Source organism: Hydrogenophaga sp. (assembly GCF_019264445.1).
Taxonomy (GTDB): Bacteria; Pseudomonadota; Gammaproteobacteria; order Burkholderiales; family Burkholderiaceae_C; genus Hydrogenophaga.
In genome coordinates this window covers 55,965-113,635 of the sequence record NZ_JAHVAB010000058.1, presented here as the reverse complement: position 1 = coordinate 113,635, position 57,671 = coordinate 55,965, and the positions used below count along the sequence as shown (strand labels likewise).

47 protein-coding genes and 4 tRNA genes (2 of these 51 cut by a window edge) are annotated in these 57,671 nt (G+C 63.0%); 10 read left to right on the top strand and 41 right to left on the bottom strand.

Translation table 11 applies throughout. From position 1 onward, the window contains the following. A protein-coding gene (locus KXJ60_RS11470; RefSeq protein ID WP_291127313.1) for a hypothetical protein crosses the window boundary here: on the top strand, positions 1-1,143 show its 3' portion. It extends 207 nt beyond the left edge of the window; the window shows 1,143 of its 1,350 coding nt (coding positions 208-1,350); its start codon lies beyond the left edge, outside the window; the stop codon is at positions 1,141-1,143. A 66-nt stretch (positions 1,144-1,209) separates the two neighbouring features. Here KXJ60_RS11470 and lpdA read toward each other — a convergent pair whose 3' ends face one another. The 3 genes from lpdA to aceE are packed head-to-tail and all read right to left on the bottom strand — an operon-like array spanning position 1,210 to position 7,443. Further along, the gene (gene lpdA / locus KXJ60_RS11465) at positions 1,210-3,045 is read right to left on the bottom strand and encodes a dihydrolipoyl dehydrogenase (protein WP_291127310.1); all 1,836 of its coding nucleotides are present in this window, start codon (positions 3,043-3,045) and stop codon (positions 1,210-1,212) included. Between the two features lie 9 nt (positions 3,046-3,054). After that, positions 3,055-4,716, bottom strand: a complete 1,662-nt coding sequence (gene aceF, locus KXJ60_RS11460; protein ID WP_291127307.1) for a dihydrolipoyllysine-residue acetyltransferase — start codon at positions 4,714-4,716, stop codon at positions 3,055-3,057. Positions 4,717-4,731: 15 nt separating this feature from the next. Continuing rightward, the gene (gene aceE / locus KXJ60_RS11455; RefSeq protein WP_291127305.1) at positions 4,732-7,443 is read right to left on the bottom strand and encodes a pyruvate dehydrogenase (acetyl-transferring), homodimeric type; all 2,712 of its coding nucleotides are present in this window, start codon (positions 7,441-7,443) and stop codon (positions 4,732-4,734) included. A gap of 211 nt (positions 7,444-7,654) precedes the next feature. On the opposite strand from aceE, the gene KXJ60_RS11450 reads away from it, so the two are divergent. The 3 genes from KXJ60_RS11450 to folD all read left to right on the top strand — a co-directional run bounded on the left by KXJ60_RS11450 (position 7,655) and on the right by folD (position 11,772). Then, complete coding sequence (locus KXJ60_RS11450) at positions 7,655-10,210, top strand: PAS domain-containing sensor histidine kinase (protein WP_291127303.1); 2,556 nt, start codon at positions 7,655-7,657, stop codon at positions 10,208-10,210. After that, positions 10,207-10,833 carry a response regulator transcription factor gene (locus KXJ60_RS11445; RefSeq protein ID WP_291127300.1) on the top strand — a complete coding sequence of 209 codons (627 nt, stop codon included), beginning with the start codon at positions 10,207-10,209 and terminating at the stop codon, positions 10,831-10,833. Before KXJ60_RS11450 ends, KXJ60_RS11445 begins: the two co-directional genes overlap by 4 nt. An 87-nt stretch (positions 10,834-10,920) precedes the next feature. Then, a complete protein-coding gene (gene folD, locus KXJ60_RS11440; protein ID WP_291127297.1) occupies positions 10,921-11,772 on the top strand; it encodes a bifunctional methylenetetrahydrofolate dehydrogenase/methenyltetrahydrofolate cyclohydrolase FolD in 852 nt (283 codons plus the stop codon). 5 nt (positions 11,773-11,777) lie between these two features. Here folD and KXJ60_RS11435 read toward each other — a convergent pair whose 3' ends face one another. The 20 genes from KXJ60_RS11435 to rpsB all read right to left on the bottom strand — a co-directional run bounded on the left by KXJ60_RS11435 (position 11,778) and on the right by rpsB (position 32,663). Further along, positions 11,778-12,224: a DUF4149 domain-containing protein gene (locus KXJ60_RS11435; protein WP_291127295.1), complete on the bottom strand. Its 447-nt coding sequence runs from the start codon at positions 12,222-12,224 to the stop codon at positions 11,778-11,780. A gap of 5 nt (positions 12,225-12,229) precedes the next feature. Continuing rightward, on the bottom strand, positions 12,230-12,706 hold the full coding sequence (gene greA / locus KXJ60_RS11430; RefSeq protein WP_291127292.1) for a transcription elongation factor GreA: 477 nt from the start codon (positions 12,704-12,706) through the stop codon (positions 12,230-12,232). Between the two features lie 145 nt (positions 12,707-12,851). Then, positions 12,852-16,109 (bottom strand): carbamoyl-phosphate synthase large subunit, encoded by a 3,258-nt coding sequence (gene carB / locus KXJ60_RS11425; protein WP_291127289.1) that lies wholly within the window; start codon positions 16,107-16,109, stop codon positions 12,852-12,854. A gap of 24 nt (positions 16,110-16,133) precedes the next feature. Next, on the bottom strand, positions 16,134-17,300 hold the full coding sequence (gene carA / locus KXJ60_RS11420; protein ID WP_291127287.1) for a glutamine-hydrolyzing carbamoyl-phosphate synthase small subunit: 1,167 nt from the start codon (positions 17,298-17,300) through the stop codon (positions 16,134-16,136). A gap of 198 nt (positions 17,301-17,498) precedes the next feature. Continuing rightward, positions 17,499-18,275, bottom strand: coding sequence for an RNA methyltransferase (locus KXJ60_RS11415; protein WP_291127284.1), 777 nt, complete (start codon positions 18,273-18,275; stop codon positions 17,499-17,501). After that, complete coding sequence (gene rnhB, locus KXJ60_RS11410; RefSeq protein WP_291127281.1) at positions 18,272-18,919, bottom strand: ribonuclease HII; 648 nt, start codon at positions 18,917-18,919, stop codon at positions 18,272-18,274. Before rnhB ends, KXJ60_RS11415 begins: the two co-directional genes overlap by 4 nt. Next, positions 18,891-20,036: a lipid-A-disaccharide synthase gene (lpxB, locus tag KXJ60_RS11405; RefSeq protein ID WP_291127278.1), complete on the bottom strand. Its 1,146-nt coding sequence runs from the start codon at positions 20,034-20,036 to the stop codon at positions 18,891-18,893. The genes rnhB and lpxB overlap by 29 nt, the downstream gene beginning before the upstream one ends. Before the next feature lie 5 nt (positions 20,037-20,041). Beyond that, positions 20,042-20,836, bottom strand: coding sequence for an acyl-ACP--UDP-N-acetylglucosamine O-acyltransferase (gene lpxA, locus KXJ60_RS11400; protein WP_291127276.1), 795 nt, complete (start codon positions 20,834-20,836; stop codon positions 20,042-20,044). Between the two features lie 19 nt (positions 20,837-20,855). Beyond that, positions 20,856-21,296 carry a 3-hydroxyacyl-ACP dehydratase FabZ gene (gene fabZ / locus KXJ60_RS11395; RefSeq protein ID WP_291127275.1) on the bottom strand — a complete coding sequence of 147 codons (441 nt, stop codon included), beginning with the start codon at positions 21,294-21,296 and terminating at the stop codon, positions 20,856-20,858. Then, positions 21,293-22,345, bottom strand: a complete 1,053-nt coding sequence (gene lpxD / locus KXJ60_RS11390) for a UDP-3-O-(3-hydroxymyristoyl)glucosamine N-acyltransferase (protein ID WP_291127273.1) — start codon at positions 22,343-22,345, stop codon at positions 21,293-21,295. The genes fabZ and lpxD overlap by 4 nt, the downstream gene beginning before the upstream one ends. A gap of 13 nt (positions 22,346-22,358) precedes the next feature. After that, positions 22,359-22,877 (bottom strand): OmpH family outer membrane protein, encoded by a 519-nt coding sequence (locus KXJ60_RS11385; RefSeq protein WP_291127270.1) that lies wholly within the window; start codon positions 22,875-22,877, stop codon positions 22,359-22,361. Then, a complete protein-coding gene (gene bamA, locus KXJ60_RS11380; RefSeq protein ID WP_291127498.1) occupies positions 22,877-25,150 on the bottom strand; it encodes an outer membrane protein assembly factor BamA in 2,274 nt (757 codons plus the stop codon). The genes KXJ60_RS11385 and bamA overlap by 1 nt, the downstream gene beginning before the upstream one ends. Before the next feature lie 64 nt (positions 25,151-25,214). Next, positions 25,215-26,579, bottom strand: coding sequence for an RIP metalloprotease RseP (gene rseP / locus KXJ60_RS11375; RefSeq protein ID WP_291127267.1), 1,365 nt, complete (start codon positions 26,577-26,579; stop codon positions 25,215-25,217). 57 nt (positions 26,580-26,636) lie between these two features. Further along, positions 26,637-27,821, bottom strand: a complete 1,185-nt coding sequence (gene ispC / locus KXJ60_RS11370; RefSeq protein WP_291127266.1) for a 1-deoxy-D-xylulose-5-phosphate reductoisomerase — start codon at positions 27,819-27,821, stop codon at positions 26,637-26,639. Positions 27,822-27,825: 4 nt separating this feature from the next. Then, positions 27,826-28,647, bottom strand: a complete 822-nt coding sequence (locus KXJ60_RS11365; protein ID WP_291127496.1) for a phosphatidate cytidylyltransferase — start codon at positions 28,645-28,647, stop codon at positions 27,826-27,828. Then, positions 28,640-29,407 carry a polyprenyl diphosphate synthase gene (gene uppS / locus KXJ60_RS11360; RefSeq protein ID WP_291127493.1) on the bottom strand — a complete coding sequence of 256 codons (768 nt, stop codon included), beginning with the start codon at positions 29,405-29,407 and terminating at the stop codon, positions 28,640-28,642. The genes KXJ60_RS11365 and uppS overlap by 8 nt, the downstream gene beginning before the upstream one ends. Positions 29,408-29,433: 26 nt before the next feature. Then, positions 29,434-29,994 (bottom strand): ribosome recycling factor, encoded by a 561-nt coding sequence (gene frr, locus KXJ60_RS11355; protein WP_291127264.1) that lies wholly within the window; start codon positions 29,992-29,994, stop codon positions 29,434-29,436. Positions 29,995-30,040: 46 nt separating this feature from the next. Continuing rightward, positions 30,041-30,751 carry a UMP kinase gene (gene pyrH / locus KXJ60_RS11350; protein ID WP_291127262.1) on the bottom strand — a complete coding sequence of 237 codons (711 nt, stop codon included), beginning with the start codon at positions 30,749-30,751 and terminating at the stop codon, positions 30,041-30,043. A gap of 149 nt (positions 30,752-30,900) precedes the next feature. Next, positions 30,901-31,794 carry a translation elongation factor Ts gene (tsf, locus tag KXJ60_RS11345; RefSeq protein WP_291127261.1) on the bottom strand — a complete coding sequence of 298 codons (894 nt, stop codon included), beginning with the start codon at positions 31,792-31,794 and terminating at the stop codon, positions 30,901-30,903. A 113-nt stretch (positions 31,795-31,907) separates the two neighbouring features. Then, entirely contained in the window at positions 31,908-32,663 is a 756-nt protein-coding gene (gene rpsB / locus KXJ60_RS11340; RefSeq protein ID WP_291127259.1) for a 30S ribosomal protein S2, read from the bottom strand. Positions 32,664-33,014: 351 nt separating this feature from the next. Here rpsB and KXJ60_RS11335 point away from each other — a divergent pair, with 351 nt between their 5' ends. Both KXJ60_RS11335 and KXJ60_RS11330 read left to right on the top strand, forming a co-directional pair. Further along, positions 33,015-34,313 (top strand): FAD-dependent oxidoreductase, encoded by a 1,299-nt coding sequence (locus KXJ60_RS11335; RefSeq protein ID WP_291127257.1) that lies wholly within the window; start codon positions 33,015-33,017, stop codon positions 34,311-34,313. 113 nt (positions 34,314-34,426) lie between these two features. After that, positions 34,427-36,013, top strand: coding sequence for an NAD(P)H-hydrate dehydratase (locus KXJ60_RS11330; RefSeq protein WP_363318041.1), 1,587 nt, complete (start codon positions 34,427-34,429; stop codon positions 36,011-36,013). 7 nt (positions 36,014-36,020) lie between these two features. Here the strand turns inward: KXJ60_RS11330 and KXJ60_RS11325 are convergent, their stop codons facing one another. The 3 genes from KXJ60_RS11325 to rnr all read right to left on the bottom strand — a co-directional run bounded on the left by KXJ60_RS11325 (position 36,021) and on the right by rnr (position 39,888). Continuing rightward, on the bottom strand, positions 36,021-36,572 hold the full coding sequence (locus tag KXJ60_RS11325; protein WP_291127255.1) for a YggT family protein: 552 nt from the start codon (positions 36,570-36,572) through the stop codon (positions 36,021-36,023). A gap of 65 nt (positions 36,573-36,637) precedes the next feature. Further along, positions 36,638-37,492 carry a type 1 glutamine amidotransferase gene (locus tag KXJ60_RS11320; protein ID WP_291127254.1) on the bottom strand — a complete coding sequence of 285 codons (855 nt, stop codon included), beginning with the start codon at positions 37,490-37,492 and terminating at the stop codon, positions 36,638-36,640. A 104-nt stretch (positions 37,493-37,596) separates the two neighbouring features. After that, positions 37,597-39,888 (bottom strand): ribonuclease R, encoded by a 2,292-nt coding sequence (rnr, locus tag KXJ60_RS11315; protein ID WP_291127252.1) that lies wholly within the window; start codon positions 39,886-39,888, stop codon positions 37,597-37,599. Between the two features lie 34 nt (positions 39,889-39,922). On the opposite strand from rnr, the gene KXJ60_RS11310 reads away from it, so the two are divergent. After that, positions 39,923-40,007 (top strand) — tRNA-Leu (locus KXJ60_RS11310). Between the two features lie 157 nt (positions 40,008-40,164). Here the strand turns inward: KXJ60_RS11310 and rimO are convergent. From rimO to KXJ60_RS11285, 5 genes are all read right to left on the bottom strand, one after another. Further along, positions 40,165-41,550, bottom strand: coding sequence for a 30S ribosomal protein S12 methylthiotransferase RimO (rimO, locus tag KXJ60_RS11305; RefSeq protein ID WP_291127250.1), 1,386 nt, complete (start codon positions 41,548-41,550; stop codon positions 40,165-40,167). Between the two features lie 44 nt (positions 41,551-41,594). Continuing rightward, the gene (phaR, locus tag KXJ60_RS11300) at positions 41,595-42,137 is read right to left on the bottom strand and encodes a polyhydroxyalkanoate synthesis repressor PhaR (protein ID WP_291127248.1); all 543 of its coding nucleotides are present in this window, start codon (positions 42,135-42,137) and stop codon (positions 41,595-41,597) included. Between the two features lie 200 nt (positions 42,138-42,337). Further along, a tRNA-Val gene (locus KXJ60_RS11295) sits at positions 42,338-42,414 on the bottom strand. 58 nt (positions 42,415-42,472) lie between these two features. Beyond that, entirely contained in the window at positions 42,473-44,797 is a 2,325-nt protein-coding gene (locus tag KXJ60_RS11290; RefSeq protein WP_291127246.1) for a bifunctional (p)ppGpp synthetase/guanosine-3',5'-bis(diphosphate) 3'-pyrophosphohydrolase, read from the bottom strand. Continuing rightward, a complete protein-coding gene (locus KXJ60_RS11285; RefSeq protein ID WP_291127244.1) occupies positions 44,794-45,735 on the bottom strand; it encodes an alpha/beta hydrolase in 942 nt (313 codons plus the stop codon). Before KXJ60_RS11285 ends, KXJ60_RS11290 begins: the two co-directional genes overlap by 4 nt. A 90-nt stretch (positions 45,736-45,825) precedes the next feature. Between KXJ60_RS11285 and KXJ60_RS11280 the strand changes: the two genes are divergently transcribed. Then, a complete protein-coding gene (locus KXJ60_RS11280) occupies positions 45,826-46,596 on the top strand; it encodes a 3-hydroxybutyrate dehydrogenase (protein WP_291127242.1) in 771 nt (256 codons plus the stop codon). A gap of 55 nt (positions 46,597-46,651) precedes the next feature. Here KXJ60_RS11280 and KXJ60_RS11275 read toward each other — a convergent pair. The 6 genes from KXJ60_RS11275 to KXJ60_RS11250 all read right to left on the bottom strand — a co-directional run bounded on the left by KXJ60_RS11275 (position 46,652) and on the right by KXJ60_RS11250 (position 51,410). Continuing rightward, positions 46,652-46,727: transfer RNA gene (locus tag KXJ60_RS11275), tRNA-His, on the bottom strand. Positions 46,728-46,763: 36 nt separating this feature from the next. Then, positions 46,764-48,680, bottom strand: a complete 1,917-nt coding sequence (locus tag KXJ60_RS11270; protein WP_291127240.1) for a SurA N-terminal domain-containing protein — start codon at positions 48,678-48,680, stop codon at positions 46,764-46,766. Positions 48,681-48,766: 86 nt separating this feature from the next. After that, a tRNA-Val gene (locus KXJ60_RS11265) sits at positions 48,767-48,842 on the bottom strand. 22 nt (positions 48,843-48,864) lie between these two features. Then, positions 48,865-49,137, bottom strand: a complete 273-nt coding sequence (locus KXJ60_RS11260; RefSeq protein WP_066158910.1) for an HU family DNA-binding protein — start codon at positions 49,135-49,137, stop codon at positions 48,865-48,867. A 294-nt stretch (positions 49,138-49,431) separates the two neighbouring features. Continuing rightward, positions 49,432-50,517 (bottom strand): tartrate dehydrogenase, encoded by a 1,086-nt coding sequence (locus KXJ60_RS11255; protein WP_291127238.1) that lies wholly within the window; start codon positions 50,515-50,517, stop codon positions 49,432-49,434. Continuing rightward, positions 50,514-51,410 carry an alpha/beta hydrolase gene (locus KXJ60_RS11250; protein ID WP_291127236.1) on the bottom strand — a complete coding sequence of 299 codons (897 nt, stop codon included), beginning with the start codon at positions 51,408-51,410 and terminating at the stop codon, positions 50,514-50,516. Before KXJ60_RS11250 ends, KXJ60_RS11255 begins: the two co-directional genes overlap by 4 nt. Before the next feature lie 65 nt (positions 51,411-51,475). On the opposite strand from KXJ60_RS11250, the gene KXJ60_RS11245 reads away from it, so the two are divergent. Further along, on the top strand, positions 51,476-52,417 hold the full coding sequence (locus tag KXJ60_RS11245; protein ID WP_291127234.1) for a LysR family transcriptional regulator: 942 nt from the start codon (positions 51,476-51,478) through the stop codon (positions 52,415-52,417). On the opposite strand, the gene KXJ60_RS11240 is transcribed toward KXJ60_RS11245, so the two are convergent. Genes KXJ60_RS11240 through KXJ60_RS11225 form a run of 4 tightly spaced genes read right to left on the bottom strand, consistent with a single transcriptional unit; the run spans position 52,418 to position 57,068 of the window. Then, positions 52,418-53,308 carry a DMT family transporter gene (locus KXJ60_RS11240; RefSeq protein ID WP_291127232.1) on the bottom strand — a complete coding sequence of 297 codons (891 nt, stop codon included), beginning with the start codon at positions 53,306-53,308 and terminating at the stop codon, positions 52,418-52,420. Positions 53,309-53,318: 10 nt separating this feature from the next. Further along, a complete protein-coding gene (gene pgsA / locus KXJ60_RS11235) occupies positions 53,319-53,888 on the bottom strand; it encodes a CDP-diacylglycerol--glycerol-3-phosphate 3-phosphatidyltransferase (protein WP_291127230.1) in 570 nt (189 codons plus the stop codon). 49 nt (positions 53,889-53,937) lie between these two features. Next, positions 53,938-55,983, bottom strand: coding sequence for an excinuclease ABC subunit UvrC (gene uvrC / locus KXJ60_RS11230; protein WP_291127228.1), 2,046 nt, complete (start codon positions 55,981-55,983; stop codon positions 53,938-53,940). 47 nt (positions 55,984-56,030) lie between these two features. Beyond that, positions 56,031-57,068, bottom strand: a complete 1,038-nt coding sequence (locus KXJ60_RS11225) for a dienelactone hydrolase family protein (RefSeq protein WP_291127226.1) — start codon at positions 57,066-57,068, stop codon at positions 56,031-56,033. A 79-nt stretch (positions 57,069-57,147) separates the two neighbouring features. On the opposite strand from KXJ60_RS11225, the gene earP reads away from it, so the two are divergent. Continuing rightward, a protein-coding gene (gene earP, locus KXJ60_RS11220) for an elongation factor P maturation arginine rhamnosyltransferase EarP (protein WP_291127224.1) crosses the window boundary here: on the top strand, positions 57,148-57,671 show its beginning. 544 nt of this gene lie beyond the right edge of the window; 524 of the gene's 1,068 nt are visible here — the first part of the coding sequence; it begins with the start codon at positions 57,148-57,150; its stop codon lies off the right edge, out of view.

Below are 57,671 nucleotides of genomic sequence, written 5' to 3'. Positions count from 1 at the left end.
GTGGTGCACGCCCACGGCGGCCCCGCGGATACGGGACCCGCCACGCTGGATCGCGGTGAAGAAGACCTCAAGCGCTGGGCCATCACCGTCAAGGCCGGCCACGCGTGGGCGGGGGCCACCTACCGGCGCGGCGGCTTCGGCGTGAGCATGGCCGCTGAAGACACCGAGCGCGTGCGGCGCATCTTCGTCAAGCATTTCGGCCCTCCTCGCCGCACCATCCTGCACGGTCAAAGCTACGGCGCATCGGTCGCGGCCAAAGGCGCCGAGATGTACGCCACGGTCGAGGGCCCCAATGGCCCGGTGAAGGGCCCTTACGACGGCATGCTGCTCACCAGCGGCGTGCTGGGCGGCGGCACACGGGCGTACGATTTCCGGATCGACTTGCGCGTGGTGTACCAGTACGTCTGCAAAAACCACCCCAAGCCGGACGAGCCGCAGTACCCGCTCTGGCAAGGCCTGCCGATGAACGCCAGTCTGACGCGGGCCCAACTGGCCGCCCGTGTGGACGAGTGCACCGGCGTGCGCAAACCCGCCGCCCAGCGCAGCGAACAGCAGAAGGCCAACCTGGCCACGATCGTGAACGTCATCCAGATTCCCGAGCGCTCGCTGATCGGCCACCTCAACTGGGCGACCTGGCTGTTTCGCGACCTGACGCAGCTCCGCCTGGGCAACCGCAACCCGTTCAACAACGCCAACGTCCGGTACCAGGGATCCAGCGATGACGCGGCCTTGAACGCCGGCGTGTTGCGCTACACGGCCGACCCCGTCGCTGTGGCGGAACTGGCCAAGGACAGCGACCCCGAAGGCCGCATCAACATGCCCGTGCTTTCGCTGCACGCCATCAACGATCCCACCGCCTTCGTCGAACTCGAGTCGGCGTACCGCGAGACCGTCGAGCGCGCGGGCAATGGCGCCTTGCTGGTGCAGACCTTCAGCGATGAGTCCGAGCACAGCTTCCTGAGCGAGCCGCAGTACCCGGCGCTGTTCACCGCTTTGCTGCAATGGATCGACAAGGGAGACAAGCCGACGCCCCAAAGCGTGGCCAGCCTGTGCAAAGGCTACGAGGCGGCCTATGGCAACACCTGCCGCCTGCTGCCCGACTACCGCAGCGCACCGTTGGCCAGCCGCGTCGCGCCCCGCTGACCGACGCCCATGAAAAAAAGCCGCCAGCCCGCGAGGGCTGGCGGCTTTTTTGCAGACAGAGGCGGTTTACTTGCGCTGCGGCGGCACGTCCGTGCACGAACCGTGCGCAATCTCGGCCGCCATGCCGATGCTCTCGCCCAGCGTCGGGTGCGGGTGAATCGTCTTGCCGATGTCCACCGCATCAGCGCCCATCTCGATGGCCAGCGCGATCTCACCAATCATGTCGCCCGCGTGCGTGCCGACCATGCCACCGCCCAGGATCTTGCCGTGGCCGTGGGCCTCGGGTGAATCGTCAAACAGCAGCTTGGTGACGCCCTCGTCGCGGCCGTTCGCAATGGCGCGGCCCGATGCCGTCCAGGGGAACAAGCCCTTCTTCACCTTGATGCCCTGCGCCTTGGCCTGGTCTTCAGTGAGACCCACCCAGGCCACTTCGGGGTCGGTGTAAGCCACGCTCGGAATCACGCGGGCATTGAACGCGGCCGCGGCCAGCTCCTTGTTGCCCTGCAGCTCGCCGGCGATCACCTCCGCCGCCACATGCGCCTCGTGCACCGCCTTGTGCGCCAGCATGGGCTGGCCCACGATGTCGCCGATGGCAAAGATGTGCGGCACGTTGGTGCGCATCTGGATGTCGACGTTGATGAAGCCGCGCTCGCTTACCGCCACACCCGCTTTCTCCGCGCCGATCTTCTTGCCGTTGGGCGTGCGGCCCACGGCCTGCAGCACCAGGTCATAGACCTGCGGTGCCGGCGCCGTCCCGCCTTCTTCGGCAGGCGCAAACGTCACTTCGATGCCCGCCGGCGTGGCCTTCGCTCCCACCGTCTTGGTCTTCAACATGATGTTGTCAAAGCGCTTGGCGTTCATCTTCTGCCAGATCTTCACCAGGTCACGGTCGGCACCCTGCATGAGCCCGTCCATCATTTCCACCACATCCAGGCGAGCGCCCAGCGTGCTGTAGACCGTGCCCATCTCCAGGCCAATGATGCCGCCGCCCAGGATGAGCATGCGCTTGGGCACTTCCTTGAGCGCCAGCGCGCCCGTGCTGTCCACGACGCGTGGATCGTCGGGCATGAACGGCAGGCGAACCGCCTGACTGCCGGCCGCGATGATGGCCTTCTTGAAGGCGACCACCTGCTTCTTGCCCGTCTTCTCCTGGCCGGTGGCGCCCGTGGTCTCTTCCACCTCAAGGTGGTTGGCGCCCACGAAGCTGCCGACACCGCGCACGGTGGTCACCTTGCGCATCTTGGCCATGGCCGCCAGGCCGCCGGTGAGCTTGCCGATCACCTTTTCCTTGTGGCCGCGCAGCTTGTCGATGTCGAGCTTGGGCGCGCCGAAGTCCACCCCGAGGTCGGCCATGTGGCTGACCTCGTCCATGACGGCGGCCACGTGCAGCAGCGCCTTGGACGGGATGCAACCCACGTTCAGACACACGCCGCCAAGGGTGGCGTAGCGCTCGACCAGCACGACCTTCAGCCCCAGGTCGGCCGCGCGGAAGGCCGCGCTGTAGCCACCAGGGCCACCACCGAGCACGAGCACGTCGCACTCGAGGTCGGCGCTGCCGCCGAAGCTGGCGGCTGTGGGGGCGGGCGCGGCAGCGGCAGGCGCCACAGGTGCGGCGGCCGCAGCCGCAGGCGCTGCGGTAGGCGCTGGCGCTGCGGCTGCCGCATCGGCAGACTCCAGCGTCAGCACCACACTGCCCTGCTTGACCTTGTCGCCCAGCTGGACCTTGAGCGCCTTGACCACGCCCGCCGCGGAGGACGGGATTTCCATCGAGGCCTTGTCGGACTCGACCGTGATCAGGCTTTGTTCTGCCTTGACGGTATCGCCGGGCTTGACCAGCAATTCAATCACCGAGACTTCGTCGAAGTCGCCAATGTCAGGAACCTGGATGTCGATCAGTGCCATCGTCGTTCCTTAGAGCAGCACGCGACGGAAGTCGCTGAGGATCTGGCCGAGGTACACGTTGAACCGCGCGGCGGCAGCGCCGTCGATCACGCGGTGGTCCCAGGTCAGCGACAACGGCAGCATCAGGCGCGGCTGGAACGCCTTGCCATCCCACACCGGCTCCATGGTGCTCTTGCACACACCCAGAATCGCCACCTCAGGCGCATTGATGATGGGCGTGAAGTAACGCCCACCAATGCCACCCAGGCTGGAGATGGTGAACGTTGCACCGCTCATTTCGGCCGGACTGAGCTTGCCCTCTCGCGCCTTCTTGGCGAGCTCACCCATTTCCTGGCTGATCTGCAGAACGCCCTTTTTGTCAGCGTCCTTGATGACCGGAACCATCAAACCGTTGGGCGTGTCCGCCGCAAAGCCGATGTGCCAGAACTGCTTGTAGATCAGTGCATCGCCGTCGATGGAGCTGTTGAACTCGGGGAATTTCTTGAGCGCGGCCACGCAGGCCTTGATCAGGAAAGCCAGCATCGTCACCTTGACGCCGCTCTTCTCGTTTTCCTTGTTGGTGGAGACGCGGAAGGCTTCGAGGTCGGTGATGTCGGCGTCGTCGTGGTTGGTGACCGCCGGAATCATCACGGCATTGCGCAGCAGGTTGGCGCCGCTGATCTTCTTGATGCGGCTCATCTCCTTGCGCTCGATCGGGCCGAACTTGGCGAAGTCCACCTTCGGCCACGGGATCAGGCCAAGGCCAGCACCGTCGCCGCCGCCACCGGCTGGCGCCTTGGCCACCTGCGCCTTGGTCTGCGTCGCGCCGGCCATCACGGCTTTGGTGAAACCCTGCACGTCGTCCAGCAGGATGCGCCCCTTGGGCCCGCTGCCCTTGACCTCGTCCAGCGGCACACCGAGTTCGCGGGCGAACTTGCGCACCGAGGGAGATGCATGCGGCAGGCCCACGGCGGAGGTGCCCGTGGGGTTGTGGGCAGCTGGTGCAGTTGCCGGTGCCGCAGGCACTGGCGCCGCGGCGGCCTGCGGCGCAGCGGCAGCCGCCACTGGCGCAGGAGAAGACGCAGGGGGCGCTGCCGCAGGAGCGGCCGACGCCACACCTTCCAGAATCGCCAGCAGGTCCCCGATGTTCACGGTGTCGCCCACCTTGACCTTGAGCTCCTTGAGCACACCAGCCGCCGCCGACGGGATCTCCATCGAAGCCTTGTCCGACTCGACCGTGATCAGGCTTTGCTCCACCGCGATCTTGTCGCCGGGCTTGACCAGAACCTCGATCACGGCGACGTCCTTGAAGTCACCGATATCGGGCACACGCACTTCCACAGGGCCCGCGGCAGCAGCGGGCGCTGCAGCCGGTGCGGCAACCGGGGCTGCTTGGGCCGGGGCTGCGGCGGCGGGCGCCGGTGCCGCCGCAGCGGGAGCGGCAGCAGCGTCACCCGCTGCCTCCAGCACCAGCACCACAGAGCCTTCCTTTACCTTGTCGCCCAAAGAAACCTTGAGTTCCTTGATCACACCTGCGGTGCTCGAAGGAATCTCCATCGAGGCCTTGTCGGACTCGACCGTGATCAGCGACTGCTCCGCCTTGACGGTGTCACCCACCTTCACCAGCAGCTCAATGACCGCCACCTCATCAAAGTCGCCGATGTCCGGGACCTTCACTTCAACCATTGCCATGTTGTTGTCTCCGGATTACGCGTACAGCGGGTTCACTTTGTCGGCGTTGATGCCGTACTTCTTGATCGCCTCGGCCACCTTGGCCGTCGGCAACTTGCCCTCTTCGCTCAGCGCCTTGAGTGCGGCCACCACGATGTAGTGGCGGTTGATTTCGAAGTGCTCGCGCAGCTTGCTGCGGAAATCGCTGCGGCCAAAGCCGTCGGTGCCCAGCACCTTGTAGGTGCGGTCTTTTGGAATGAACGGACGGATTTGCTCCGCGTAATTCTTCATGTAGTCGGTGGAGGCGATCACGGGGCCGGTGGTGGCGCTGAGTTGCTGCGACACGAACGGCACACGGGGCGTCTCGGTCGGGTGCAACAGGTTCCAGCGCTCCGCGTCCTGGCCATCGCGGGTCAGCTCGTTGAAGCTTGGGCAGCTCCACACGCCGGCGCTCACGCCCCAGTCTTTCTCCAGCAGCTCCTGCGCCGCGATGCTTTCGCGCAGGATGGTGCCGCTGCCCAGCAGTTGCACTGTCGGTGCCGTTTTCTTCAGCGCCGGAGCCTGCTTGCAGTAGTACATGCCCTTGATGATCTGCTCTTCGGTGCCGGGTTGCAGGCCAGGCATGGCGTAGTTTTCGTTCAGCAGCGTGAGGTAATAAAAGACGTTGTCCTGCTTCTCGACCATGCGTTTCAAGCCGTGGTGCAGGATCACCGCCACCTCGTGCGCGAAGGTCGGGTCGTAGCTGATGCAGTTCGGAATCGTGCCGGCCAGGATGTGGCTGTGGCCGTCTTCGTGCTGCAGGCCTTCCCCGTTGAGCGTGGTGCGCCCCGAGGTGCCGCCGAGCAGGAAGCCGCGCGCCTGCATGTCGCCCGCCGCCCAAGCCAGATCGCCAATGCGCTGGAAGCCGAACATCGAGTAGTACACATAGAACGGCACCATGATGCGGTTGCTGGTGCTGTAGCTGGTGGCCGCCGCGATCCAGCTGCTCATGCCACCGGCCTCGTTGATGCCTTCCTGCAGGATCTGACCCGCCTTGTCTTCCTTGTAGTACATCACCTGGTCTTTATCGACCGGGGTGTACTGCTGACCTGCCGGGTTGTAGATGCCGATCTGGCGGAACAGGCCTTCCATGCCGAACGTGCGGGCTTCGTCCACCAGGATCGGCACGATGCGCGGGCCCAAAGCCTGGTCGCGCAGCAGCTGCGTCAGGAAGCGCACATAAGCCTGCGTGGTCGAAATCTCGCGGCCTTCGGCCGTGGGCTCGAGCACCGCCTTGAACGTTTCAAGCGAAGGCACGGTGAAACTTTCGTCGGCCTTCACACGGCGCTTGGGCAGGTAGCCGCCGAGGGCTTGGCGGCGCTCGTGCAGGTACTTCATTTCCGGCGTGTCGTCTGCCGGCTTGTAGAACGGGATCTTGGAGAGTTCGCTGTCCGGAATGGGCAGGTTGAAGCGATCACGGAAGATTTTGATGTCTTCGTCGGTCAGCTTCTTGGTCTGGTGGACCGTGTTCTTGCCTTCGCCCGACTTGCCCATGCCAAAACCCTTGACGGTCTTGATCAGCAGCACAGTGGGCTGGCCCTTGTGGTTCACCGCCTTGTGGTACGCCGCGTAGACCTTCTGCGGGTCATGGCCGCCACGCTTGAGGTTCCAGATGTCGTTGTCGCTCAGGTGAGCGACCATCTCAAGCGTCTTCGGGTCGCGTCCAAAGAAATGCTTGCGCACGTAGGCACCGTCATTGGCCTTGAAAGCCTGGTAGTCGCCATCCACCGTGTCCATCATGATCTTGCGCAGCGCACCGTCCTTGTCGCGCGCGAGCAGGTTGTCCCACTCGCTGCCCCACAGCAGCTTGATCACGTTCCAGCCCGAACCACGGAACTCACCTTCGAGCTCCTGAATGATCTTGCCGTTGCCGCGCACCGGACCGTCCAGGCGCTGCAGGTTGCAGTTCACCACGAAGATGAGGTTGTCGAGGTTCTCGCGTGCGGCCAGGCTGATGGCGCCCAGCGACTCCACCTCGTCCATTTCACCGTCGCCACAGAACACCCAGACCTTGCGGTTCTCGGTGTTGGCAATGCCGCGGGCGTGCAGGTACTTCAGGAAGCGCGCCTGGTAGATCGCCATCAGCGGGCCCAGGCCCATCGACACCGTAGGGAACTGCCAGAACTCGGGCATCAGCTTCGGGTGCGGGTAGCTGGAGAGACCCTTGCCGTTGACTTCCTGACGGAAGTTGAGCAGCTGCTCCTCGGTCAGGCGGCCCTCGAGGTACGCGCGGGCGTAGACGCCGGGCGACACGTGGCCCTGGATGTACAGGCAGTCGCCACCGTGGTTTTCGCTCTCGGCGTGCCAGAAATGGTTGAAACCCGCGCCAAACATGTGGGCGAGCGACGCAAAAGAACCGATGTGCCCACCGAGGTCTCCGCCGTCTTCGGGGTTGTGTCGGTTGGCCTTGACCACCATCGCCATGGCGTTCCAACGCATGTAGGCGCGCAGACGCTCTTCAATTTCGATGTTGCCGGGGCAGCGCTCTTCCTGGTCCGGCTCGATCGTGTTGACGTAACCGGTGGTGGCCGAGAACGGCAGATCAATGCTGTGCTGGCGGGCCTCTTCAAGCAGCTGCTCGAGCAGGAAATGCGCCCGCTCGGGCCCCTCGCGCTCGATCACGGCGGCCAGCGCCTCCATCCACTCACGGGTCTCGTTGGAATCTGCGTCCGTCTTGCCACGGCCGTTGAGAGCGTCATTCGCTGACATGTTGTCTCCTGTTGGTTTGAATTGAGCTTACGGACCTCTATCCGCACTGTCACTGATTTTTCCACAAAAGCTTTTCATTTTCAACATATGCTTTTGTTTTTTGCATAATGAAATATCAAGGTTTCGAGCGATGGCCACATCGGTGCATCCCACCGCAGCGCGCGAGGCAACCGCCCCCGCTAACCACAGGCTCACGTAGACTCACGGGTCCATGATTTCGCTGCCCTCCACGCCCCCCCAGAACAGCCCGACCGTACCGGTCGCCTGGTGGAAGCGATGGTGGCGGCGCCTGCCGCCATCGAGGCAGGACCGCTTTGCCACGCTCGGCCCCTTGCTGGCGGTGCTGCTGTTTCTGTCGGCCATTGCCGTCGCCATCACCTACCTCCGTTACGAGGAACTCGAGCGCGAACAGGAAGCCGTCACGCGCGACGTCGAGTACGCGCAGCAACGCTTGCGACTGCGACTGCTGGAACGCCAGGAGCAGCTCATGCGTCTGGCGCGCGAAGTGGGCAACAAGGAAATTGAGAACGACGAATTCGAATTCCAGGTCGAGTCGCTGGTGAGCCAGTTTCCCGAGCTGCTGGCCATCAGCTGGGTGGACGGACGCCGCAATGTGCTGGCCAGCTACGCCTCGCCAAGCGCCCCCTCCGCCCTGGTGCGCCCGGTGGGCAGCGTGCTCTCTCCCGGCGAAACCGATGGCACCTTCGACCTCGCTCGCGATCTGCGCCAGCCGATCTATTCGCGCCCCCTGGGTGAAGACGCCCGCAACGCCACGTTGATGCTGCATGTGCCACTGAGCGAGCAAGGCCGCTTTGCGGGCACGATCATGGGCGAGTACTCCGTCGACGGGCTCATGCGGTTCGGCATTCCACCCGAGATCATGGCCCGCTACGCCGTCGCCCTGGTGGACGACCGCAACCGTGTGCTCGCCGGCAGCTTGCAAACCCCCACCACCGTGCTGCGCCTGCTGCCGTGGTCCAACCCGCCGCTCGAACACGAAGTGCCCGTGTCGCCAGTGGGCAATGGACTGATCTTGAAGGCGCAGGGCTACCGCACGTCTCAAGACATCGTGGGCAGCGGATTCTTCTGGGTGATTGGCGCACTCTCGGCGCTCACGGTGTGGATGCTGCTGGGCACCTGGCGCCACACGCGCAGGCGTGTGCAGGCACAGCAAGCGCTCGTGGCCGAGACCAACTTCCGTCGTGCGATGGAGAACTCCATGCTCACGGGCATGCGCGCCCTGGACATGCAGGGCCGCATCACCTACGTCAACCCAGCTTTTTGCTCGATGACGGGGTGGACGGAAGGCGAACTGGTGGGGCGCACGGCCCCGTTTCCCTACTGGCCCGAAGAAGAGCACGAGCAGCTCGCAGCGCGCCTGGAAGACGAGCTGCGCGGACGCTCGACGCCGGGCGGATTCGAAGTGCATGTCAAACGACGAGACGGCAGCATCTTCGATGCGCGCATGTACGTCTCGCCGCTGATTGATCCCAAGGGGCATCAGACTGGGTGGATGACCTCCATGACGGACATCACCGAGCCCAAGCGCATCCGCGAGGAACTCTCGGCCTCGTACGAACGCTTCACCACCGTGCTGGAATCGCTGGATTCGGCCGTGTCCGTCGCACCCTTGGGCAGCGACGAAATGCTCTTCGCCAACAAGATGTACCGCTTGTGGTTCGGCACGCGCGGCCAGGGGCACCGCCATCTGGTGGACCTCGCGGGAAACCAGCCCTCCCCCAGCCCCGACGACGGCGATGCGGTCGATGCATTCGCCGGCATGCCCACCGAGACACTCACCGACGCCGGCGCGGAAAACGCCGAGGTGTTTGTCGAGGAACTCGACCGTTGGCTGGAAGTGCGAACCCGTTACCTCACCTGGGTCGACGGCCGTCTGGCGCAGATGGTCATCGCCAGTGACATCACACCGCGGCGCTATGCAGAGGAACAGGCCTCGCGCCAGGCCGAACGCGCACAGACAGCCAGCCGGCTGATCACGATGGGTGAAATGGCATCCAGCGTGGCCCACGAACTCAACCAGCCGTTGACCGCCATCACCAACTATTGCAACGGCATGATCTCGCGTGTGAACGAGCAGCGCATCAGCACCGATGAGCTGCTGGGCGCACTGGAGAAAACCTCGCGGCAGGCTCAGCGCGCGGGCCAGATCATTCAGCGCATCCGTGCGTTTGTGAAACGCAGCGAACCCAATCCCACGGTTTCCGATGTGGCGCAAATGGTGAGCAATGCCATTGAACTGGCGGACATCGAACTGCGCCGCCACCAGGTTCGGCTCTCGCCTTATGTGGCAGCGCGCTTGCCGCAGCTCATGGTGGATCCGATCCTGATCGAGCAGGTGCTGATCAACCTGCTCAAGAACGCTGGCGAGGCCATCGCACAGGCTGCGCGCGCGCCAGGCGAGCGGTATGTAGAGCTTCGCGTCGGCCCTCGCCACCAGGACGGTGTCGACGTGGTGGAGTTCTCGGTGCGAGATTCCGGCAACGGTGTTCCCGATGAAATGATCGAGCGCATCTATGAAGCCTTCTACAGCACCAAGAGCGAAGGCATGGGCATTGGCCTGAAGCTTTGCCGCAGCATCGTCGAGTCGCACCATGGCCGGATGCAAGTTCAGAACATCTACAATGGCGCGGAGGTGGTGGGCTGCTGCTTCAGCTTCTGGATCCCCGTGATCTCGCGGCTGCAGAACCACAGCGCCGCGGCTGGGCCCGCCACAGAGCCGCTGACGGACACTGAAAGAGCGAGATGAGTTTGATCCCCAAAAAAGGCAGCGTCTACGTGGTCGACGACGACGAGGCGGTTCGCGACTCACTGCAATGGCTGCTCGAAGGCAAGGATTTCCGCGTCCGTTGCTTCGAATCGGCAGAAGCGTTTCTGAGCCGCTATGACGCGCGCGAAGTGGCCTGTCTCATCGCCGATATCCGCATGGGCGGCATGACGGGCATGGAGCTTCAGGACCGCCTGATTGAACGGCAATCGCCTCTGCCCATCGTTTTCATCACGGGTCATGGCGACGTGCCCATGGCGGTGGAGTCAATGAAGAAGGGCGCACTGGATTTCATCCAGAAGCCCTTCAAGGAAGACCAGTTGGTGGCGCTGGTGGAGCGCATGCTGGAGCACGCGCGTGAAGCGTTTGCCACGCATCAACAGGCCATCAGCCGAGATGCCCTTCTCTCCAAACTCACCAGCCGGGAAGCCCAGGTGCTCGAACGCATCGTCGCTGGCCGTCTCAACAAACAGATCGCCGACGACCTGGGCATTAGCATCAAGACCGTCGAGGCCCACCGCGCGAACATCATGGAAAAGCTGGGTGCCAACACCGTGGCAGATCTCCTCAAGATCGCGTTGGGGCAAACGCCAGCCAAGGCCTGAACGGCACGCACCCGGACCACCGCATCCCCTGACGCCCGCCGCAACCTCGGCGGGCGTTTGCATTTCAACCGCACACCCATACGCAACATGACCGCCCAACTCATCGACGGCAATGCCCTCTCCCGCCAACTGCGTGCCGACGTCAGCGCACGCGTGACCGCGCTGAAAGCCAAGGGGATCACACCCGGCCTGGCGGTGATCCTGGTGGGTGACAACCCCGCGTCGCAGGTGTACGTGCGAAACAAGGTGAAGGCTTGCGAAGACACCGGCATGCACTCATTGCTTGAGCGCTGGCCCGCCAGCCTGAGCGAAGCCGAACTGCTGGCGCGGGTGGCAGCCCTCAACAGCGATGCCTCCATTCACGGCATCCTGGTGCAGTTGCCCTTGCCCGCTCACATCAACGCGCAGAAGGTGATCGAAGCGATCGCGCCGTCGAAAGACGTGGATGGCTTCCACATGGCCAGCGCGGGCGCCCTGATGACCGGCATGCCCGGCTTCTGGCCTTGCACACCCTATGGATGCATGAAGATGCTGGAGAGCATTGGCTACGACCTCAAGGGCAAGCACGCTGTGGTGATCGGGCGCAGCAACATTGTGGGCAAACCCATGGCGCTGATGCTGCTGCAACAGAACGCCACAGTCACCATCTGCCACAGCGCAACGCAAGACCTCAAGGCCCTGACGCTCCAGGCAGACGTGATCGTCGCCGCAGTGGGCAAGCGCAACGTGGTCACGGCCGACATGGTGAAGCCGGGAGCCGTCGTCCTCGATGTGGGCATGAACCGCAACGAAGAAGGCAAGCTGTGCGGTGATGTGGACTTCGACGGTGTGAAAGCGGTGGCGAGCTGGATCACCCCGGTGCCGGGCGGTGTGGGTCCGATGACCATCACGATGCTGATGGTCAACACGCTGGAGTCGGCCGAGAGCCAACTCAGCTGAGGCGTTCAGGCGGGTGTCGACGCGGCTGCGCGGCTGAGCCGCCAGAGCACCACACCAGCGCACAGCCACTGGCCGAACACCATCGCTGTGCCCATACCGTGCCACAGGCGCAAGCTGCCGCCGCTGGCGCGCGCGCTCACGATGTGCGGCGCAACACCAAACTCCTGCATGAGCGCCAGCAACATGGCAAAGAGCACGATGCCCAGCGTGGTCAGGGTCGGGCCGTCGGGACGACCACCTTGCTCATTGCCGCGACGCAAAACCATCAGCAGCAAGACGCCGAGCACGAGACCTGCATAGCACTGCAAAGAGAACAGCTTCGCCGCCACGGGACCTGCAACAGCCGGGCTGCCCAGCTGCGCAAACAGGACAGGCACCGCCAGAAAACTCAAACCGGTGATGCCGCCCCACCACAGCGCGGCGACCAGGATACCCAGCCTGTGCGAGCGCATCGGCGTCACGCGTAGCGCACGGCCACAATTTCGAAGCGCTTGATACCGCCCGGCGCCTGCACTTCTGCGACATCGCCCTCTTCCTTGCCAATCAGCGCACGTGCAATGGGGCTGCTGATGTTGACCAAGCCCAGCTTCAGATCGGCCTCATCCTCGCCAACGATCTGGTAGGTGACGGCGGCACCACTGTCCTCGTCTTCCAGTTCGACTGTTGCGCCGAACACCACCTTCCCGCCGGCATCAACAGAGGTTGGGTCAATGATCTGGGCGGCTGAAAGCTTGCCCTCGATCTCAGCGATGCGACCTTCGATGAAACCCTGGCGGTCCTTCGCCGCGTCGTACTCCGCGTTCTCGCTCAGGTCACCCTGGGCACGAGCCTCGGCGATGGCGTTGATCACCCATGGGCGGTCCACCGTCTTGAGACGATGAAGCTCCTCCTTGAGCTTTTCGGCGCCGCGTTTGGTGATGGGGAGAGTGGCCATGTGAATGCTCCTGAGCCCGCGCGGACGACGTGCGTCCCGCGTCAATAAAAAAGGAAACCGCCGAGCGTTGCCGGTCGGCGGTGTACTGCGAACATTATGCCCCGACCCGGCCAGATGGCTCAAGCCGGGCAGCGCGCTCAGGTGATCACAGCTGCGCGTGCATCTCTTGCACCGAGATCACGCCCAGGCTGTCCAGATACTTCATCCCCTCGACCGCAGCCTCAGCACCCGCAATGGTCGTGAACGTGGTGACCCGGGCCAGCAAGGCCGAGGTGCGGATCGCACGCGAATCGGCGATGGCATTGCGGCGCTCTTCCACCGTGTTGATCACCAGCACGATGTCGCCGTTCTTGATCGCATCGACGATGTGCGGACGACCTTCCGTGACCTTGTTCACCGTTTGCACGGCAACGCCCGCTGCGCTGATGGCCGCTGCGGTGCCCCGCGTCGCCACCAGCTCAAAGCCCATGTCGACAAGCTGGCGTGCGACATCCACAGCACGGGGTTTGTCGCCATTCTTCACCGTCAGGAACACCTTGCCCGAAGTAGGCAAGCGGGTCCCAGCGCCGATCTGGCTCTTGACAAAGGCTTCGCCAAACGTCTTGCCCACACCCATCACTTCACCCGTGGACTTCATCTCCGGGCCCAGGATGGTGTCGACACCGGGGAACTTCACGAAGGGAAACACCGCTTCCTTGACACTGAAGTAAGGCGGAGTCACTTCGGCGCCAATGCCTTGCGCGTCGAGAGACTGCCCGGCCATGCAGCGGGCCGCCACTTTGGCCAGCTGAATGCCGGTGGCTTTGGAGACGAAGGGCACCGTGCGCGAGGCGCGCGGGTTCACCTCCAGCACGAAGATCACATCCCGCTTGACGCCGTTCTCCTCCACCTCCTGGATGGCGAACTGGACGTTCATCAAGCCCACCACGTTCAAGCCCTCGGCCATGGCGGCGGTCTGGCGCTTGAGCTCGTCCACCGTGGCCTTGCTCAGGTAGTAAGGGGGCAGCGAGCAGGCGGAGTCGCCGCTGTGCACGCCCGCCTGTTCGATGTGCTCCATCACACCGCCGATGAACACACGACCGGTGTGGTCGCGCACCGCGTCCACGTCGCATTCGATCGCGTCATTGAGGAATCGATCAAGCAACACGGGCGAGTCGTTGCTCACCTTCACCGCCTCGCGCATGTACCGCTCGAGGTCACGCTGCTCGTGCACGATTTCCATGGCACGACCACCCAGCACATAGCTCGGGCGCACGACCAGCGGGTAGCCCAATGCCGCCGCCTTTTCCAGTGCCTCTGGCTCTGCACGTGCCGTGGCGTTGGGCGGCTGACGCAGTCCCAGCGTGTGCAGCAGCTTCTGGAAACGCTCGCGGTCTTCAGCGGCGTCGATCATGTCGGGGCTGGTGCCAATGATGGGCACACCCGCGGCCTCGAGCCCCAGTGCGAGCTTCAGCGGCGTCTGACCGCCGTACTGCACGATCACGCCCACGGGCTTTTCCTTGTCCACGATTTCCAGCACGTCTTCGAGGGTGAGGGGCTCGAAGTACAGGCGGTCGCTGGTGTCGTAGTCGGTCGACACGGTTTCGGGGTTGCAGTTGACCATGATGGTCTCGTAACCGTCCTCGCGCATGGCGAGTGCCGCGTGCACGCAGCAGTAGTCGAACTCGATGCCCTGCCCGATACGGTTGGGACCACCGCCCAGCACCATGATCTTTTTCTTGTTCGTCGGCTCAGCTTCGCACTCGCCGTCACCGTGGCCTTCGTAGGTGGAGTACAGATAGGCCGTGTCGGTCGCAAACTCCGCAGCGCAGGTGTCTACACGCTTGTAGACCGGGCGGATGTTCTCGGCAATGCGGCGCTCGCGCACAGCCTGGTCGTTCGTCTTGAGCAGTTTGGCCAGACGGCGATCCGAGAAGCCCTTCTTCTTCAGGCCACGCAGGGTGTCGGCATCGATCGCGGCCAGACTCGTTTTCTCCAGCGCAAGCTCAATCTTCACGATCTCCTCGATCTGCACCAGGAACCAGGGATCGATCTTGGTGAACTGGTGCACCTCTTCGAGCGTCCAGCCTGCAGCAAACGCGTCACCCACGTACCAGATGCGGTCGGGGCCGGGCTCGCCCAGCTCACGCTCCAGCGTCTCGCGGTCCTGGGTTTTTTCGTTCATGCCGTCCACGCCCACCTCCAGGCCGCGCAGGGCTTTCTGGAACGATTCCTGGAACGTGCGGCCCATGGCCATGACCTCGCCCACGCTCTTCATCTGCGTGGTCAGGCGGCTGTCGGCGGTGGGGAACTTCTCGAATGCAAAACGCGGAATCTTGGTGACGACGTAGTCAATCGAGGGCTCGAAAGACGCGGGGGTGGCGCCACCCGTGATCTCGTTGCGCAATTCGTCGAGCGTGTAGCCCACGGCCAGCTTGGCTGCGACCTTTGCGATGGGGAAACCTGTGGCCTTGGAGGCCAGCGCGGATGAACGCGACACACGCGGGTTCATCTCGATGACGACCATGCGGCCGTCCTTGGGGTTGATCGAGAACTGCACGTTGGAGCCGCCGGTGTCGACACCGATCTCGCGCAGTACCGCCAGGCTGGCGTTGCGCAGGATCTGGTATTCCTTGTCGGTCAGCGTCTGCGCGGGTGCCACGGTGATCGAGTCGCCGGTGTGCACGCCCATGGGATCCAGGTTTTCGATCGAGCAGACGATGATGCAGTTGTCCGCCTTGTCGCGGACCACTTCCATTTCGTACTCTTTCCAGCCGAGCAGCGACTCTTCAATCAGCAGCTCGTTGGTGGGCGAGGCTTCCAGGCCGCGCTTGCAGATGGTCTCGAACTCTTCGGGGTTGTAGGCAATGCCTCCACCGGTACCGCCCAGCGTGAAGCTGGGTCGGATCACCACCGGGAAGCCCACCGTTTTCTGCACTGCCCAAGCCTCTTCCATGCTGTGCGCAATGCCCGAGCGCGCGGACCCCAGACCGATTTTGGTCATGGCGTCCTTGAACTTCAGCCGGTCCTCGGCTTTGTCGATGGCTTCAGGCGTGGCACCAATCAGCTCCACGTCGTACTTGGCAAGCACGCCATTGCGCCAGAGGTCAAGCGCGCAATTGAGCGCCGTCTGCCCGCCCATGGTGGGGAGGATGGCAAATCCACCCTGGGCCAGCGGACGCTCCTTGGCGATGATCTTCTCGACCGTCTGCCAGGTGATGGGCTCGATGTAGGTGACGTCGGCCGTGGCCGGGTCGGTCATGATCGTGGCGGGGTTGCTGTTGATCAGCACCACCTTGTAACCCTCTTCGCGCAAGGCCTTGCAGGCCTGCACGCCGGAGTAGTCGAACTCACAGGCCTGGCCGATGATGATCGGGCCAGCGCCAATGATGAGGACGGTTTGTATGTCGGTTCTTTTGGGCATGGTTCGCTGGGTGGATGCGCCGGCTCAGGCGGTGGCGGGCACGCGGGCCTGCATCAAGTCGATGAAACGGTCGAACAGATAACCGATGTCGTGCGGACCGGGCGACGCTTCCGGATGACCCTGGAAGCAGAAGGCCGGCTTGTCGGTGCGCGCAAGGCCTTGCAGCGTGCCATCGAACAGACTTATGTGCGTGGCACGCAACGTGGCGGGCAGCGACTTTTCGTCGACTGCGAAGCCATGGTTCTGGCTGGTGATACTGACGCGGCCGTCGTCCAGGTCCTTCACGGGGTGGTTGGCACCATGGTGCCCAAACTTCATCTTGAAGGTCTTGGCACCACTGGCCAGCGCCAGGATCTGGTGCCCGAGGCAAATGCCGAATGTGGGCACGCCGGCCTCGATGATTTCGCGCGTGGCGGCAATCGCGTAGTCGCAAGGCTCCGGATCACCTGGGCCGTTGGAGAGAAACACGCCGTTGGGCTTGAGCTTGAACACGTCGGAAGCCGGCGTCTGCGCTGGCACCACCGTGATCTTGCAGCCGCGCTGCGCGAGCATGCGAAGGATGTTGTGCTTCACGCCGAAGTCGTAGGCCACCACGTGAAAGCGCGGCGCAATCTGTTCGCCGTAGCCGAAGCCAAGTTGCCACTCGGTTTGCGTCCACGGATACGGCGCAGGCGCGGACACGACCTTGGCGAGATCGGCCCCTGCCATGTTTGGCGCAGCCTTGGCTGAAGCCACTGCCGCAGCGCGATGCGCTTCGGTGATCGCCTCACCAGCCGCAAGAGCGACGATGCAACCGTTCTGTGCCCCGTGGGTGCGCAGGCGTCGCGTGAGCGCGCGGGTGTCGAGATCGGCAATGGCCACCGTTCCTTCGCGCTGCAAGTATTGCGACAGCGTTTCGTTGCTGCGGAAGTTGGAAGCCAGCAGGGGCAGGTCTTTGATGATCAATCCAGCGGCGTGGACGCGGCTGGCTTCCACGTCTTCGGCATTGGTGCCGGTGTTGCCAATATGCGGATACGTCAGGGTGACGATCTGCTGGCAGTAGCTGGGATCGGTGAGGATTTCCTGATAACCGGTCAGCGATGTGTTGAACACCACCTCCCCTGTGGTTTGGCCGGTGGCGCCAATGGAAATGCCTGTAAAGACCGTGCCGTCGGCGAGCGCGAGAAGGGCTTTCGGGTGGACGGGAAGCACGGAATTCTCCAGAGTGGGGCTGCATCTTCCAGGCGCCGGCGGCAGGTGCCACGCAAGCCTTCCAGCCGTCTCCCAACGACCAAAAGTCGCTGACGAGCCGGTTGAAAACCTGGGGTGATGAGCCGGGGCGCGCTGGGTTTGCGCCGATTGCGGGTAAACCGCGGAATTATAGCCCGGCAAGCACGAGGTGCATCCCCATCAACCAACCGAAGAAGCGGCGCTTGCGTGCAAACAGATGGCCGCAGCGGCCCCGACATTGAGCGACTCTTCACCGCCCGGCTGGGCGATGCGGACGAAGGCACTGGCACGCTGCATCAAGAGGGCACTCACGCCCTGCCCTTCGTGCCCCATCACCCAGGCACAGGGCCATGGCAAGGGTGCTCGGTGCAGCCACTGCCCCTGGTGCGAGCTGGTCACAAGCAACGGAACGTTCAGTGGCAGCAGATCGTCGACCGCAAGTCCTTCGACGAGTTGCAAGCCAAAGTGCGCCCCCATGCCGGCGCGCATCACCTTGGGTGACCACAATGCCACGGTCCCTTTGAGGGCGAGCACCTGGTCAAAACCGAACGCCGATGCGCTGCGCAAAATGGAGCCCACGTTGCCCGCATCCTGCAGTCGATCAAGCACCACGGTGGCCACACCCGCCTGCACGGAAGCCAGATCGGACAAGTCCCACACAAAGCCCACACCTGAAGGCGATTCGAGGGCGCTGATGCCCGCCATCAATGCTTCGGAAACCAGCACCACGTGATCTGCCGCATCGCGCAGATCGTGTGGCGCTTGCGCCCAGAAATCTTCGGTAAACACAGCAGTGCCTGGCCTGAGCCCGCGCGCAAGCAAAGCGCGACAAAGATGATCGCCTTCCAGCCAGACCTGACCCAGCTTGCGATATGCGGTGTTGTCGTGCGCGAGCACCCGCAGCCGCTTGAGCAACGGGTTGTCTCGCGACGTGATGATTTGGGGGCTGGCAGTCATGGGAGCGATTCGTCGTTGCACAACGGAGCGCCCAACGCGCGCGCCACAGGCGCAAACGAACGGCGGTGTGCCGCGAGCGGGCCGTGCACCTGCAGGGCACGCATGTGTTGGGCCGTGCCGTAGCCCTTGTGCCGATCAAAGCCGTATTCAGGATGCTTCAGATGCAGCTCGCAAAGGAGGCGGTCGCGCGTGACCTTGGCCAGGATGGAGGCGGCGGAGATCGATGGCACGAGAGCATCTCCGCAGACGATGGCCTCGGCCAACACGTCCAAGGGTGGCAGGCGGTTGCCATCGACAAGCACTTTGCCCGGCTTCAAGCGAAGGCCCTGCACGGCGCGCTGCATCGCGAGCATGGTCGCCTGCAGGATGTTGAGCTGATCAATTTCCTCCACAGAGGCCTGCGCCACACTGCAGCACAAGGCCTTGGCGCGAATTTCGTCATACAGGCGCTCACGCCTCAGTGGCGTGAGCTGCTTGGAGTCAGCGAGGCCCCTGATGGGCGCTCGGTCATCCAGAATCACGGCCGCCGCCACCACAGGTCCCGCCAGCGGCCCGCGGCCCGCCTCGTCCACGCCCGCCATCAGTCCGGGCACATCCCAGACGAGCGTCGCCTGTTCAGCTTTCAAGAACTTGTTCGATCGCATCGGTGGCCAATTGAGCGGTGTCTTTGCGCAGCGCATCGTGCAGGGTACTGAACCTCTGTTGCAAGGCGCCGATTTTCGCAGGCGCGTCCAGCCATTCCAGCACCGCACGGGACAGCGCTTGCGGTGTCGCAGCATCCTGCAACAACTCGGGCACCACGAACTCATTGCACAGAATATTGGGCAGCCCCACCCAAGGCTGCAGTTGTTTGCGCCGCATGATCTGCCAGGAGAACCAGTTCATGTTGTACGCAATCACCATCGGTCTTTTGAACAACGCCGCCTCCAGCGTCGCCGTGCCACTGGCAATCAACGTAACGTCGCACGCCGCGAGCGCGGTATGAGACTGGCCTGGCGTCACGATCAGCGCTTCGCCCAGACCGGCGGCCAGCGCCTCTTCCTCGATACGGGCCTTCAATGCAGGAACAGCCGGCACCACAAAGCGAATGCCCGGACGCTCCCGTTGCAGAAGCCGGGCCGCCGAGAAGAAGCGCGCCGCAAGATACTGCACCTCGGAAGCCCGGCTGCCCGGAAGAATGGCGATCACGGTGTCGTCGTCCGCCAGCCCCAACCTGGCTCGCGCACCTGCACGGTCAGGCACGACCGGGATGACGTTGGCCAAGGGATGACCGACATAAGTCGCCGCAATGCCATGCTGGGCAAGCAACGCCGGTTCAAACGGGAAAATGCACAGCACATGATCGGCACTGTCGCGGATCTTCGCGGCACGCTCGGCGCGCCAGGCCCAGATGGAGGGGCAGACGAAGTGCACAGTCCGCACGCCGCTCGATCTCAGATGGGCCTCAAGATCCAGGTTGAAATCCGGCGCATCCACGCCGATGAAGACATCTGGGCGGTCGGTGCTCAGCAACCGGCGTTGAGTCTTGGCGCGAATGTCGACGATTTCTCGGTAGTGACGCAGCACCTCGACGTAGCCACGCACTGCGAGCTTCTCGCTCGGCCACCAAGCCTCAAAACCATGCGAGGCCATCTGTGGCCCACCAATGCCAAAGGAGTGAAGGTCGGGCCAGCGCTGCTTCACGCCGCCCAACAGCAAACCCGCCAGCAGATCGCCAGACGTCTCGCCCGCCACGAGGGCAAAACGTTTTGCCGGGGTCATGGAGCTCAGCGGACGATGCCGCGCTGGGGCGAGACCTGTCCAAGGAAGTCCAGCATCAGTGAGACATCGGGCGCAGCGTCGGGCGTCCGGTCGGTCAACGCGCGGATACGCAGCACCGCGTCGTCAAGCTTGAGGTCATCCCGGTACAGCGCCTTGTGCATCGCCTTGATGGCCGAGATGCGCTCAGATGAAAACCCACGGCGGCGAAGTCCTTCAAAGTTCATGGACCGCGCTTGCGCAGGCTGACCCTGACACATCACAAACGGAGGAAGATCGGCAAACAGCAACGAGCACATCGCGGTCATCGCGTGGGCTCCGATGCGCACAAACTGGTGTGCCACGGTAAAGCCGCCCAGGATCACCCAATCGTCCACCACCACATGACCGGCAAGTTGGCTGTTGTTGGCAAAAATGGTGTGGTTGCCAACGACACAGTCGTGGGCAAGGTGCACGTAAGCCATGATCCAGTTGTCGTTGCCAATGGAGGTGACGGCGCGGTCACCGGGTGACCCGATGTTGAAGGTGCAGAACTCCCGAATCGTGTTGCGGTCACCGATCACGAGCTCGCATGGCTCGCCCGCGTACTTCTTGTCCTGCGGAATCGCGCCGAGCGAGTTGAACTGAAAAATGCGGTTGTCGCGCCCGATCGTGGTGTGCCCCTCGATCACGCAGTGCGCGCCCACCGTGGTGCCTGCACCGATCCTCACGTGCGGGCCGATCACCGTGTAGGGGCCGACGCTGACGGAGCTGTCGAGCTCGCTGGCCGGATCAACCAGGGCGGTGGGGTGAATCAATGACACAGGACGTCCTCCGTGCAGTTCACGCAATATTGCGCATCGTGCACATCAGCTCTGCCTCACAGACCACCTGGTCACCCACATGGGTGACGCCCTTGAACTTGAAGATGCCCGCCTTCATTCGATCCAGGGTGACCTCCATGACCAGTTGGTCACCAGGTTCTACCGGCCTTTTGAAACGGGCCCCGTCGATACCTGCAAAGTAGTAAACCATCTTGTCGTCTGGCGTCACACCCATCGTGTCGAAGGCCAGCAAGGCGGCCACCTGAGCCATGGCCTCCAGCATGAGGACGCCCGGCATCACAGGACGATGCGGGAAGTGCCCCACGAAAAAGGGCTCGTTGATGGTCACATTCTTCAGCGCCTTGATGCGCTTTCCCTTGTCCAACTCCAGCACACGGTCGACCAGAAGGAACGGATAGCGATGTGGCAACTGTTTGAGAATCTGGTGAATATCCATCATGACTTCGGCTTGTTTTGAAGTGCTTGTTCTATCGCGTGTTCGGCCACTTTGAGGCGCTCACGCAGGCGGTTGAGCTGCTTGAGAGACGCGGCGTTTTTCTCCCAGGCCGCATTGTCGTCGATGGGGAACATGCCGGTGTAGTGGCCAGGCTTGAGCAAAGACCGCGTCACGACCGATGCCGCCGACACATGCACACCGTCGACCAGACGCAGATGGCCCAACACCACAGCGCCCCCACCGACAGTGCAGTGCGCACCGATGTCTGCGCTACCGGCGACACCGACGCACCCGGCCATCGCCGTATGCGCGCCCACCCGGACGTTGTGCCCAATCTGGATCAGGTTGTCCAGTTTGACACCGTCCTCAATCACGGTGTCATCCAGCGCGCCACGATCAATGCACGTATTCGCCCCGATCTCGACGTCGTCACCGATGCGCACGGCGCCGAGCTGTTCGATCTTGATCCACGCACCCTCATGCGGAGCAAAGCCAAATCCGTCTGCGCCTATCACAGCGCCGGAATGCACCAAGCACCTTACGCCCACCGAGCATCGTGCTCCTACCGTCACGCGCGGATGGAGCCAAGTGTCTGCGCCCACCACCACGCCAGGGCCGAGCACGGTGTGCGCACCGATGTGCACACCGCGACCCACGCGCACGTCGCGGGACACGACTGCAAACGGACCGACACTGACGCCCTCACCCAGCTGAGCCGTCGCGTGCACACTGGCCAGGGGATCGATTCCCGTGTCAGGTGTTGCCTCGTGTTCGCGACGCCACCACTGCGTGAGCTTCGCAAAATACAAATAGGGATCGTCTGAGACGATGCAGGCACCGCGCGCGGCGGCGCTGTCCTTCAAGGCAGGCGGCACGATCAGCGCCTCTGCGGCAGTGGTATCGATCTGGTGGGCGTATCGCGGTTGCGATACAAATGCCAACTCACCCGCCCCTGCCGAGGCCAAAGGCGCCAAGCGCCGGATCAATGTGTCGGTTGCCCCGTACAGCGTGCCGCCGAGGGCATCAACGATCTCGCCCAGGAGCCTCGACACAAGACGCCCTGTGTTACTTGCTGGCGTTCAAGCCACTCAGCACCTTGTCGGTGATGTCGTGCTTGGGATTGATGTAAACGGCTTCCTGAATCACGAAATCGTACTTCTCGGTCTCCGCAACCTGCTTGATGACGCGATTGGCACGGTCCACCACGATCTGCAACTCTTCGTTCTTGCGAAGATTGAGGTCCTCCTGGAACTCGCGCTGCTTGCGCTGGAACTCCCGGTCTTGCTCGATGAGTTGGCGCTGACGCGTGGAGCGCTGGGCCTCAGGCAGGGTCGGTGCTTCGCGCTCGAACTTGTCAGATGCCGTCTTCAACTGCGAAGCCAGGCCCTGCACTTCTTTTTCGCGCCGCGAAAACTCCTGCTCCAGCTTCGCTTGCGAGGCCTTCGCCAAGTTGGCTTCGCGCAGAATGCGCTCGATGTTCACAGCGCCGATGCGCAGGTCCTGCGCGGTGGCCGTGATGGCTGCCAGACCGACGACAGCTGCCAGCAGGATGTGTCGGTTGAAAAGTCGTGAGAAAGTCTTCATCAAAAGGAGGTTCCGATCTGAAACTGGAATTTCTGGATTCTATCCCCGGGGAATTTCCGGATGGGGTTCGCGATGGCAAAGCGCAAGGGGCCGACGGGTGAGATCCAGCTCAGGCCCACACCCACAGACGCACGCAAATCGGTGGCATTGGCGCGGGTGTCGTTCTCTCCGTACACGTTGCCCACATCGATAAAGCCAAACATTCTGAGTGTGCGGTCGTTGCCGGCACCGGGAAACGGCGTGATGAACTCAGCGCTCAGGGCGATGTTGCGATTGCCACCAATATTCACAAGCTGACCGGCTTGTACGCCCGACATGATCGGGGAAGTCGGGCCCAGCGTGCCTTGGTCGAAGCCTCGTACCGAGCCGAGACCACCGCCGTAAAAGTTCTTGAAGATGGGGTACGCCCGGCCGCCAAGGCCCTTGCCATAGCCAAGCTCACCGTTGAACGCCAAGGTGTACTGCTTGTTCAGCGGAATGTACTGCTGAATCTGGTAATTGGCTTTGAGATAGCGGGTGTCACCACCCACGCCGAACTCGGTGTTGAACCGCTGCAGGCGGCCTTGCGTCGGGACCAGGGCGCTGTCACGTCCGTCTCGGGACCAGCCAACGGTCAACGGCACAGACGTGCTGCTTTGGCCGAAGGTGTTGGAGTACTGTTGGTAGGCCAGAGGAAGGCCATTGCCTGGCTCGATGCGCGTTTGCTCGACACCGACACCGAAAAACACCGTGTCCTGCTCGGTGAACGGCACACCGAACTTGACGCTGACACCTGGCGTGACGAGTCGGTAGTCTCCGCCCTGCTCGGTGTAAGGGCGAGTCGTGCGGTAGTAAGCATCGAAACTGCGCGAAATTCCGTCTGCCGTGAAATACGGATCCACCGTGCTCAGCACGATCTGCCGGTTGAAATCACTGGTGTTGACGTCAATGCCCAGGTAGTTGCCGGAGCCGAAGACGTTTTCCTGCCGGATACCGGCGATCAGCGACAGCTTTTCCGCTTGAGAATAGCCTGCACCCAGCGAAAGATTGCCGGTTGGCTTCTCCGTCACGGTCACCGTCATGTCCACCTGGTCAGGTGTCCCAGGCACCGGCTGCGTGTCCACTTCCACTGCCGTAAAGAAACCGAGACGGTCTACACGGTCGCGCGACAAGCGGATGCGATCGCTGTCGTACCACGCAGATTCAAGCTGCCGAAACTCCCGGCGGATAACCTCATCGCGCGTGCGATTGTTGCCTTCGACGTTGATACGGCGCACATACACGCGCCGCGCAGGCTGCGCACGCAGCACGAACGACACCTGCTTGTTCACGCGATCCACTTCACGGCTTGGCTCGACCTGTGCGAAGGCGTAGCCAAAAGCACCGAAGTAGTCGGTGAATGCCTTGACGGTGCTGGATTCATCTTCAGCGTTGTAGGCCTCACCCGCACGCAACTTCACGAGTGACTTGAATTCTTCCTCTTTGCCAAGGTACTCCCCCTCCAGCGCCACCGACTTCACCACGTACCGGTCACCCTCCGTGATGTTGAGCGTGATCGACATATCCTCCTTTTCAGGGGAGATGGCCACTTGCGTGGAGTCGACGCGAAACTCGAGGTAGCCGCGGGTCAGATAGTAGGAGCGCAAGGTTTCAATGTCCGCATTGAGCTTCGCACGCGAGTAGCGATCGGACTTGGTGTACCAGCTCAGCCAACCACCCGTGTCGAGGTCAAAAAGATTGCGCAGTGTGGATTCGGAAAATGCCCTGTTGCCAACGATGCGGATTTCACGAATCTTGGCGACATCACCTTCCACCACGCTGAAATTCAGGTTGACACGGTTGCGTTCGCTCGGCGTGACCGTCGTGACCACCCGGGCTGCGTACATGCTGCGGTTGATGTACTGGCGCTTGAGCTCCTGCTCCGCGCGATCGGCCAGCGCCTTGTCGAAGGGACGACCTTCCGTGAGACCGATGTCACGCAGTGCCTTCTTGAGCACATCGCTCTCGAACTCCTTGATGCCGGAAAAGCTCACATCTGCGACGGTAGGTCGCTCCTCGACGATCACCACCAAGACGTCGCCGTTGATCTGAAGGCGCACATCGCTGAACAACCCCAGACCGAACAGCGAACGGATCGCCGTCGAACCTTTGTCATCGCTGTACTGGTCGCCGATTCGGAAAGGCAAAGACGCGAAGATCGTGCCTGGCTCCACACGCTGAAGGCCTTCGACACGGATATCGCGCAGGGTGAATGGATCGACGGCCCATGCTGGCAACGCCGACAGCAAGGCCATCGCGAGCGCTGAAAGGCTCAGGCCGCGGAGACCGGAAGATTTTGTTTTCATGGAAAGGAAGCGTTCAGCCAGCAAGGCGGGCCACATCATTGAACAAGGCGACGGACATGAGTGCCATGAGAATCACAACACCCCCTCGCTGCAGGCGCTCCATCCAGACGTCAGACACGCTACGCCCGGTGACACCCTCCCAAAGATAATACATCAGGTGTCCGCCATCGAGGACCGGCAACGGTAGCAGATTGAGCACCCCCAAACTCACGCTGATCAGCGCAAGAAACAGCAAGTAAGACGTCACACCCAGACTTGCAGACTTGCCTGCGTAGTCCGCGATGGTGAGAGGCCCGCTCAGATTTTTGATGGAGGCCTCCCCGATCACCATGCGCCCCATCATCTTTAGCGTGAGCCAGGACACTTCCCAAGTTCGCACGACACCGCCAACCAGACCGTCGACCGCGCCATGGCGCACGGTCATCATCTCCGGTGCGGCACCGATATAAGCGCCGATGCGTCCTACCCAGACACCCGACTGCTGCTCAGGCACGGGTTTGACATCGATCTGAAGCATCTGCCCAGCACGCTCGACCTCCCAGCGCTGCTCAACAGCTTCACCCCCGGGGCCAGTTGCAGCGCGAATCGATGCGCGCAGGCTTTGACCATCGCGCACAGGCTTGTCATTCACCTTGCGGACCACATCACCATCGCGCAGACCGCTGCGAGCGGCCGCGCCCCCCTGCATGACCTCGCCAACGACCGGCGCGCTCCAGGGGCCTGCGATACCGATGCGCTGGAAGAGCGCAGCATCCGCTTCACGCACGTCCAGTTCGCTGAGCGGCAGAACCACGGTACGCGTGGCCTCGCCCTCTCGCAGGGCCACCCAAAGTGTCATGTCCTGGCTGGAGAGTGCCGCCTGGGTCAGGCGCCAGCGCAGATCCTCGAAGGATCCAATATCGCTGGGCTGCGCATCGTCCGTCGCGGCCTGCGCCACCCACTCGCCGCCACGCAGGCCCACGCGCTCAGCGATTGACCCGGCAACCGGTACCGCCAGCACGGGCTTGGGCTCTTCCACGCCGGTCCAGTTCACGAGGGCGTAAATCGCAATGGCGAGCAAAAGATTGGCGGCCGGACCGGCAGCCACAATGGCGGCACGCGACCGCAACGGCTGCGTATTGAACGCCAGATGCCGCTCCGCCGGGTTCACTGCGGCTTCCCGCTCATCCAGCATGCGCACGTAGCCCCCGAGGGGGAGCGCGCACAACACGAACTCCGTGGGGCTACCTTTCTTGTGCCACCTGAGCAAGGGCTTACCGAAGCCGACGGAGAAGCGAAGCACCTTGACGCCGCACGCCACTGCCATCCGGTAGTGCCCGTATTCGTGCACGGCAATCAACAGGCCTAGAGCCACCACGAATGCGACGAGTGTGAGCATGACGATGTGTAGGTGCAGGACTGAGAGACGAGCGTACCGGGCGAATGCACACGCGGGTCAGCGCGCAAGCCCGGCGATCTGCCCTTGCGCCAGCTCTCGAGCGTGCGCATCGATGGCCAGAAGATCTCCCAGGCTCTGCGGCTTCGATGGGCTCAAGGCTTGCAAAGTTGCATGGTTGACCGTGTGAATCTGATCGAAACGCAATCGACCACCGAGGAATGCCTCCACGGCCACCTCGTTGGCGGCATTGAGCACAGCCGTTGTACCGCGGGGACCCTCAAGCGCTTGCCAAGCCAGATGCAAACCGGGAAAACGCTGCTCGTCCGGCCTCTCGAAGCTCAAGGCGCCCATCGATGAAAAGTCCAGCGCTGCGGCGCCAGATTCGATCCGCTCAGGCCACGACAGGCCGTAGGCGATGGGGCCGCGCATGTCGGGCGTGCCCAGCTGCGCCACAACAGAGCGATCTCGGTACTGCACCATGGAGTGGATCACGCTCTGCGGATGGATCACCACCTCGATTTGGGAGCCCGGCAGTGCAAACAGGTAGCTGGCTTCGATGACCTCCAACGCCTTGTTCATCATCGTTGCCGAGTCGACGGAAATCTTGCGGCCCATCACCCAGTTGGGGTGAGCACATGCCTGCTCGGGCGTGACCTCGTGCAGTGTCAGAGGGTCGCGCGTGCGGAAAGGCCCGCCAGAGGCGGTAAGAACGATCTTTTCCACCCGGCGCGACCAGGTGGAGGGGTCCTCGGGAAGCGACTGGAACACCGCAGAGTGCTCACTGTCGATCGGCAGCAGTGTGGCACCGCCTTCGCGCACCGCCTGCATGAACAGTTCCCCGCCCACCACAAGCGCCTCTTTGTTGGCCAACAAGAGCTTCTTGCCTGCGCGCGCTGCGGCAAGACTGGGTGCGAGCCCGGCCGCTCCGACGATCGCCGCCATGACCGCATGAACATCGGCATGGGCGCTCACGTCACAAAGCGCCTGCGCACCAGACAGCACCTCGACGGACAGTCCGAGTTCTCGCACCTTCAGGGCGAGCTGCTGGGCGTGCTCGGGGCTGGCCATCACGGCGTATTGCGGGGAAAAGGCCTGGCACTGCGCCAGGATGAGATCGACCTGCGTGGACGCGGTGAGGGCAAACACCGAGTAACGCTGCGGATGCCGCGCGATCACGTCGAGTGTGTTGACTCCAATGGAGCCCGTCGAGCCAAGGATCGTGACAGATTGCATTCCGGTCATGACATCACAGGGTGGCAAACAACATGGCAAGTGGCAAGACCGGCAAGAGCGCGTCGACCCGGTCCAGCACGCCACCATGGCCCGGTAGCAGCTGACTGGAATCCTTGGCGCCTGCACTTCGCTTGACCAACGATTCCACCAGATCGCCCACCACGCTCATCGCAACCAGAAACACCAGGGACAGCACTGCGAGCAAGGGGCCGAAGCTCCAGAGTCGGCCGTAAAGGCTCACACCCTGAGCGTCCCACCAGATCCAGCCCGCTGCCAGCAGGCAAACGCCCAACAGGCCACTGATGGCGCCCTCCCAGCTTTTCCCCGGACTGATGGTGGGAGCGAGCTTGCGCTTGCCCAGCGCCTTGCCGCCAAAGTAGGCCGCGACATCGGCCATCCACACCAGAAGCAGCACCGACAAAAGAAACCCCAAACCAATGAGCCGCGCATGCACCATGGCAAGCCATGCGCAGGCGATGAGCACCAGCCCGAGCCAGAGGCGCAGGACGCGCGGCCACGCGCCCCAACCCGCCACACCACGCCACAGCATGACCGCCGCGAGCAGCACCCAAGCCGTCCCCACGGCGATCCACAGTGAGCGCAGCGGGAGGCTCAAGCCGCCGAAATACCACACGAGCGCCATGAGCACTCCCAGGCCCACACCCACCCACGCGGAGACCGTTGAGCCACAGCCGTTCAGTCGCGCCCACTCCCAACCAGCCGCCACGATCAACAGCAACGTCAGTGCCGCGAACGGCTCTATCGACGGATAAAACAGCGCCGGCAAAAGCACGGCCAGCAGCACCAACGCCGTGATGACACGTTGCCTAAGCATGTCGCTGGCCCGCATCCGCCATCTCTGGCTCCACCTGCGTGCGCTGCTCGGAAGTCTGACCGAAACGACGCTCGCGACGGGCAAACTCGCTCAAGGCACGGTCCAGCTCGGCTTCATCAAAATCGGGCCAAAGGCAGTCGGTAAACACCAATTCTGTGTATGCGCTTTGCCAGAGCAGGAAATTGCTGATGCGCAACTCGCCGCCGGTGCGAATCAGCAGGTCGGGGTCGCCAACATGAGAAAGCGCCATGGCGCTTGACAGGCTTGCCTCCGTGATTTCGACGCCCTCCAGGGCCAGACGACGGGCCGCCTGTGCAATGTCCCAACGCCCGCCGTAGTTGAAACACACGTTCAGCACCAGCGTCTCGTTGTTTTCCGTATCGCGCTCGGCCCTCTCAAGGCCTTGGACCACACGCGCCGAAAGGGCGCTGCGATCACCGGGGAAGTGCAGGCGAACACCGTTTTTCTGCAGACTTGGAACCTCGCGAGACAGTGCCATCGCCAGCAGGTCCATCAGACCTGAGACCTCCTCCGTCGGGCGTTTCCAGTTCTCTGACGAGAAGGCAAACACGGAGAGCACCGAGACGCCCCGTTCGATACAGGCCTTGACCACCTGACGCAACGCATCGACGCCCTGCCGATGCCCTGCCACGCGCGGGAGCCAGCGTTTCTGGGCCCAGCGACCATTGCCGTCCATGACGATCGCCACGTGCCGCGGCGGCTCCAACAGACGGGATGGAAGGGGCGCAGACGGTGCCATGGGTCGTGATATCGACAGAAAGGCGTTCAAACCGCCATGATGTCTTGCTCTTTGGATGCCACCAGGCGATCCACCTCAATGATCATGCGGTCGGTCAGCTTCTGAATGTCTTCCTGCGACCGTCGATCGTCATCCTCAGACGCCAGCTTGTCTTTGACCAGCTTCTTGACAGATTCATTGGCATCGCGCCGAAGGTTGCGAATGGCAATCTTGGCAGACTCACCTTCGGTACGAACCACTTTGGTGAGTTCCTTGCGGCGCTCTTCCGTCATCGGCGGCATCGGAACGCGAATAAGGTCGCCCTGGCTGGAAGGATTCAAACCAAGATCCGACTCACGGATAGCCTTCTCAATCTTGGCGCCCATGCCCTTTTCCCACGGAGCGACGCCAATGGTGCGGGCATCAAGCAAGGTGAGGTTGGCCACCTGCGACAGCGGCAGCATGGAACCGTAGTACTCCACATGCACGGTGTCCAGCAAGGCGGGGTTCGGACGGCCTGTGCGCACTTTGGTCAAACTGTTCTTGAGCGCTTCCACCGATTGAAGCATCTTGTGCTCAGCGGTTTTGCGGATGTCGTCGGTGCTCATGAAAACTCCTCAATGCTGCAAAAAACGGAATACCACACTGTCACCCTTACACGTGAACCAGCGTGCCCTCGTCGCCCCCCTGCACCACCTTGCGAAGTGCACCGGGCTTGAAGATGGAGAACACCTTGACCGGAAGCTTCTGGTCGCGGCAGAGAGCGAATGCCGTGGCGTCCATGACCTGAAGGTTCTTGGTCATCGCTTCATCGAACGAAATCGTGGTGTACCGGGTCGCATCGGGATCCTTGTTGGGGTCCGCGCTATACACACCATCGACCTTGGTGGCCTTGAGAACAATCTCCGCGCCAATCTCCGCGCCTCTGAGGGCTGCGGCCGTATCGGTGGTAAAGAACGGGTTGCCAGTACCTGCAGCAAACACCACAACTTTGCCCTCCTCCAGATACTGCAAAGCCTTGGGGCGCACATAGGGCTCAACCACCTGTTCGATCGCGATGGCAGACATCACGCGGGCCACCAAACCGGCCTTTTCCATGGTGTCGGCCAGCGCGAGCGAGTTCATCACGGTGGCGAGCATGCCCATGTAGTCGGCTGTGGCACGGTCCATCCCGACCGAACCGCCCGCCACACCACGAAAAATGTTCCCGCCACCGATCACGATGGCGACCTGGACACCCAAACGAGTGACTTCGGCAATCTCCTCCACCATGCGCACGATGGTGGCCCGGTTGATGCCGAAAGCGTCATCGCCCATGAGGGCCTCACCCGACAGTTTCAACAGAATCCGTTTGTAGGCTGGCATGCGGCAACTTTCAGGAAATCGATAAACAAAGATTCAGCCGGCAAGTGTAGCGAGGAGGTCGAGCCCGCCTGCTGGTCACGAGCGTAAATTAGCCTCACAAGAAGCAACGGGCCTTGCGGCCCGTTGCTGTCTTCAGTCGGCGTGTGAGATCAGGCGCCCTTGGCGGCCGCCACCTGCGCAGCCACTTCAGCTGCGAAGTCGTCAACCTTCTTCTCAATGCCCTCGCCGACCACATAAAGGGTAAAGCCCTTGACGTTGGTGCCCGCTGCCTTGAGCATGGCGCCCACGGTCTGCTTGCCGTCGGCGGCCTTCACAAACACCTGGTCAAACAGCGATACCTCTTTAAGGTACTTCTGCACGGAGCCTTCCACCATTTTTGCCACGATATCGGCAGGCTTGCCGGATTCGGCGGCCTTGGCAGCCGCGACAGAGCGCTCACGCTCGATCAGCTCCGCAGGCACGTCAGCAGAGGTCAGCGACACAGGCTTCATGGCGGCAACGTGCATGGCGACGTCTTTCGCCGCCGTGGCATCACCCTCAAACTCAACCACGACGCCAATGCGGGTGCCGTGCAGATAACCCGCCAGCTGACCCCCATTGGCCCAGCGCTTGAAGCGCCGGAACGACATGTTTTCGCCGATCTTGCCGATCAAACCCTTGCGCACATCCTCCAGGGTCGGACCGAAACCGTCCTGGCTGTAGGCGAGCACCCCAAGGGCGTCCAGATCGGCCGGGTTGTGCTCGGCCACCAGCTTGGCCGCGGCATTGGCCAGCGCGAGGAAGCTGTCGTTCTTGGTCACGAAATCGGTTTCGCAGTTGACTTCGATGAGGGAGCCCGTGCTGCCGTTGATCACGCTGGCAACAACGCCTTCGGCGGTGACGCGGCTGGCGGCTTTGCCGGCCTTGGTACCCAGCTTGACGCGCAGCAGCTCTTCAGCTTTCGCCATGTCGCCATCGGCCTCCGTCAGAGCCTTCTTGCATTCCATCATCGGAGCATCGGTTTTGGCGCGCAACTCGGCGACCATGCTTGCGGTAATTGCCATTTTCATTTCTCCATTCACTGCAGTGCCTCACCGGCGCAGCAGTCAGTTATCAAAATCGGTTTGTCTTGTGAAAAAGGGGCTACGCGAGCCCCTCTTTCATGCAGGAGCCACGCTCAGGCAGCAGCGTCTTCCTTGACTTCCACGAACTCGTCGGCGCCTTCTGCGGCCACCGCCTTGACGACATCGTTCACCGCGTTGCTGCGGCCTTCAATAATGGCGTCAGCAATACCGCGGGCATACAAAGCCACTGCGCGAGCCGAGTCATCGTTGCCAGGGATCACATAGTCAATGCCCACCGGAGAGTGGTTGGTATCGACCACGCCGACCAGCGGGATACCCAGCTTCTGGGCTTCAAGCACCGCGATCTTGTGGAAGCCCACATCGATGACGAAGATGGCATCGGGCAACGCGGTCATGTCCTGGATGCCGCCGATGTCCTTCTCGAGCTTTTCCATTTCGCGAGCGAACATCAACTGCTCTTTTTTGGTCATGCTGTCCAGGCCGGCTTCCTTCTGGGCTTGCATGTCCTTCAGGCGCTTGATGGAAGTCTTGACGGTTTTGAAGTTGGTCAGCATGCCGCCGAGCCAGCGCTGGTCCACGAAAGGCACGCCGGCACGACGGGCTTCCTGCGCGACGATGTCACGCGACTGCCGCTTGGTGCCCACCATCAGGATGGTGCCGCGGTTGGCGGACAGCTGACGCACAAACTTGGCCGCGTCCTCGAACAAAGGCAACGTCTTTTCGAGGTTGACAATGTGGATTTTGTTGCGATGGCCGAAGATGTACGGCGCCATCTTGGGGTTCCAGAAGCGGGTTTGGTGACCAAAATGGACACCGGCTTCCAGCATTTCGCGCATGGAGATAGACATGAGTTAACTTTCCAGAGGTTGAGTCTAAAATCCAGCCCCGATTGCCATTACGTCTCGATACACATAGCGTCGACGCGTTTCAGGCAACACCCGGTTGGGCTGGTTTGCGATTTGCCTTGCACCGTCTTGTGAACACTTAAGATCACGTTGGGCAGGTGCAAAGCCCATCGATTATAGCAGTCCCGCTGATCACTCTCTCCCCCTCGGATAGCGCGCTTTGCCGCGCGAACTGATGCCTTTTCGCGCCCCAACCTTCATGCCCGCTGTTCCGCCGCTGCCTGAACGCAGCAAGCCATCGCCCCGATTCGTGCGCCAAGCCGCACTCGATCACGCCCCGGTCGAGGTGGCATCTTGAAAGTCGCGGTGATCGGAGCGGGCGTCGTGGGCACGGCGACCGCGTATGAGCTGGCGCTGGATGGACATGAGGTGCATGTCTTCGAGCGCCGAAGCACGGTGGCGGAAGAGACCAGTTTTGCGAGCGGCGCCCTGGTGGCCGCGGGCTGGACTGCCCCCTGGTCGCAGCCTGAGCGGCGCCTTCGCATGCCTTGGTCGTCGTCCGCTGACGGACTCAAACTTGCCCGCATCCCCCGTGTCGGCGAATGGCGCTGGTTGTGGCGCTGGCTGCAGGCCGGTCATGGCGCTCGCCAGGCAGCGCACCACATGCAAAGCCACCAATTGATGCGTTACAGCCAGGAACGCCTGCTCGCCATGACGGAGGAGCGCGGCCTCGATCACGATCGGAGCCAGGGCATGCTGGTGCTGTGGCGCAGCGCTCGCGCAGCTGATGAGGCCCGACCCGCGCTTCAGCAACTGAAAGAACTCGGGATCGCGCACCGGGAGCTTTCGGCCGATCAGGCGCGCGCGCTGGAACCCGCCCTCCATCCAGACACACCTTTGCACGGCGCGGTGGAACTGGCGGGGGACGCCGCAGCCAACTGCAGAGAATTTGCGCTGGCGATCCGGGCGCAGGCGCAGCATCTGGGGTGTCGCTTTGCGTTCGATACCGTGGTGCAGGCGATTGAACCGCGGGTTGAAGCAAAGGGAGTGGCTTTGCGGCTTTCCCCGAGCAAGCAGACCGCAGAAGCTTCATCGGCACCTGAAAACGAAACGCAGACATTCGATGCTGTGGTCGTTTGTGCAGGCGTGCAAAGCGCACGGCTTTTGCAGCCGCTGGGCCTTCGCTTGCCACTGCAATCCGTACACAGCCACTCGCTCAGTGCGGCCGTTCGAGAGCCGCTCGACGCGCCCACGTCAGCCGTGCTGGACGCACGGCATGGCGTCTCCATTGCCCGGCTTGGTCAGCGCATTCGGGTGGCCGGTGGCAGCGAATTCGGTTCTGTGCCGGGGCAGCTGTCCAAAGCGGCCCTGCGACAGCTCTACGACGTTTTGAACGACTGGTTCCCCGGTGCGGTTCGACTCGGCGGTCCGAGAGGCAGCATTCAGGAGTGGCATGGGGCGCAAGCCACCTTGCCCGACGGCCCACCCCTGCTCGGCGCCACGCGGCACACCGGCGTCTGGCTTAACGTGGGCCATGGACCGGCGGGCTGGTCGATGGCCTGTGGCACAGCACGGGTGCTGGCCGACCAACTGGCAGGCCGCGACACCGACATCGACGTCGGCGGCTGCTCGCCCCAACGCTACGGCCTCTGAGGCTGGCGGGCACACCACGTGCCGCCAGCCCGATCGTGATGAAATGACCCGCTGCAACTTGCGTCGCAGGCCGCTGCTCCGGCCTCGACTCACCTTACACGGACACGTCAATCATGGGCATCCATCACATGCTGCCACCGAGTCACATGCGGCAGATCACGGGCGACTGCCGAGAGGCCTTGCATGGCGAAGCAGCGACGCGCCGTGTGGAACAACTTGCGTCCTCCACGCTGCCCCCTCACACACTGATGACCCGCGCGGGCCACTCGGTAGCCCGGCTGGCACTCGCGATTGCGCCGCATGCTCGCACGATCTGGATCGCCTGCGGTCCCGGCAACAACGGTGGCGACGGATTGATTGCTGCCATGCACCTCCATCGCATGGCGCTGCGCAATGGCAGTTCGTGCAAGGTGGTGGTGACGCGCACAGGCAAAGACGAAGCGCAGTTGCCCAGTGACGCCCGTCAGGCGCTGCACGCTGCGCGTGAAGCGGGTGTGGTCTTTGGCGACCATCCCCCGGAAACCTTCGATCTGGCCATCGATTCGCTTTTCGGCATCGGCACGACACGCCCCTTTGAAGGCGAGACAGCTTCCTGGCTCGCTGTGCTTCGAGCGAGCTGCCAGCCCGTGCTGTGCGTCGATCTGCCCAGTGGGCTGCACGCCGACACGGGCACGCTGACACCGCTCCCTTCGTCCCGCAGCACTGTCCTGCCCGGCCCGAGATACACCCTGTCGTTGCTCACGCTCAAGCCCGGTCTGTTTACGGGTGCCGGACGCGACGCGGCGGGCGAAGTGTGGTTCGATGACCTGGGGACAAGCGGGAACACCAGCCTTGAGCCGGCGGCTTGGCTGTCCGGCTTTCCATTCGAAGAAAGCGCCGCCCATCAGAGAACCCATGCCAGCCACAAAGGCAGTTTTGGCGATGTCTTTGTGATAGGCGGCCAGAGCATCGCAACGCACGGCGCAGGCATGACGGGCGCCGCCATCCTCGCAGCCAGGGCCGCTCTGCATGCAGGCGCTGGACGCGTGTTTGTCGGCCTGCTGAACGAGGCCAGCGACAGCAACCTCCATTGGGACCCGGCCTGTCCCGAACTCATGTTTCGTCACCTTGAACGCCTGCTGGAGGCCAGCGCCCTGAGCGAGGCCACTGTCGTGTGTGGCTGCGGTGGCGGCACCGCCATCGCCCCCGTCCTGCCACGCGTTCTCTTGGCCGCTCGATGCCTGGTGCTGGATGCCGACGGGCTCAACGCTGTGGCCGATGATCCGGCGCTTCAACTGCTGCTCAGCCAGCGCAAAGACAGAGACCTGGTGACGGTGCTCACGCCTCACCCGCTGGAGGCCGCGCGCCTGTTGAACATCACAACGGCCGATGTGATGGGCGATCGCTGGAATGCGGCACAAGGTATCGCTGAGCGCTTCGGCGCGATCTGTGTGCTCAAGGGCTCAGGCACTGTGATGGCCGCGCCAGGCGCGAATCCGCTGGTGAATGCCAGCGGCAACGCCAGGCTGGCCACGGCGGGCACGGGCGATGTCCTTGCCGGGATGATTGGCAGCGCACTCGCACACCCCGGAGAACCGCGATCACACGCCCTGGACAGCGTGGCCAGGGCGGTCTATCAACATGGGTGGCTGGCCGATCACTGGAACGGACCCACGTTGAGCGCAAGTCGCCTGGCGGATCTCGTGCGAACCATCACCTGATGACGCGTCAGCCCAGCAGCATCAAGCCGACCTGCAGCAAGATGATCAGCACCAGCACCGACAGATCCACGCCGCCCACCAGCGGAACGATGCGTCGCAGGGGTCTCAAGATCGGGGCACACAGCCGATCCAGCGTGCCCATCACCGGCGATTGGGGTTGCACCCAGGACAACACTGCGTAGCCGATCAACAAAATCATCAGCCCCTGCAACACGGTGCGGATCAGGATGCGCACAGCCATGGTGATCACCGTGGTTGCCATCGCCACGGCGGACCCCGGCGCTGCCGACACGCTGGCGGCCAGCAGAAGCCACAGCGCGCCGAAGGCAAGTGCGAGCAATACGGCAGCCAACAGGCTTCCCCAGTCCACACGGCTCTGTGCAAGGGCGCGCGGCAACAGCCGGCGCAGCGGTGCGACCAGCCAGTCGGTCACCGCAATGGCAAACCTGCCCGGCTGCCCCGACATGTTGATCCGCAAGTGGTTCATCCATGCGCGCAGCAGCGCACACGCCACCAGAAAGAAGAACAGGGTTTCAAGAAGGAAGAAGACGATGCGCATAACGTGGTGAAAAAAGTAGAAGCCGTTTCAGGCATGCGAACCCGCAGAGGCGGCCTTCACGACCCTCATTCGCTGGCCAGCCGCAACGGCGGTCGAGGGACCCGAGGATCGGGTTCGAGCCCGCGGGTCAGCCTCTCCATCGCAGCGGCTCTGGAGGCCTCCAGAAAGTCCAGCATGATGGGCGAACTGTCGGCCAGGGCATCCCGCCCGTGGTGAAACTCCGGGTGCCATTGAACGCCGCGCGCGTAGGTATCGCCCGTCCAGCGAATGGCCTCCACCATGCCATCCAGCGTCGACACCGCTTCAACCACGACACCCTTGCCCAGCTGCGCCACCGCTTGATGGTGAATGCTGGTCACCCGAAGTTGAGAGGCGTTGGGGTACAGCTTCGTGAGCGCAGTGCCCTGCAAAAAGGTCACGTCGTGCTCCAACTGGTCGTACAGGTCGGTGTCCACGTGGGCGTGGGCGGCCGGGCATTGTGTGGGAATGTCCTGGTAGAGCGTGCCGCCAAAAGCCACGTTGAGCAGTTGCGCGCCGCGGCAAACACCCAGCACCGGCTTCTTCTGTGCAAGAAAAGTTCTCAACAGAGCCAGCTCATACCGATCCCGCACGACATCGCCCTGCCAGCGCGGGTCCATCGGCGTCTGTCCGTAGGTCTGCGGCGCCACATCCGCTCCGCCTTGCAACACCAGGGCATCGAGCTCCTGCACCACCTGCTCCACCTTCAAATGGCGCGCAGCGTGTTTGCTGTCGTGGGCCACAGCAGGCACCATGAAGGCCACCGCGCCATGCTCCATGATCCAGTGCGCCAGGGACTGCTCGATATACTGAAGAATTTTGTTGCGAAACCCGAGTTCCTGAGGCGCCTGGTGGAGCAAGCGCGCTGACACGCCAATCCTCAAGGCGCGGTCAATGGGCATGGATGCAGGCTCGCGCCGTCGCACGGCCGCAGCCTTGACGGGTTTGCTTGCAGCGACTTTGGAAGAATCCGCAGAACTTGGCATGTGGGATTGCAGCTCCTGTTTCAACGGCGGCTTTTGCGCGACTGACTCGCCGTGCTGCGCGCCCCACTGCGCTCGCCCTTCTTGCCCGCTGCCTTGCGACCCGCGGACTTCGAATCGACCGGGGACACAGCGGACTGGCGGGCCTGAGCGCCCGTCTCGCCGCCCCTGCCTCGACGAGCCTTGCCCGAGCGAGCTGGTGCGACGGCGGTATCCGTGGCGTTGGGCTGCCCGGTCTTGTCGCGCATGGCTCGCAAGACAAGGTCATCGCTGCCGCTGACCAGACGGAAATCAATCCGCCGGCCGTCAAGATCCACGCGACTCACCTGAACCTGCACGCGACTGCCCAGGGCATATCGAATGCCCGTCCGCTCGCCGCGCAGCTCCTGTCGAGCTTCGTCAAAGCGGAAATACTCGCCCCCCAGTTCTGTGATGTGCACAAGTCCCTCGACATACATCGCGTCGAGCGTCACGAATAGGCCGAAACTCGTGACAGAGGTGACCACGCCGCTGAACTCCTCCCCGAGGTGCTCGCGCATGTACTTGCACTTCAACCAAGCCTCAACGTCGCGACTGGCCTCATCGGCACGTCGCTCGTTGGCACTGCAGTGCAGACCGGCCGCCTGCCAGGCCAGCGTGTCGGCCGAGGGCTTCTTGACGACCTCGCCCGCCACCGGTGGTCTCACGCGGCTGGCCAGACGCTTGCTCAGCTTGGCATGCGCCTCACCGGGTGTGGGCAGCGCCGGCAGTTCGTAGCGCTTGCGCGCGAGGATCGCTTTGATGACACGGTGCACCAGCAGATCCGGGTAACGGCGAATCGGGCTGGTGAAGTGCGTGTAGGCGTCAAACGCCAACCCGAAGTGTCCGCTGTTGATCGGCGTGTAGATCGCTTGCTGCATCGAGCGCAGCAGCATGGTGTGAATTTGCTGCGCTTCAGGGCGGTCCTTCGTCGCCAGCGCGATTTGCTGGAAATCCCCTGGTTTGGGGTTGTCGCCAATCGTCTGCGAGACGCCCATGGCCTTGAGGTAATTGCGCAGGATTTCCTGCTTTTCGGGTGTCGGACCCTCATGCACGCGGTACAAGCCGGTGTGCTTGCCCTCCTGAATGAAGTCCGCAGAGCACACGTTCGCCGCCAGCATCGCTTCTTCGATCACCTTGTGCGCGTCATTGCGGGTGCGCGGAATGATCTTCTCGATACGACCGGATTCGTCACACACGATTTGCGTCTCTGTGGTTTCGAAGTCCACCGCGCCACGCTCGCCCCGGGCCGCCAGCAGCGCCCGGTAGACATCGTGCAAGTTCAAGAGATACGGAACGAGCGCCTTGCGCTGAGCCGCTTCAGGCCCACGCGTGTTCTGCAAGATGGCAGCCACTTCGGTGTAGGTGAACCGGGCGTGGCTGAACATCACTGCGGGGTAAAACTGGTAGGCGTGCACCTCGCCCTTGGCATTGACCAACATGTCGCACACCATGCACAGGCGCTCCACACCAGGATTCAGGGAGCACAGTCCGTTGGAGAGCTTCTCTGGCAGCATAGGAATGACGCGACGCGGAAAGTACACGGATGTTGCGCGGTCGTAAGCGTCAATGTCGATGGGAGAGCCGGTTTCCACGTAGTGGCTGACATCGGCAATCGCCACCAGCAGTCGCCAACCTTTGCCCTTGCCCACCTTGGCGGGTTCGCAATACACGGCATCGTCAAAGTCGCGTGCGTCCTCACCATCGATAGTGACCAGTGGCACATCGCGCAGATCCACCCGGTTCTTGTGGTCGGCAGCGCGCACATGGTCAGGAAGCGCACGCGCCTGGGCCAGCGCGGCATCGGAGAATTCGTGTGGCACGCCGTACTTGCGCACCGCAATCTCGATCTCCATGCCCGGATCGTCAATTTCGCCCAGCACCTCCTTGACGCGCCCCACGGGCTGTCCATACAGCGCGGGCGGCTCAGTGAGCTGCACCACCACGACCTGACCCGGCTTGGCAGCGCCCGTCGCTCCCTTCGGTATGAGCACATCCTGTCCATAGCGCTTGTCTTCCGGCGCCACCAACCACACACCGCTCTCCTGAAGCAGTCGGCCAATGATGGGGGAGTCGGAGCGCTCGACGATCTCGGTCACTCGGCCCTCGGGGCGCCCCTTGCGATCCAGCCGGACGATTCGTGCCTTAACGCGATCTTTGTGGAGGACCGCCCGCATTTCGTTCGAGGGCAGGTAAATATCGGCCTGGCCATCGTCTCGGACCACAAAACCATGTCCGTCTCGATGACCTGACACGACACCTTCAAATTCGGCCAACAGGCTGTTTTTTTCGTTCACTTTTTCTCTGCTATAATTGCGGTTTTCCTGAAATGCCCAGGTGGCGGAATTGGTAGACGCACTAGTTTCAGGTACTAGCGAGTAACATCGTGGAGGTTCGAGTCCTCTCCTGGGCACCAATCATAAGGGCTTGCAAACGTGACGTTTGCAAGCCCTTTTCTTTTGCGCTCATCGCGCTGCCGCTCGCACCGATCAACACCACCGAGGGTTGTTGCTTCATCTTTTGAAGCACTCATTGAACGGGCTGCGGCTCACACGCCAGCGATTCGACGGTGGTCACACAGGCATCGCCACAAGGTCGTGACCTTGCGCCGCCACGATTCGCGCCTTGGTGAATTCACCCACCTTCATGGTCTTGCTGATCTTCTCCGGCGGCAGGAGCCGCACGACGCCGTCGATCTCGGGCGCATCGGCATAGGAGCGCCCCACACCGCCTTTTTTACCCAAGCCCGGCGCGGAGTCCACGAGCACCTGCATCGTCGCCCCGACACGCTGCCGCAGCTTGTCGGCAGACACCGCTTCGGCCACCGACATGAAGCGCGCGCGGCGCTCCTCACGGAGCGCGTCCGGCACGGCATCCGGCAACGCGTTCGCCGTGGCGCCCGGCACCGGTGAGTAGGCAAAGCAGCCAGCGCGGTCAATGCGGGCTTCGCGCAGGAAGTCCAGCAGATGCTCGAATTCCGTTTCCGTTTCCCCAGGGAACCCCGCGATGAAAGTGCTTCGCACCACAATTTCCGGACACAACTCGCGCCAACGGGCGATCCGCTCCAGGTTTTTTTCGCCACTGGCTGGCCGTTTCATGCGCTTCAACACATCCGGGTGGCTGTGCTGCAGTGGCACGTCAAGGTAGGGCAGACACAGCCCTTCGGCCATCAACGGAATGATGTCGTCCACATGCGGATACGGATACACGTAGTGCAACCGCACCCAGGCGCCATAGCCTTTGGCGATCTCGCCCAGCGATCGAACCAGATCGAACATTCGCGTCTTCACGGGTTTGCCATCCCAGAAGCCGGTGCGGTACTTCACATCCACTCCGTACGCGGACGTGTCCTGGCTGACCACCAGCAACTCCTTCACACCCGACTCGAAAAGCTTGCGCGCCTCGGTCAACACATCACCAATCGGACGGCTGACCAGGTCACCGCGCATCGATGGAATGATGCAGAAGGTGCACCGGTGGTTGCAACCTTCGCTGATCTTCAAGTAGGCGTAGTGCTTCGGTGTCAGCTTGATGCCCTGCGGAGGCACCAAGTCTACGAACGGATCATGAGGCTTCGGCAAGTGTTCATGTACCGCGCTCATGACCTCGTGTGTGGCATGCGGTCCGGTGACTGCCAGCACACTCGGGTGCATCTGCCGCACCAGATTGCCGCCACCCTCCCCTTCACGAGCGCCCAGGCAACCGGTCACGATCACCTTGCCGTTCTCGGCCAATGCTTCCCCGATGGTGTCGAGGCTTTCACGAACGGCATCGTCGATAAAGCCACAGGTGTTCACGATCACGAGATCGGCACCGGCAAAGGTCTTGGAGGTTTGGTAGCCCTCCGCACTGAGTTGCGTGAGGATCAATTCGGAGTCGGTCAGGGCCTTGGGACAGCCAAGACTGACAAAACCAACTTTGGGTGCTGCGGTGAGCGACGGGGCAAGAGTTTCGGACATGCCCTGATTGTCTCAGACACGCCCCGAAAGAGCTGAGTCAGGGCTCAGCGCTTGAGGCCAAGAGCTGCCAGCATCTGCTCGCTGTTCTTCTGCATCTGCTCCTGCATCTGCGTGAATGCGTGGCGCGACTGCTCAAGATACGTGCCCATCATGCCCTGCATCATGGGTGACTGCACGTTCATGAACTGCTTCCAGGCCTCCGGATTCGCGCCAGTGGACTGCTCAGTCATCTTGTGCTGGAGGTCCATGAATATCTGGACGTTCTTTTCCAGGTACGCCCCCATAAAGTCCTGCATGGCATGCCCGTAAAAACGAATGATGTTGCCCAGCACCTGTTCGGTGAAGATGGGCACTCCCGCCGTTTCTTCCTCGAGGATGATCTGCAGCAGAATGCTGCGCGTCAGGTCGTCGTTGGTTTTGGCATCACGCACAACAAATACTTCGCTCTCCATCACGAGCGACTTCACTTCGGCCAAGGTGATGTAGGTCGACGTGTCCGTGTCGTATAGGCGCCGGTTCGGATACTTCTTGATCACGCGCACGGCTGGGGCACGATCGCTGCCGCTACCGGCCTTGGATTTTTGCACTGCAGGACTTTCAGTATGGAATGGGACACGCTCCCGTGGTCTGAAGGGAGCATACGGCACATTCTAAAAACCACGCCCCGGCCTGCGGGCATGGGTTTTCCCTGTGCAAAGGCATCCAGGAGGAACGCTTCAGACGAAAAAAAAGCAGACACCAGAGGAGTCTGCTTTGCATTTCAGGGGATCACCCCTGGGGAACGGTTTGGTAGGCGCGATTGGACTCGAACCAACGACCCCCACCATGTCAAGGTGGTGCTCTAACCAGCTGAGCTACGCGCCTACAAACGATTCGAAGCCTCGCAGTATAGCAGGATTGAAGACCACAACTGCCCGCATCTTCACTTGCGACGCACGACCTTGACCCCTGGCACATCGCCCACCACGGACATGGCACGCATGACCTGCCTCGCATCCGACACTTCGATGGTGAAAGTCATCCAGGCCACGTCACGCACCGACTGCGTCTGCACACCAATCACATTCATTTTTTCGCGGGCAAACACGTCGGAGATGTCCCGCAGCAAACCCTGTCGATCCTGAGCTTCGATGGCCACATCCACCGGATACACGGCGGCTCGCCCGTCGCGCTCTGGCGCACCATGGCCGCTCCACTCCACCTCGATCACGCGGTCGGGATTCTTGCGCTGCAGGTGAGCAAAGTCACTGCAGTCCGTGCGGTGGACGCTGACCCCTTTGCCACGTGTGATGAAGCCACCGATGTCATCAGGTGGCGCAGGCTTGCAGCATTTGGCCAGCTGCGTCATGAGCGACTCCACGCCCACCACAAGCACACCGCCAGTCGGTTGGCCGGAAGACTTGCGAGGCTTCTTGAGCCATGCGGGCACCTCAGAGGGCGCCTCGGGCGCAGGCGGGCGCAGGTGCGTCTCGATCGCGCGCAGGGAAAGTTCGTCTTTGCCGACTTGCTCGAACAGTTCTTGCGCGGAAGGCAAGCCCATTGAAACCGCCAGATCGTCGAGCTTCAGCGCGGTCTTGCCCTCACGCTGCAACAGCTTTTCCACCGCCTCGCGCCCACGCGCCGTGGTCTCCTCCATGGCCTGCGCGTTAAACCACGCACGCACTTTGCTCTTGGCGCGATGGCTGACGAGGTAACCGAGTTCCGCATTGAGCCAGTCGCGCGAAGGTCCGCCTTCTTTGGCCGCCGTGATCTCGACGGTCTGCCCGTTCTGCAATGGCGTGTTGAGCGTGACCATGGCGCCATCGACACGCGCGCCGCGGCACCGATGCCCAAGGTCGGTGTGCACGGTGTAGGCAAAGTCCACCGCAGTAGCGCCCTGCGGAAGCTCAACGATGGCCGCATCTGGTGTGAGCACGTAGATGCGATCGTCGAACAAGCCCTGTGCCGTGCCGCTCAGGTCACGCTCCCACGCCAGAAGCTGGCGCAAGACGGCGATCTTGGCGTCGTACTCGGAGCTGGCCGACACACCGGCGTAGCCTTTGGCGCCAGCCTCCTTGTAAGCCCAATGTGCCGCCACACCGTGCTCGGCATGGTCGTGCATGGCCTGTGTGCGAATCTGGATCTCGAACGCCCTGCCCTCTGCATCTCGCACCACCGTGTGCAAGGATTGGTAGCCGTTGGGTTTGGGTTTGGCGATGTAGTCGTCAAACTCGTCCGGCACGGGCGCATACCCTGCATGCACGTGAGCCAGCGCCGTGTAGCAATCGGCCATATCGGGCACGATCACGCGCAACGCCCGAATGTCGAACACCTGCTCGAAACCGAGTGACTTCCCGCGCATCTTCTTGACGATGCTGTAGATGTGTTTGGGCCGCCCTTGCACCGACGCGGCAATGCCGTGCTTCTGCAACTCAGCCTCGAGCCGCTGGCGCACTTGCTCCACATGCGCCTCGCGCTCCGCGCGCTTTTCATCCAGCAAACGGGCAACATGCTTGTAGGTCTGAGGCTCAAGGAAGCGGAAGGCCAGATCTTCCATTTCCCATTTGATCTGCCAAATACCCAGCCGGTTGGCCAGCGGCGCAAACACGTGGAGCGATTCTGCAGCCAAGGCCTCGCCAGGTTCACCCTTCGTGGCCGCAAAGTAGCGCAACGTCTGCAACCGGGAGGCCAGCCGCAGCATGACCACACGCAAGTCACGCGAAAAGGCGAGCAGCATCTTGCGCACGTTCTCGGTCTGGCTGGCTGCCAGCTCTGACATGGGCACCTTGCCGGGCGCGACCACCGGCAAGTCCTGCTCCTGCGCAGCCAGGCGCTCGACCTCTTTTTTCGCAGACGCTGCTGCCGCCTTGATGCGGGCCTGCCGCTGCAGTTGCACCAGCTTGGTGGTTTCCACGGCCAGCGCCGCGAAGTTGTCACCAAAGGCCTTGGCAATCACTTCCTGCGGGCGGTTGAGATGTTGGCAAGCGTAGACCAGATACGCCGCGGCCTGCATCGCTTCAGAGCCGCCGATGTCATGCAACACGCCAGCCACGGCGTCGGCATGGGCAAGGGTGTTCTCGCCAGTGTCCAGTTGCTCGCTGTCGAGCAAAGGTTCGGCGAATGCCCGGGCGCGCGCCAACGCATGCGCCTGCTTGGGCAGACTGTCTGACGTGGCCGCCACGATGGCCGACGGAACGACCGGTGTACGTTCGTTCGCGGCCACTGCACTCACCGCAGCGGGTGACGACGAGGGAATCGATCGCTTCATTTCTCGCTCGCTGCCACTCCATCAGACCAGAGGAAATCCCGGACGGCAGCCACCTGATCATCGGAAACCAGCGTGGGCGCGTGCCCCACGCCATCAAACACCACGCAGCGCGCTTTGGGTCCGCGTTGCGTCATTTCACGCGCCGTCGCCGCGGACAGCAGATCCGACTGCCCTCCCCGCAAGAGCAGCGTGGGTGAAGTGATGGCGTCGTACAAGGTCCAGAGCAAGGCCTCCCCATCGCGGGCGACTTGGCGTGCCTGCGCCTGATCACTCATGCCAACCAGGGCTTTGACGGGCAGCGCAATCGCGGGATCGTAGTGCAACCACCAACGCCCGTCCCGCTCGCGAAGCAACGGCAGGGACAGCGCTCGCCACTGCTCGGGCGTGTGGGGACCAAAACCGGCAGAGATCGAGGCAAGGTAATGAATGGCGGCCGCCTCGCTGTCAAACGAGGGATTCGCACCGAGGTAAGTGCCGATGCGCAGCAGGGCTTCCCACTGGATGGCAGGACCCACGTCATTGAGCACCAGGCGACGCGGCGCAAGCTCTGCCCGGGCTGCCAACGCCATGCCGATGAGCCCACCCATGCTGGTGCCCACCCAGTCGATCACGACGGCTGCATTCTCCGCGCGCAGATGCATCAACAAGGCCGCCAGATCCGCTGCATAAGTGGGCACTTGATAGCCCATGGGATCGTCCAGCCAGTCGCTGTGCCCACGACCGGCCACATCCACGGCGATAACACGAGCACGTTCGGACAGTGCCCTGGCCAGCACATCGAAATCCCGACCCTGTCGGGAGAGCCCATGGACGCAGACGACAACACGTCCAGACTCCCCGTCGCGGCTGGACCAATCCCAGAAGGCCATTTGGCGCGGTTGTCCACCGCGAGCGGTGGGGCCGGGAACGGCCAAGTGGTTGAGGATCGGTTCTTGCATGGATTCCATAGGGTCAGTGCACGCCAAAGTGCGTACTTGATAATGCTTTGAGCGCTTTTCAACCCATCGTACTGGAACTGGAGTTCAACCATGCTTGCCAATAAAACCGCCCTCGTCACCGGATCCACCAGCGGCATCGGCCTGGGCATCGCCAAAGCCCTGGCGCGACAAGGCGCCAACATCGTTCTCAACGGATTTGGTGACGCAGATGGCCCCAAAGCCGAGATCGCAGCGCTGGGCGCCAAGGTGGCGTATCACGGGGCGGACATGAGCAAACCGGACGAAATCGAAGCCATGATGGCATTCGCCGCCAGCACATTCGGACAGGTCGACATTCTGGTGAACAACGCAGGCATTCAGCACGTGGCCCGAGTGGAGAACTTCCCGGTCGAGCGGTGGGATGCGGTGATCGCCATCAACCTGAGCAGCGCGTTTCACGCCAGCCGTCTGGCTCTGCCCGCGATGCAGAAATCCAACTGGGGCCGCATCATCAACGTGGCGTCTGTGCATGGTCTGGTGGGGTCGGCAGAAAAGTCGGCCTATGTCGCGGCCAAGCATGGCATCGTGGGTCTGACCAAGGTGACCGCACTCGAAAACGCCACCTCAGGAGTCACTTGCAATGCGATCTGCCCCGGCTGGGTGCTCACACCCCTGGTGCAAAAACAAGTTGACGCAAAAGCGGCCGCGCAAGGTATCTCCAACGACCAGGCCACGCGGCAGCTGCTGGGCGAGAAGGAGCCGTCCATGCAATTCACCACCCCCGAGGAGCTGGGTGAGCTGGCGGTGTTTTTCTGCTCGCCGGCCGGCAACAACGTGCGCGGCGTGGCCTGGAACATGGACGGTGGCTGGGCCGCGCAGTAATCACCGCATCCAGAAAGAAAAAAGGCCCGGTACTGACCGGGCCTTTTCAATTATCTGGGGTGGCTGATGGGACTCGAACCCACGACAACAGGAATCACAATCCTGGACTCTACCAACTGAGCTACAGCCACCGCAAGCTTGGAATTATAGCTTGAACTGAAGGCGCATCAGCGCGCCGGCGATGCAGCCGCGGGCTCCGGAACCAGGATCCGAACCTTGAAGCGCTCTTTCAATGTTTCAACGTAGGCCTCGTTCTCGGCCGAAGCCCACCATTGGCTGTACTGCTGCACCTCCTGACTGAGCGCCTGGGCAGGACGCACATCGCGCGGCAAGACTTTTTCGACTTTCACCACAACGTAACCCTGGTCACCGAGGTTCACCCCCACCCATGCGGGCAAGGCCTTGGAATCGGCGCTGAGCGCAGCCGTGAGCACGGGCAGCGCAAGGCCTTGGGCATTCTCACGCGACACAGCCGTCGCAGCCCCCAGCCCCTTGACATCGGCGCCGGACTTGGCTGCCTGCAACTGCTTCTCGCCCTCAGCCCGGGCCAGCTCGGCCGATCGTGTCGCCACGAGCCGCCTTCTGACCTCATCGCGCACTTCGGCCAGCGGTCGGGTGTGTGCGGCGGTGTGATTGATGACGCGGGCAGAGACGAGTTGGCCGGACCCGGTATCGATGGCCTCGGTGTTGCGTTTCTTGTCCAGCGACTCGGTGTCAAAGAGCGCACCCAGGAGACGCTCGTTGGCCAGCACGCCGCTCACACCCGCTTGCGGCTGGCGCTGCACGGTGGCCTTCCGGATCTGCAGCTTGAGACGATCGGCTGCAGGCTTGAGCGTGTCAGGCTGCTCGTACACAAGGTTGCTGAAGGTGTCGGCCGCTTCCGCAAACTGCTTCTGCGCTTGCTGCTTCTTCAAATCAGCCTCGATCTCTGCCCGCATGGATTCGAAGCTGCGCACGGGAGGCGCCTTCACGTCGGTGAGCTGGATGATGTGAAAACCGAACTCGGTCTCGACCAGGTCGGAGATGGCGTCTTTCTTGAGCGAAAACACCACGTCTTCGAAGGGTTTGACCATTGCGCCTCGACCGAAGTAGTCGAGATCGCCTCCGTTGGCGGCGGAGCCCGGGTCCTGCGACTGGGCCTTGGCGACCTCGGCAAAGCTCGCCGGTTTCGCACGAACCTGCGCCAGCAGCGTCTCGGCGCGCTGCCGCACGGCATCCTTGTCAGCGGCCGAAGCACCGGCGGGCACAGTCAGCAGGATGTGACGAGCACGACGCTCCTCCGTACCAGAGAGGCGTGAGGCATTTTGGTCGTAATAGGCACGGACATCGGCCTCGTTGAGCGCCACCGAACCTTGCAACGCCGCAGCGTCCAGCACGAGGTACTCGATCTCCGCTTGCTCCGGCGCCTGAAACAGCGCCTGGTTGGCGTTGTAAAAGCCTTCCACATCCGCATCAGCGGGCTTGACCTGCGCGGCGAATTCGCCAGCCGCGAAGCGCGCCACACGCACTTCGCGGCGTTCAAAGAAAGCATTGAGCGAAATGGATGCCAATGCCGTGGGGGCAAAACCCGACCCCAGAATGCCCTGCGATACCTGCCGCTGCGACAGGTCCGCACGCACACGCGCTTCAAACATTTCAGGCGTCATGCCCTGGCGGCTGACGAGCTGTCGGTACGCTTCCACATCCAGCGAACCATCGGCCTTGCGGAGGGCGGCGATAGCTTCGTTTTGCTGCAAGTCTCTGGCCAGGCGGGCATCGCTGGTGTACAAATTGAGCTTGCTGGCGGCCGCGCTGAGGAGCCGCTGGCGCACCAGACGCTCCAGGGTCGCATAACGCGCGCCGTCGCTGTCGAGCAAGCGCGCGTCGAGGGTGGGCATGGCTTCGCGAAGCCGCTGCGACTCCTGCTGATGAGCCTGGTCCCATTCCGCTTTCGTGATCTCTTTTCCATCCACGGTGGCCACAGGCTGACCACTCTCGTTGAAGCGCGTGTAGCCCTCGATGCCGAACAACACGAACGAGGGGATGATCAGGATCATCAGGAAGCCCATGAGGTACTTCTTGTGATTGCGGATGGAATCGAACATGCCTTGAGCCCTGCTACTTCAAAAACCGAAAGGCGTTGTCGTTGCCGACAACAAAAAAGGCGAACCCGGGTTCGCCTTTTCGATGGTGGTGGGTGCTGACGGGGTCGAACCGCCGACCTACGCCTTGTAAGGGCGCCGCTCTACCGACTGAGCTAAGCACCCCACCGGAAAATCGGAAAGCGCATCAGTTCAGCGCATCCTTGAGTGCCTTGCCCGGACGGAACTTCGGCACTTTGGCGGCCTTGATTTTAATCTCAGCGCCCGTGCGGGGGTTGCGGCCCTTGCGGGCGGGGCGCTTGGTCACTGCAAACGAGCCGAAGCCGACCAGCGACACCGTGCCGCCCTTCTTCAACGTGGTGCGGATCGCCGTGATGGTGGAGTCCAGTGCACGCGTTGCGGCCGCCTTGGAAATATCGGCGTGCTTGGCAATGTGTTCGACGAGTTCTGTTTTGTTCACAAATAGCCCCTCTTGAAGTGAATTGAATGTTCCGTTAGGACAGGTTTTTTTCCGGAGACGGCGAGGGCCGCGGGCAAAAAAACCTTGATCGCTCTAGACCGCAGGACGATGCCAACACCGTGGCAACCGCTGGGTGATTAGACCCACTGGGCACAACCCCTGTCAATACACGAGGGGAGACAGTCCAGCCCTGCCGGCGCAAGAGGCGAGATTCTAGACGCTTTCAAATGCGCGCTGCATGCGCAACAAAATGTCGCAACATGCAAGCTAGGCCGCGCGCGAATCTCCTCGGATTCAGATCGCGGCAGCGATGGCGCGGCCCACATCCGCGGTCCCTGCGGTGCCACCGAGATCAGCGGTGCGCGGTGCACCACTGTCGGGCTGCAGCACAGCCTCAATGGCTTGCATGATCGCGTCGTGCGCACCACGATGGCCCAGAAAATCGAGCATCATCGCGCCGCACCAGATCTGACCAATGGGATTGGCGATGCCCTTGCCTGCAATATCTGGCGCAGAGCCATGCACCGGCTCGAACAGCGAGGGGTGTTCACGCGTGGGATTGAGGTTGGCGCTGGGTGCAATGCCGATGGTGCCGGTACACGCTGGGCCGAGATCACTGAGGATGTCGCCAAACAGATTGCTGCCGACCACGACATCGAAGAAGTCAGGCCGCTGCACGAAGTGCGCAGTGAGGATGTCGATGTGGAACTTGTCCACCTTGACATCCGGATACTCCTTGGCCATTTCAGCCACGCGCTCGTCCCAGTACGGCATGGTGATCGCGATACCGTTGGATTTGGTGGCACTCGTCAGGTGCTTCTTCGGCCGCGAGCGTGCCACCTCGAATGCGTGGCGCAGAACGCGGTCCACGCCGATGCGCGACATCACCGTTTCCTGCACCACGATCTCGCGGTCGGTGCCTGCATACATGCGCCCGCCAATGCTGGAGTATTCGCCTTCGGTGTTCTCGCGCACGATGACCATGTCGATCTCGCCAGGAGCGCGCGGGCTGCCATCGCGGCGCACGACAGGTGCCGTGACACCGGGCATGAGGCGGGCGGGCCGGATGTTGACGTACTGGTCGAACTCGCGGCGAAACATCAGCAGTGAGCCCCAGAGCGAAATGTGGTCGGGCACCTTGTCAGGCCAGCCCACCGCGCCAAAGTAGATCGCGTCGTGCCCACCGATCCGGGCTTTCCAGTCGTCGGGCAGCATCTTGCCGTGGCGTTCGAAATACGCGCAGCTGGAGAAGTCAAAGTGGTCGAATTGCAGGTCAATGCCGAACTTCGTGGCGGCAGCCTCCAGAACGCGAATGCCTTCCGGCATGACTTCGGTGCCGATACCGTCTCCGGCGATGACGGCGATGCGGTGTTTGCTCATGGTTGTTCCTTCGAATCAGATTGGAAAAATGACAGGGCTTCGGCAGACAGCTGCTCAGGCGCTTCTTCCGCCATGTAGTGACCACACGGCAGGCTGCGGCCGGTCACGTTGGCAGCGCGCTCGCGCCAGAGCGCCAGCACATCGAAGCAACGCGCCACCGTGGCATGTTCGCCCCAGAGGACGCGCAACGGCTGCGGCAGCCGTCGGTCGGCGGCGATGTCTGCGCGGTCGTGATCAAGATCGACGCTGGCACTGGCGCGGTAGTCCTCGCAAATGGCAACGGCCGTGCCAGGCTGAACAGCACAGCGCTCGTATTCGGCCAGCGCCCCCGGATCAAACGCACCCAGGCCCGCGTGCCGGCTCCCCATGACGCTGCGCACATAGCGCGCTGGGTCGGCGTCGATCAGCGCTTCGGGCAACGGCGAAGGCTGGATGAGAAAGAACCAGTGCCAGTAAGCGCGCGCAAAGGCCTCGCCCGTCTGCGCGTACATGGCCAGCGTGGGCGCGATGTCAAGCAGCATCAGGCGGCGCACGGCGGCCGGGTGGTCTGCCGCAAGCCGGTGCGCCACGCGCGCGCCGCGATCGTGGGCAAGCACGTCAAAGTGCGCGAACCCGTGGTGCGCCATGACGGCCAAGGCATCCAGCGCCATCTCGCGCTTGCTGTAGTTGAGGTGGGCGGCGTCGGCGCTCGGTCGGGCGGAGTCGCCGTAGCCGCGCAGGTCCATCAACACCAGCGTGAAATGCCGGGCCAGCGCAGGGGCGACCCGGTGCCACATGGCCATGCTTTGCGGATGACCGTGAAGCAGCAGCAACGCAGGCCCCTCGCCACCGATGCGCGTGTGCAGGGTCACGCCATTGCGCTGTACCGGATGGGATGGAAATGCACTCAACATGGGCGCCAGCATAGCTCGCATCGCGGCAATAATTAAGCAATTGATTAATTCTCAAAGGGAAACAATTGGACCGCGCCGATCTCGAGCTTGTGTTGGCTGTGCGGCAGCACGGCAGTCTGGTGACGGCCGCTCGTGCGCTGCGCGTGGCGCCCTCGGCCGTGACCAAGCGCCTCGCATCGCTGGAAGAACGGCTGGGCTTGCGGTTGTTCCAGCGGACAACCCGCCGCGTGAGCCCCACTGCCGAGGGTGACACGCTGTGCGAACGCGCGGTGCATCTGCTGCGCGCGTTCGAAGAAGTCGAGACGGAATTGCGCGAGCGTCAGGCAGAGCCGGCGGGGCCGATCCGCCTGGCGGCCACCTTCGGCTTCGGCCGGCTGTGGGTCGGGCCCGCGCTCGCCGCGTTTCAGGCAAGGTATCCGGGCACGCAAGTGCAACTGCAACTCACCGAGCAACTGCCCGACCTTGCCGTGGAAGGCTTAGATGCGGCCATCTGGCTGTGGGATGCCCCCACCGAACGCGCCGCCGAGTGGGTGTCGCGCCGGCTGGCGACCAATCAGCGCGTGCTGGTGGCCACACCCGCTTACCTGCAGCGCCGCGGCACACCCGACAGCTTGCAGGCGTTGGTCAACCACAGTTGCCTGGTGGTGAGGGAAAACGGCGAAGCACCAGGGCGGCGCTTTGACCACTGGCGGCTGCAGGCCAAGGGGGACACGCAGATCAAGCACGTGCCCGTGGGCGGTGCGCTTTCCAGCAACTCAGGGGAGCTCGTGCGCGACTGGTGCCTTGCAGGACACGGCATCATGCTGCGCAGCCTGTGGGACATCGAAGAAGCGCTGCAGACAGGGCAGCTGGTGCGGGTGCTGCCCGACTGGAGCCAGCAGGACGCCGACATCCACTGGCTGGCCCCCTGGCGAGCGGTGGTCCCTCGCCGCATCGCGCTGTTGCAGGCCCACTTGGCGCAGTCGCTGGGCACAGAACCCTGGCGCCCCAAGCCGGGGCGCCGCTGATCACCGAGGCGCCCGCACCACCAGGCTCACGCCAAAGGCGGTGAGTGCCGTGCCGGCCAGCGTGACGGCGGTGATGGGTTCCGCAAACAGCACCCAGGCGATCAACGCGGTGCACGGCGGCACGAGATACATCAGGCTCGTGACGGATGCCGCCGCGCCACGCTGAATGAGCATGTAAAGCAGCGAACTGCCGCCCAGCGTGAGGCCCAGTACCGACCAGGCCATGGCGCCCAGAAGCTCACCATTCCAGTCCATCAGCTCCGCTTCGAGCAGCGTGAGCGGCAGGGTGACCAGCAGCGCCGCGAGCAGTTGCACGGCATTGGCCGTGCGCACGTCGCAGGCCTGCACAAACCGCTTCTGGTACAGCGTGCCCACCGTGATGGCCAGCAGCGCCATCACGGCAAACGAAAGATTGAGCCAGTTCGCCTGGTCGCCCGGACCGCCCGCACCGAATTTGCGCGAGACCACCAGCACCAGACCCGCAAAACCGAGCACCAGCCCGAGCCACTGGCGCCTGGACACTTTGGCGCCTGTGCCCGACAGCCAGATGGCGGTGAGCACCGGCTGCAAACCCACGATGAGCGACGACAGGCCGGAGCCCATGCCCGCCTTGACCGCGGCCCACACGCCCCCGAGATAACCGGCGTGCATCAGCACGCCTGTGACGGCCAGATGAAACCACTGCGCCCGCGAAGTGGGCCACTTCACGCCCGCGAGCACGATCCAAGGCAGGAAGCACGCGATGGACAGGGCGTAGCGCACCGCGAGGAACTTCATCGGTGGGGCGTGCGGCATGCCATAGCGCGCCACGATAAAACCGGTGCTCCAGATGAGCACGAACACCCAGGGCATGGCGCGCAGCCACGCGTTGTCTTGCGCGGGGGTATTCATCGAAAGGCTTTCAGCGCGACTTGGCGCGAATCTCGGGAATGGCTTTCTGCAGGTAGTACACCATCGACCACACCGTGAGTACCGCCGAGATCCAGATCAGCCACGTGCCCCAGAGCTGGGTATCGATCACGCCCAGCAGCTTGCCGTGGAACAGCAGGAAAGGAATGGCCACCATCTGCACCGTTGTCTTCACCTTGCCGATCATGTGCACGGCCACGCTCTTGGTCGCTCCGATGATCGCCATCCACTCGCGCAACGACGAAATGGCAATTTCGCGGCCGATGATGATGAGCGCAACAAACACATCGGCACGGTCCAGATGCACCAGCACCAGCAGGCTGGCGCAGACCAGGAACTTGTCGGCCACGGGGTCGAGGAAGGCGCCGAAGGCCGATGTCTGGTTGAGCTTGCGGGCCAGATAGCCGTCGGCCCAATCCGTCAGCGCGAACACGACAAAAAGCACCGTGGCCACCGTGTTCTGTTGCGCGAGGCTCAAGCTCTCCACATAAAACACCCCAATGATCAGCGGGATGGCAACGATGCGAGCCCAGGTGAGCAGGGTGGGGAGGTTGAAGAACATGGTGCGGATTATGCGTTGGTGATCTGTCAAGCGGGATCGGGCTGGTCGGTCAGTGCAGCGCGCGGTAGATGGCATCGGCGAGATCGGCGGAAATGCCCTCAACGGTGGCGAGGTCCTCCACGCTGGCCGACGCCACGCCGCGCACGCCCCCAAAGCGTTGCAGCAGGCGCGCACGCTTCTTGGGGCCGACGCCGGGAATGTCTTCGATCTTGCTGCCGCCCGTGCGCACCTTGGCACGCTGGGCACGCATGCCGGTGATGGCAAAACGGTGGGCTTCGTCGCGGATCTGGGCCACCAGCATGAGCGCCGCCGAATCGTGGCCGAGGTACACCTTCTCGCGCCCGTCGGCAAACACCAGCTCCTCCAGGCCGACCTTGCGGCCCTCGCCTTTTTCCACACCCACGATGAGCGACAGGTCCAGCCCCAGCTGCTCAAACACCTCCCGAGCCATGCTCACCTGGCCTTTGCCACCGTCAATGAGCACCAGGTCAGGCATGCGTGGCCCGGCCACCGCCTCCACCGTGGGTTCGGCGGCAGCCGGCTCATCGGCCCTATCGGGCGCGACATCCACACCAACGGGAGCCGGCTCGACCGCTTCCCCTTCTGCGCGCATCGCCTCGGCGATCTTCCCGTAGCGGCGCAGCAGCACCTGCCGCATGGCGGCGTAGTCGTCGCCCGGTGTGATGCCGTCGATCTTGTAGCGGCGGTACTGGCTGTTCTGCATCTTGTGGGCTTCAAACACCACGCACGAAGCCTGCGTGGATTCGCCCGCCGTGTGTGAGATGTCGAAGCACTCGATGCGCAGCGCATCGAGCTGGTCGTCGGGCAAGTGCAGCGCGTCGGCCAGCGCGCGCGTGCGCGCCTGCTGGCTGCCCTCCTCGGCCAGCAAACGGGCCAGCGCAATGTCGGCGTTCTTCTGCGCCATCTCCAGCCAGATGCGACGGTGCTCGCGCGGGTTGTGCACGGCGTTCACCTTGGCGCCGATCTGCTCCGTCAGCGCATCCAGCAAAGGCTTGCCCACCGGGTGGCTGGTGACCAGCGTGTGCGGCATGGCCACGCCGAGGTAGTGCTGCGCAATAAAGGCTTCCAGCACCTGCACAGCCACACGCTCGGCGGGGTCAGCGGGCTGTGTGTTCGCACCGGCCTCTTCGGCCAGGGCACTGTCGATGGCCGTGGCGTCGTCCACGTGGGCCGGGAAATAGGGACGGTCCCCGAGATGGCGCCCGCCGCGGATCATGGCCAGGTTCACGCAGGCCCGCCCGCCATGCACTTTGACCGCGAGCACATCGACGTCCTTGTCCGACACCGTGTCCATCGCCTGCTGATGCAACACGCGTGAGAGCGCGCTCATCTGGTTGCGGATCTCTGCCGCCTGCTCGAACTCCAGCTTTTCGGCATGCACAAGCATGCGCTGCTCCAGCGCATCCAGCACGGCCTGCGTCTCGCCGCGCAGGAAACGCTCGGCATCGCGCACATCTTGCGCGTACAACTCGTGATCGATCAGGTCCACGCAGGGGCCGCTGCAACGTTTGATCTGGTAGAGCAGGCAGGGCCGCGTGCGGTTGGCAAACACGGTGTCTTCGCAGGTGCGCAGGCGGAACACCTTCTGCAGCAGCGTAATGGACTCCTTCACCGCCCATGCGCTGGGGTAAGGGCCGTAATAGCTGTGCCGCCGGTCCACCACGCCACGGTAGTACGCCATGCGAGGAAACGCCGCCGAGGGCGAAAGCGGCCTGGCCGATGGCTTGAAGGCCTCGCGCGTGCCGGTGATCTTGAGATAGGGGTAGCTCTTGTCGTCGCGAAACAGGATGTTGAACTTCGGGTTCAACGTCTTGATGAGGTTGTTCTCCAGCAGCAGCGCCTCGGCCTCGGAGCGCACCACCGTGGTCTCCATGCGCACGATCTTGCTGATCATGTGGCCGATGCGCGTGCCGTCGTGGCTCTTCTGGAAGTAGCTCGACACGCGCTTCTTCAGGTTGCGCGCCTTGCCCACGTACAGCAGTTGCCCCTGGGCATCAAAGTAGCGGTACACCCCGGGCAGGCCTGGCAAGGCCGCCACTTCGTTGAGCAGTTGTTCGGAATGCGCGTCGGACATGGGCGCGTATTGTGGCCCGTCCCCGCCACCCTCGGGACGAGCGGGTCTCAGCGCGAGCCGAGCGTCTTGCGAAAGAAGGCGAGGATCGCCTGCGCGGCCTTGTCGCGCGCGGTGCGGTCGCCCTGCACATGAGCGCCGATGGCGCTGCACGATTGCCGCATGACCGTTTGCACGGCTTCGCCGTTCAGGCGCTGGCCGGTGTTGCGGTCGTAGGTGATCAGGGTGTCGATGTCCATCTCCAGCGGACAGGTCTCCAGCGTTCGCTGCGCGCCTCGCACGTTGATGCGGCGGATGTCATCCTGGTCGAACTTGTGCCTCGCGCCTTCCAGCGTGAGGAACTCCACTGGCGTTCCCGTCTTGGCGATGCGCTCGGCGTAGTCGCGGCAGGGGCCGATGGGCGCGTAATCGTCGGCATCGCCATGCACCCACAGCATCGGGGCCTTGATGGAAAACACATCGAGCTTGACCACCAGCCGGAACGTGCCCACACAGCCGCCCGCGTACACCGGCACGTGGGCCGCAAACCGCAGTCCATCAGGCAGCCGCTGCGACGCCGCGATGCGCACCACCGACGTGCGCCATGCGGTGATGCCCCCGCGCGAAAAGCCCATGATGGCAATGCGCGCCGGGTCAACCCGGGGATGACTGGCCACCAGCTTGAGTGCCGCAAACGCGTCGGCGATGTCGGCGGCAAACGGCACCTGCGACTGGTCCTCGGCGGTGCTCTTTACACCCCGCGGCCCGAACGAATCCACCGCGAGCACGGCGATGCCCGCCGCATTGAACTGCTTCGGCCAGAAGTCCAGCATGGCGTCGTAGATGCCGCCCGAGCCGTGCATCAGCACCACCGCGGGACCGCGCTCGGTGCCCTGCGGCAGGAACCAATGGCCCACCGGTTGCGCTGGCTCGCCCTGCCCGGGGCCCTTGAGCAACTCCAGCAAGCTGCGCGGTGTGCTGCTGGCAAAAGCGTAACGGCCTGTCGGCGGGCCGGCACTCATGTCGGCAATGAGTTCCTGCGCCGCGAGCAGCGGCGAAAAAAGCGCCAGCACGATCGCCAGCCACCAGGGAATGAAGCGTTTGGCCATGGTGTGTCCCCAGCGCATTCAGCGGCCCGGTGGGCCCGTGCTGCAGCGCCCGCAAACTGTAGCCCCGACAATGGCGCGCATGCAATGGGACATTTTCTGCAGAGTCATCGACAACTTCGGTGACGTCGGGGTGTGCTGGCGGCTGTCGGCCGATCTGGCGCGGCGTGGCGAACGGGTGCGCCTCTGGCTGGACGACCCACAGGCACTGGACTGGATGGCACCCGGCGGCCTGCCCGGCATTGAGGTGCGTCACTGGACGTCGCCCCTGTCCGTGCCGAAAGAGCCACTGGCAGATGTCTGGATCGAGGCCTTTGGCTGCGAGCCGCCGCCAGAGTTTGTAGAGGCGATGGCAACGCAAGTCGCCGCCGGCGCGCGCCCGCCGGTCTGGATCAATCTGGAGTACCTGAGCGCTGAGCCTTACGTCGAGCGCTCCCACCGCCTGCCCTCGCCCGTCATGAGCGGCCCGGCTCGCGGCCTGGCCACCAAATGGTTCTTCTACCCTGGGTTCACGGACCGCACGGGTGGCCTGCTGCGCGAGGCCGATCTGCCGACACGGCAAGCCGCTTTCGACGCCGACGCGTGGCTGGACCGCACCGGCGTTCC

Bases quoted from the DNA above. Each gene is read 5' to 3' on its own strand.
- KXJ60_RS11255 (WP_291127238.1), bottom strand. From the start codon at position 50,517: ATGAGCAAACACCGCATCGCCGTCATCGCCGGAGACGGTATCGGCACC.
- KXJ60_RS11280 (WP_291127242.1), top strand. From the start codon at position 45,826: ATGCTTGCCAATAAAACCGCCCTCGTCACCGGATCCACCAGCGGCATC.
- lpxB (WP_291127278.1), bottom strand. From the start codon at position 20,036: ATGACCCCGGCAAAACGTTTTGCCCTCGTGGCGGGCGAGACGTCTGGC.
- pyrH (WP_291127262.1), bottom strand. From the start codon at position 30,751: ATGCCAGCCTACAAACGGATTCTGTTGAAACTGTCGGGTGAGGCCCTC.
- pgsA (WP_291127230.1), bottom strand. From the start codon at position 53,888: ATGTTCTTCAACCTCCCCACCCTGCTCACCTGGGCTCGCATCGTTGCC.
- lpdA (WP_291127310.1), bottom strand. From the start codon at position 3,045: ATGGCACTGATCGACATCCAGGTTCCTGACATTGGCGACTTCGACGAA.
- KXJ60_RS11365 (WP_291127496.1), bottom strand. From the start codon at position 28,647: ATGCTTAGGCAACGTGTCATCACGGCGTTGGTGCTGCTGGCCGTGCTT.
- KXJ60_RS11320 (WP_291127254.1), bottom strand. From the start codon at position 37,492: ATGCCCATTGACCGCGCCTTGAGGATTGGCGTGTCAGCGCGCTTGCTC.
- KXJ60_RS11285 (WP_291127244.1), bottom strand. From the start codon at position 45,735: ATGCAAGAACCGATCCTCAACCACTTGGCCGTTCCCGGCCCCACCGCT.
- KXJ60_RS11385 (WP_291127270.1), bottom strand. From the start codon at position 22,877: ATGAAGACTTTCTCACGACTTTTCAACCGACACATCCTGCTGGCAGCT.
- uppS (WP_291127493.1), bottom strand. From the start codon at position 29,407: ATGGCACCGTCTGCGCCCCTTCCATCCCGTCTGTTGGAGCCGCCGCGG.
- bamA (WP_291127498.1), bottom strand. From the start codon at position 25,150: ATGGCCTTGCTGTCGGCGTTGCCAGCATGGGCCGTCGATCCATTCACC.
- rpsB (WP_291127259.1), bottom strand. From the start codon at position 32,663: ATGTCTATCTCCATGCGCGAAATGCTGGAAGCCGGTGTCCATTTTGGT.
- KXJ60_RS11325 (WP_291127255.1), bottom strand. From the start codon at position 36,572: ATGCGCATCGTCTTCTTCCTTCTTGAAACCCTGTTCTTCTTTCTGGTG.
- greA (WP_291127292.1), bottom strand. From the start codon at position 12,706: ATGGCCACTCTCCCCATCACCAAACGCGGCGCCGAAAAGCTCAAGGAG.
- KXJ60_RS11445 (WP_291127300.1), top strand. From the start codon at position 10,207: ATGAGTTTGATCCCCAAAAAAGGCAGCGTCTACGTGGTCGACGACGAC.
- carB (WP_291127289.1), bottom strand. From the start codon at position 16,109: ATGCCCAAAAGAACCGACATACAAACCGTCCTCATCATTGGCGCTGGC.
- KXJ60_RS11450 (WP_291127303.1), top strand. From the start codon at position 7,655: ATGATTTCGCTGCCCTCCACGCCCCCCCAGAACAGCCCGACCGTACCG.
- rnhB (WP_291127281.1), bottom strand. From the start codon at position 18,919: ATGCGATCGAACAAGTTCTTGAAAGCTGAACAGGCGACGCTCGTCTGG.
- KXJ60_RS11250 (WP_291127236.1), bottom strand. From the start codon at position 51,410: ATGTTGAGTGCATTTCCATCCCATCCGGTACAGCGCAATGGCGTGACC.
- ispC (WP_291127266.1), bottom strand. From the start codon at position 27,821: ATGACCGGAATGCAATCTGTCACGATCCTTGGCTCGACGGGCTCCATT.
- KXJ60_RS11225 (WP_291127226.1), bottom strand. From the start codon at position 57,068: ATGGCCAAACGCTTCATTCCCTGGTGGCTGGCGATCGTGCTGGCGCTT.
- uvrC (WP_291127228.1), bottom strand. From the start codon at position 55,983: ATGTCCGACGCGCATTCCGAACAACTGCTCAACGAAGTGGCGGCCTTG.
- rimO (WP_291127250.1), bottom strand. From the start codon at position 41,550: ATGTCCGAAACTCTTGCCCCGTCGCTCACCGCAGCACCCAAAGTTGGT.
- folD (WP_291127297.1), top strand. From the start codon at position 10,921: ATGACCGCCCAACTCATCGACGGCAATGCCCTCTCCCGCCAACTGCGT.
- KXJ60_RS11435 (WP_291127295.1), bottom strand. From the start codon at position 12,224: ATGCGCTCGCACAGGCTGGGTATCCTGGTCGCCGCGCTGTGGTGGGGC.
- aceF (WP_291127307.1), bottom strand. From the start codon at position 4,716: ATGGCAATGGTTGAAGTGAAGGTCCCGGACATCGGCGACTTTGATGAG.
- KXJ60_RS11290 (WP_291127246.1), bottom strand. From the start codon at position 44,797: ATGAAGCGATCGATTCCCTCGTCGTCACCCGCTGCGGTGAGTGCAGTG.
- KXJ60_RS11330 (WP_363318041.1), top strand. From the start codon at position 34,427: ATGGGCATCCATCACATGCTGCCACCGAGTCACATGCGGCAGATCACG.
- frr (WP_291127264.1), bottom strand. From the start codon at position 29,994: ATGAGCACCGACGACATCCGCAAAACCGCTGAGCACAAGATGCTTCAA.
- tsf (WP_291127261.1), bottom strand. From the start codon at position 31,794: ATGGCAATTACCGCAAGCATGGTCGCCGAGTTGCGCGCCAAAACCGAT.
- rseP (WP_291127267.1), bottom strand. From the start codon at position 26,579: ATGCTCACACTCGTCGCATTCGTGGTGGCTCTAGGCCTGTTGATTGCC.
- fabZ (WP_291127275.1), bottom strand. From the start codon at position 21,296: ATGATGGATATTCACCAGATTCTCAAACAGTTGCCACATCGCTATCCG.
- KXJ60_RS11270 (WP_291127240.1), bottom strand. From the start codon at position 48,680: ATGTTCGATTCCATCCGCAATCACAAGAAGTACCTCATGGGCTTCCTG.
- KXJ60_RS11240 (WP_291127232.1), bottom strand. From the start codon at position 53,308: ATGAATACCCCCGCGCAAGACAACGCGTGGCTGCGCGCCATGCCCTGG.
- KXJ60_RS11415 (WP_291127284.1), bottom strand. From the start codon at position 18,275: ATGACTGCCAGCCCCCAAATCATCACGTCGCGAGACAACCCGTTGCTC.
- aceE (WP_291127305.1), bottom strand. From the start codon at position 7,443: ATGTCAGCGAATGACGCTCTCAACGGCCGTGGCAAGACGGACGCAGAT.